Here is a 57,531-nt window from a genome sequence, read left to right as displayed (position 1 = left end):
ACGAACACTCATTCGTTGTTGCTGCGGCAACCCTGTACTGGAGCCTAAGTTATGGCCGCTACGCCGACTCCCCTTGAAGTGCGTAACATCAAAAAGCGCTTCGGCGATACAGAAGTCCTCAAAGGCCTCTCTCTTGAAGCCCAGAAAGGTGATGTGATCACCCTGATCGGTGCTTCAGGGTCTGGCAAAAGCACCTTTTTACGCTGCATGAATTTGCTGGAACAGCCCGATGACGGCGACCTGATCGTCCATGGCGAACAGATCCGCTTCAAGACCACCCGCCATGGCCGCGAACCCGCCGACTGGAAACAGGTCGTGCAGATGCGCGCCAAGCTCTCCATGGTTTTCCAGAGCTTCAACCTGTGGGCCCACATGACGCTGCTGGAAAACATCATCGAAGCGCCGATTCATGTGCTGGGTAAACCCAAGAAAGAAGCCATCGAACACGCCCACGCGCTGCTCGACCGAGTCGGCCTCAGCGCGCGTGCCAACGCCTACCCGGCGCAAATGTCCGGTGGTCAGCAGCAGCGTGGCGCCATCGCCCGGGCGCTGGCCATGAACCCGGAAGTCATGCTGTTCGACGAACCCACCTCGGCGCTGGACCCTGAGCTGGTGGGCGACGTGCTCAAGGTCATGCGCGATTTGGCCAACGAAGGGCGCACCATGGTAGTGGTGACCCATGAGATGAGCTTTGCCCGGGACGTATCCAGCAAGGTGATCTACCTGCACCAGGGCCTCGTGGAAGAAGCCGGCACGCCCGATGACGTGCTGGGCAACCCGCAATCGCCGCGCCTGAAGCAGTTTCTGGCGCCCAAATACTGATCCGCGAGGCATGCACGATGCTTGATTTGCAAGGCTACGGCCCCCGCCTGCTGGAAGGCGCAGGCGTGACCGTTCAGTTGGCCCTCCTCTCGCTGATCCTGGCGATTGTGCTGGGGCTCTTGACCGCCAGCGCCAAAATGTCCCGCAACTGGCTATTGCGCCGTAGCGCAACGATCTACACCACGGTGATTCGTGGTGTGCCCGACCTGGTGCTGATGATGCTGCTGTTCTTCGGCGGGCAGATCGGGGTCAATGCGATCAGCGATATGCTCTATGACCGCTACGACATCGATATCTACATCAACTTCAATGCCTTCGCGGCCGGTGTCCTCACCATCGGCTTCATCTTCGGCGCCTATATGGGCGAAACCTTTCGCGGGGCGTTCATGGCCGTCGACAATGGCCAGATCGAGGCAGGCAAGGCCTACGGCATGAGCAACGCACTGGTGTTTCGGCGTATTCGCTTTCCTCAGATGATGCGTCATGCGCTGCCCGGCCTCTCCAACAACTGGATGGTGCTGCTCAAGACCACCGCCCTGGTGTCGGTGATCGGCCTGACGGACATGGTGCGGGTGGCGGCAGAAGCCTCTCGGGCCACCCACGAGCCGTTTGTCTTCCTCATTCCGGTGGCGGCAGCCTATCTGCTGATTGCCAGCGTCTCCGAGTGGGTCTTCGCACGGTTGCAAAAACGTTACGACATCGGCTTCGGGGGGCAGTGACATGCTGGACATCTCTGCATGGTTCAACGATTTACTGGCGGGTAACCTGATCTTCACCCCCACCACCCTGGGCTACTACTGGGAAGGCCTGGTGACCACCACCCAGCTGGTGTTCCTCTCGCTGGTGGCCGGGCTGATCCTGGCCGTCCCGCTGGCCATCATGCGCAGCTCAAAACACAAATGGATCAGCCTGCCGGTCTATGTGTATACCTATGTGTTTCGTGGCACCCCGCTGCTCATTCAGCTCTACATCATCTACTACGGGGTGGTGTTCATTGATGGCATTCAGGAAACCTTCCTATGGCCGCTGCTGCGCGAAGCCTTCTACCCGGCACTGATCGCCTTCACCTTGAACACGGCAGCCTACACCACGGAGATTTTCCGGGGTGCCATCAAGGCCACCTCACGGGGTGAAATCGAAGCCGCCAAGGCCTATGGCATGTCCAACAGCCTGATGATGCGCCGTATCATCCTGCCCAGCGCCTTTCGCCGTGCCCTGCCCGCCTACGGTAACGAAGTCATCTTCATGCTGCATGCCAGCGCCATTGCCAGCGTCGTCACCCTGATGGACCTGACCGGGGCCGCACGCTTCGTCTATGCGCGCTTCTATGCCCCCTTCGATGCGTTCCTGTTCGTGGCGGCCATTTATCTGTGCCTCACCTTTGCCATCCTGTATTTTTTCCGTTATCTGGAAAAACGGCTGCTGGCACATTTGCGGCCACAAACCTGAGCATTACGAAAAATCCAACGTACGCCAACGTAAAACAAGCGTTGGTTTAATTCAGGTCACCCCCCTTTTCGCCAACCGCAAGCTGGGGTAGCTTAAAGGGGATCACCTCCGGTGAACCTGCTTCCTTTGGAGTCTACAATGAAAAAACTGCTGACCGTTTCTCTGCTGGGCCTGGCCGTGGCTGCTGCGTCTTCTGCCCAAGCCCGTGATTACGACCACGTGCGTATCGGCGTGGACGTACCTTACGAGCCCATGGAATACCGCACCCCCGAGGGCGAGCTGACCGGCTTCGATATCGACCTGGGCAACGCTCTGTGCGAGCGCATCGGCGTGACCTGCGAGTGGATCGAGCAGGAGTGGGACGGCATCATTCCGGGCCTGATGTCACGTAACTACGATGCCATCATGTCGTCGATGACCATCAACGACGAGCGTCGTCAGCAGGTGCTGTTCTCCGACCCCTACATCACCATGCCGTCGGCCTGGTTCGCCCCCGCCAGCCTGGAACTCAGTGACGCCAACGAAGAGACCCTGGCCGGCAAGACCATCGGCGTACAGCGCGGCACCCTGCAAGACAACTACGTGACCGACCAATACGGCCGTATCGCCAGCGTCAGCCGCTACTCCACCGCTGACGACATGGTGCTGGACATGCAGGCACAGCGCCTGGATATCGTCTTCCTCGACTATCCGATCGGCCAGTCCACCCTGCTGAACAACGAAGATACCGAGTACGTGGTCGTAGGCGAGCGCATCAGCGAGCCCAAGGAGTACTTCGGTGACGGCTTCGGCATCGCCTTCCGCCAGCGCGACCAGGCCCTGGCCGAGCGCTTCAACGAAGCACTGGCCGAACTGCAGGAAGACGGCACCTACGATGAAATCTACACTCGCTACTTTGGCGAAGAGTAAGCATTGACCGTCTCGCCATGCCTTCCTCAGGGAAGGCATGGCAGCACGCCAATACCATGACTCCAGACCGCCTACTCCCCTCTGCGCCCCATGCGCAACGCCCAGGTACCCGTGGCACCATTGCCCGCTTCTACCTGAGCGAGTGGTTCGACGAATAGCCCCCTCTTTGGCACGCCCGTGCCGAAACACGCCCCTGTGCGTGCATGTTGCCATGCGTGATCGACGCAGGGCACTCCCACGCCTGGCGCACCCCATGCTGTAGCCGCCCCTTTCGGCGCTTGGCATAAAGCAACACCTGCATACCTAACTAACATCGCTTCAGGAGACTGACCATGCGTTATGCAACGCTGTCCGTGGCTGCCGTGCTGGCGGCTGGTGCTTCACTTTCCATGGTATCCACTGCCGCACTGGCCCGGGACTACGACGAGATCCGTCTGGGTGTGGATATTCCCTACGAGCCCTTCATGTACCGGGAAGCCGACGGCACCCTCACCGGCTTTGAAATCGAGCTGGGCAATGCCGTATGCGACTACCTGGAAGTGAGCTGCACCTGGGTAGAACAAGACTGGGACGGCATCATTCCCGGCCTGCTGGCCCGCAACTACGACGCCATCATGTCGTCCATGGCGATTACCGACGAGCGCGCCCAGCGTGTGCTGTTCTCCGAGGCTTACTACACCACTCCCAGCGCCTGGATCACGACCCACGCCCACGATATCGACATCGAAGACCGGGCCAGCCTGGAAGGGCTCACGGTCGGCGTACAGCGAGCAACCCTGCAGGATAACTATGTCACCGAACTCTACGGCGACGTGCTGGAAATTCGCCGCTATACCGGTGTGGACGATGTGGTCACCGACCTGCTGGCAGGCCGCCTGGACCTGACGTTCATGGACTACCCGATTGCCGAAGCCGCCATCGACATCGACACGCCCGAAAGCGACTTCCAACGCATCAGCGACTTCATCAAAGAGCCCGAGGAAATCTTTGGCAAGGGTGTTGGCGTAGCGTTTCGCCCCCGTGACGAGGCCCTCGCCGAACGCTTCAACGACGCCCTGCGTGCGGTGAAAGAGAACGGCACTTATGATGAAATCATGAACCGTTACTTCAACTACGATGTACGCTTGTAAGATCGGCGGTCGCCGCGCTTGAACCGCGCCACCCCGCCTACACGCGCCGGCCTTTGGTCGGCGCGTAACGTTTGCTCATCACTTTTCCGGAAAGCCCATGCTGACACTTGTCAAAAACGCCCAGCTTTTTGCCCCAGAACCCCGCGGGCTGTGCCACCTGCTGATCGCCGACCAGCGCATCGCGGCCGTGCTGGATGCCAACGAAGCGTACCAACTGGGCACGCTGATCAAGACCATCGACCTGGAGGGACGTCGGGTGATTCCGGGGCTGGTCGACCCGCTGGTGCACTACATTGGCGGGGGCGGTGAAGGCGGGTTTGGCAACCGCACTGCAGAACTCAGCCTGGCAGACGCCTGCGCTTCAGGCGTGACCACCCTGATTGGCGCTCTGGGCACCGATGCCCTTACCCGCACCCCCGCCAACCTGATCGGCAAGGCGCGGGAACTCGCTGCCGGTGGGCTGAGCACCTACGCCTACACCGGCTCTTATCAGCTGCCTCCGGTCACGCTGACCGGCACGGTGGCCAGCGACATTCTCTACGTGCCGGAATTCATCGGGGTGGGCGAAGTGGCCATCAGCGACCACCGTGGCTCCCAGCCCACCACCCAGGAGCTGACGCGACTGGCTTCCGACGCCCGCACGGCCGGGCTGCTGGCAGGCAAATCCGGCATCGTGTTCATTCATACCGGCGACGCCGACTCCTACCTGGAACCACTGCGTCAGGTGGCCAGCACCAGCGCCATTCCCATCACGCAGTTCTACCCGACCCACATCAACCGTACCGGCGCCCTGTTCGCAGACGGCCTGCGCTTTGCCCGTGAAGGCGGGCGCATCGACTTCACCACCAGCACCACCCCCGAGCTGCTGGCCGGTGGCGAAGTGCCCGCCTCCGAGGCGGTAGCGCGGGCACTGAAAGCGCGGATCGACCCGAGCCAGCTCAGCCTCTCCTCGGACGCCAACGCCTCGCTGCCGGAGTTCGATGACCAGCGCCGTTTCGTGGGCCTGAAACCCGGCAGACTCAGCAGCCTGTTCGACGTGTTGGGCGAGTGTGTCAACGACCACCAGATCCGCATGGAGCACGCCCTGCAATGTGCTACCACCACCGCCGCCGATGCCTTGAAGCTTCCCCAAAAAGGCCGCCTGATACCCGGCTCGGATGCCGATTTCATCGTGTTGAGCGAAGGTCGCTGGGCCATTGACCACGTGTGGGCACTGGGCAAACCGATTTTCAGCGCCCCCTGAGCGCCCGAGGCCACCCAGCGAACTTGCTCAGCCAATGCGGGTCTTTAATGGCATAATGCGCTTTTACAAGGAGGTAACATGGCAGAACACTCAGCGGCACACGCAACGCCCTCCACGGGCCTACCCGAGACGATGCGCCCCTCGTCCCATTGGACCGCCTGGGGCCAGTGGCTTGCGCTGTTCACCATGACCGTGGACCACCTGACCCGCTACGTACTGCCCGATGCCTGGGACCTGGGCTGGGCGGGCTCTTCGATTGGGCGCATTGCCTTTCCGCTGTTTGCTGCCATGGTGGCCTGGCACGGCCTGTTCAACACCCGCAACCCGCTGCGCTACGCACGCCGTATCCTGATCATCGGTATCGCGGCACAAGTGCCCTACATGATGATGCCCAGGGCCTCGGATGCGTTTATCCTGAATGTCTGCTTTACGCTGGCCAGCGGCCTGGCACTCGGTGCCTTGGTACGCCAGGGGTGGCAGCACTACCAGGCACAAACGCTGGGCCTGGGCTGGCTGATGCTGGGGGCCACCGTGTGTGTCACCGTCTGGTATCTGCTGGGCTTCTGGGTGGAGTATGGCCACAACGGCCTGCTGCTGATTCCGCTGTTCATGTTTGCCATGCAGGCCCTCAGCGAGACCCGCGATGCCCTCAAATCAAGGCTATGGGCGGGTCTGGCGGCGTTTCCGGTGCTCTGGATCGCCGGTCAGATGAACGCATCGGACATGGCCAAATCCTTTACCGTCGGCACCTGCGTTCTGGTGCTGATGCTGGCCGCAGGCGCCGCCCAGCGCGTACCGCCCGTGGCGCTGGCCATGCCACGCCGTCTGTGGCTGGCCTGGTACCCAGGGCACTTCGCCCTGATTGCCCTGTGGCTATTGATCAGCGGCCAACTGGCTGGTTGAACGTCTTTTCTGCCACCTGCCGATTGACCTCGTCCTGCATCCAGGGCTGGTAGCGGCGCAGCCGATCACGACCTTCCAGCTTGGCCTGATACATGGCGGTATCGGCCTGCTTGAGCACTTCGGCATGGTCACAGGTAGACGCTTCAAAGCAGGTGTACCCCATACTCGGGGTCACCTCTACCCAGCGGCTCTCCAGCCGGTACTCCCCCGACAGCGCCTGCTTCACTCGCTGCATGTACTGCTCGGCCAGGGCGCTCAGCTTGTCCAGATCAGGCTCTGAAAACTGCGCCAGCAGCACGAATTCATCGCCACTCAACCGGGCGGCCATGTCACCGTCACGCAGGCACGACTCCAAGCGCCGCGCCACCTGCACCAACAGGTCATCGCCCGCGGCATGCCCCAGGGTGTCGTTGATCAGCTTGAAGCGGTCCATGTCCATGAACATCACCAGGCCACCCCGCTGCGGCGTCTCCTCCTCCTGGCACAGCGTTGCCATACGCTCGATGAACAGGCGCCGATTGGGCAGGTCCGTCAGCGCATCGTAGTACGCCTGGCGATAAATGATCTCCTCACTGCGCTTGCGCTCGGTGAAGTCTTCGATGATCGCCACGCCGCCGATCATCCGGTTGCCCATGCCATGTACGCCGTTGAAGAACGCTCGCAGCGGCGTCCCCTCACTGGCCTTGGGTAGCCGATAGGTCCCCTCGTAGTAGCCGGTGCCTTTTTCCAGCGCCGCGGAAACGGCCCGGGCAACGCTTCGGTCGGCTGAACGGTCCAGCATGCGATAGCCCAGCAGCCGAGAACGCTCGACGCCCAGGATCTCCAGCAGCTTGTTGTTGCAGTCGGTGATCTGCCCCTGGTCGTCAAAGTGCAAAACACCCAGGGGGGAGTGCTGAAAAATCGAGCGATAGCGGTTTTCGCTTTCCCGAAGCTGCGCCTCACGGGCCGCCATGGTAACGCGCAGGGCGATATTGTCATGGATGGTTCGGCTCAAGCGGCGGCTGGTGATCAGGATCAGCAGCAGAAACAGCACCAGCATCAGCCCGATCAACACGGAAAGCGAGGTTCCCATCAGCATGAACTGGAATTTCAAAGGCAACAGGATGGGCAATACGAAGCCAGTGGCCACCCACCACACCGACGACAGCGTCGTGACGCCCCCCGCCGCGATACCGGCCAGCACGATCGACAGCGCCGCAATTTGCCCCGGATATTCAGGGCTGAACAGCAGCACTCCCGTACTGCCCCACACCACCCCGGAAACGATGGCCCCCATGGCAAACCAGCGCAGCCACCGGTGCCGTTGCTGCTGCTGAATCGGCAAGCGCTTGAAACGGTGAGCCAACGCCAAACGCAATCCCGACACCACCACCAAGGCGGTGTACCAACCCAGCAGTACCCAGCCTTCCACCACGGGCCACATCGCCGCCACCAGCAAGCCGCCCGCCAAAACGCTGCTGAGCACCGGTTGCCAAAGGTTGTCATACAACATCCGCACTTTTTCTCCGCGCAGCTGTTGCAGGGTGAGATGGTGATCACGCTGGTAGCCGCTGCGTAACCCTGACGCAGTTGCCGTCGACGCCACTGGTTTGCTGGGCGACATAGAACCCCCGTTTTCGTCGGCTTATGGGCCAATCTTATTGATTAATACAAACGTTTTATCACGCCCTATCTTTTAGCATGTTTACGCAGTAAAAGTAGCCTTCGAACATGAAAAAGCCGCCTCTAAGGGCGGCTTTGAAAAGGCCATGACAGCCATCGAACGCACGTCTCAGAGCGAGTCGGCAAAGCTCCACTCGACCGCCGGAGCACCCGGCAGCAGTGCCTGGCAGGCGCGTACTTTTTCCAGCAGCTCGGCATGGCTGGCCGCCACGACGTTCACGTGGGCCAGCTTGCGCCCCGCCCGCTCGGCCTTGTCGTAGCGGTGCAGGTGGGTATGGGGAATCGCCAGCAGCGCGGGATTGTCTCCCTCTTGCCCAATCACGTTGACCATGCAGGTGGGGCCAATCGCCTGAGTCGAACCCAGCGGCAAGCCCTGTACGGCCCGCAGATGGTTTTCGAACTGGCTGGTCACCGCGCCGTCCATGGTCCAGTGGCCGGAGTTATGCACCCGCGGGGCCATCTCATTGGCCAGCAGGCTACCGTCGCGGGTCTGGAACAGCTCCAGCGCCAGCACGCCCACGTAATCCAGCTCATCCAGCAGCGCACGAATGTAGCCATCGGCGGTTTGCTGAACGCTGTCGTCCAGGTCGGGCAGCGGCGCCACCGAATAGCGCAGAATGCCGTCTACGTGCTGGTTCTCTGCCATGGGGTAAAACACCACTTCCCCATCGCGGCCACGCACGGCAATCAGCGACACTTCCCGCACGAAATCGACGAAGGCTTCCACGATCAACCGGGAATGGCCAATCGACTCCCAGGCGGCCTGGGCCTGCTCTGGCGCTCTCAGCACCGCCTGGCCCTTGCCGTCGTACCCTTCGGTGACGGATTTGGCCACCACGGGGCAACCCAGCTCAGTGGCAGCGGCCTGCAACTGCTCGGCGCTCTCCACCACCCGGTAGGCAGGCGTCGGGATGCCCAGCCGGTCGAACAGCGCCTTCTCTTCCACGCGGTTCTGGCACACGGCAATGGCACGGCTGCTGGGGTAGACCGGCTTGTGCTGTTCGATCTGCTGCACCAGCGCCACGGGCAGGTGCTCGAACTCGTAGGTCACCACATCGACCTTGTCGAGGAACGCCGCCAGATGCTGATTATCCGGGTCGACCACCACCTCACCGATACCGGCACTGGGGTTGCCGGTGGTGTCCAGAAAGGTAAACGTGTTGCCCAGCGGGTAGCCCGCCAACGCCAGCATACGGCCCAGTTGCCCGGCACCCAGTACGCCAATGTGTTTTACGCGATTGCTATGCACGCTCATGATGGGCTTCCTATTGTGCCGATTCGCTGGCCGCAGGCGCATCCGGGCGGGGGTCCGGGTTATCCAGCACCAGCTGCGTTTGCTCTGCTCGGAAGGCCTCGACGGCCTGACGCACGGCGCTGTCCTGCAAGCCGACGATTTGCGCCGCCAGCAGCCCCGCATTGGTGGCCCCGGCTTTACCGATGGCCAGCGTGCCCACGGCAATGCCACCCGGCATTTGTGCAATGGAGAGCAGCGAATCCAGCCCCTTCAAGGCCTTGGACTCTACCGGCACACCCAGCACCGGCAGCGCCGTTTGCGAGGCCACCATGCCCGGCAGGTGCGCCGCGCCGCCAGCGCCCGCCACGATGACCTGAAGGCCACGTTCCGCTGCGCTTTTCGCATAGTCGAACAGCAGGTCCGGGGTACGGTGTGCCGAGACCACGCGGGTTTCGTAGGCAACACCCAGCCGTTCCAACATCGCCACCGCGTGCTCCATGACCGGCCAATCCGACTTCGACCCCATGATCACGCCCACCTTGGGTGCGCTGTTCGACATGCAATAACTCCTCGGCCCATGGCCTGTTCTAGCGAAAAACAGTGGAACGAGCCGCGTACAGGCTGCGGCTCATTGAAAAAATGGGAAGGGGCATAGTTTACCAGAGCCAGCGCGTTTGCGGGCTGTCTCATGGTCGTGAAATTTTCATCTAAATAGGCATTGAAAAGCGCGTGAGTTGGCGGCATTGTGTGTTTGTCATTTCAGACCCATGGAGTCACATGAGTACGGCATACTCGACTGCTCACGCAGAAGTGCAGGATCCTCCGCGAAGCAGCCCTGACCTCGATGTCAGGGAACTGGAAAAACGCACGCGCCTCATGCGCATCATCACACGTCTGATCGCCGTATCAGACCTGGGAAGCCGAGAAATTGCCCGCCGGGCAGGCTTGCCAGTACAGAAGATCAGCGACCTGCTCGCCGGAAGGCTGGAGCATCTGAATATTGACGAACTCAATGTCCTGCGTCGCACCTTAGAGCTGGAGGCGCCATAGCCGCAGCCTCGACGTCACTTCCCCATCACACCTCGGCACCACACCTGTACTGCACCATAGGTGTGCGCTGTACATGGGTAATGCCTGATCGCCCCACGCTCGTGGGGCGAATCGTTCATGTCAGGCGCTGCGCTTCACGCCGCAATCACCATCCCGCCCAAGGCCACCACGATCACCACCAGCCAGGCTGGCAGCTTCCACACGGTCAGTAGCAAAAAGCCCGTGAGCGCCAGGGCAAACTCGTACGGTCCCACCACCGCGCTGGTCCAGACGGGGTCGTAGAGCGCAGCCCCCAGAATCCCCACCACGGCCGCGTTGGCACCGCGCATGAGCGCCTGGGCACTGCCCCATTGGCGAAAACGGTTCCAGAACGGCAGCACGCCCACCAGCAGCAGGAAGCCGGGAATGAAAATCGCCAGCAGCGCCAGCACCGCACCCATCACGCTGGGCAGCCCAGGCAGCAGTGCGCCCAGGTAAGCCGCAAAGGTGAACAGTGGCCCCGGCACGGCCTGTGCAGCGCCATAGCCCGTCAAGAACTCATCCGCCGTGATCCAGCCTGACTGCACCACTTCGGCTTCCAGCAGCGGCAGCACCACGTGGCCGCCCCCAAACACCAGCGCCCCCGAGCGGTAGAAGGCATCCACCACCGCCAGCCACATGGCGCCGCCCGCCAGCAGCGGCAACAGCACCAGCAGCGCCACGAACAGCCCCAGAGAGATCAAGCCCACCTTGCGCGACACCGCAAAGTGCAGCGAATCCGCCAGCTCGCCCTGAGCGCTTTCGCGGCAGAGCAACAGCCCTACCATACCCCCCAGCACAATCGCACTCACCTGCCCTAGCGGGCCGCTGACCATGGCCACGGCAAACACCGCCGCCAAGGCAATGCCTGCCCGGGTTTTATCCGGGCAAAGGTTGTGCGCCATGCCCCATACGGCGTGTGCCACGATGGCCACCGCGACGATTTTCAAGCCGTGGATGATGCCGCTGGCCATCGGCCCATCCAGCACCGCCGCCCCCATGGCGAACAGCGCCAGCACCAGCGCGGAAGGCAGCGTGAAGGCCAGCCAGGCCATGGCCGCCCCCCAGGGGCCAGCCCGCAGCAGGCCCAGGGCAAACCCCACCTGGCTGCTGGCCGGGCCGGGCAAGAACTGGCACAACGCCACCAAATCCGCATAGGCTTTCTCGCTGAGCCACTGGCGGCGGGCCACGAACTCCGTACGAAAATAGCCCAAGTGCGCCACCGGCCCGCCAAACGAGGTAAGCCCCAGCGCCAAAAAGGCCCAGAACACCTCTCGAATGCGAGCAGGCGATACGGCAGTATCAGAGGAAGGACGGGGTTCCGACATAAGCTCGGCTCCTTGCAACGTTGAACAACAGGCAGCCGATAACCATACACGATTTTATTGACATGCCCATGACGGTTGAGCAACGTTGAGAATCTTTCCAACGCCACCTACCAGGAGCCCCCATGGCCCATCATTCAGAAGAGTTTCTACGCCTTGCAGAAGCCGCCAAACAGAGCACCACCCAGGTATCGCCCAGCGATGCCAAGCAGCGCATCGCCCAGGGCCACGTGGTGCTGGACGTGCGAGACAAGGAAGAGTACGAGCAGGGGCATATCGAAAACGCCCTCAACATCAGCCGGGGCACGCTGGAAATGCGCATCCAGGAAGCGATTCCCGATAAAGACACGCCCATTGTGTGCCACTGCGCAGGCGGCAATCGCGGCGCCCTGGCCGCCGACACCCTCCAGCAACTGGGCTATACCCAAGTGGTGAATATCGAAGGCGGATTGAAGGCGTTCAAGGAAGAAGAAGCGCCGTAAGCCGCTCCTTTTGGTAATGATGCTCGCCCTCCCATCGGCGGCACTAGAAGACTCCGGTGACTTTCGATTTGAACCGATGACGCACGAAAGGCCGCCGTCATGGGAGCGATTGGTTGTTTAGTGGGAGGATTGTTTTTGTGGTTCCACATGTACCGTCAGCTCGAAGCCGCAGGCATCTGCATAGCGCTGCAACGTTTTCCAACCGGGGTTACTACTTCCTCGCTCCAGGCGGCTAATGTTACTTTTCTGCGTCTCCAGACGTTTGGCAAGTTCTTCCTGAGTCAGCCCGGCACGCTGGCGCATTGAAATAAGCGTGGAGGCCAATGCAAACTCCGGTGCCAGACGTTCATATTCCGCCTTCACCTCAGGGTTCTGAAGCGCCTGCTCTTTTAATGCCTTTAAGTTCATCATGACTGCACCTCGCGCTGTCTTGTCCGCGCTAATGTTAACGCCTGACGCGGCGTTTTCTGGCTTTTCTTGACGAATGCGTGCAGGACGACGATGTGTTTCCCATGCACGTAACAGAACAAGGAACGGCCAATCCCCTCTTGTGCCTTTGCTCGAATTTCAAACAGGCCGTCACCCATGGACTCCGTGTGAGGAGGCCCTAAGTGAGCACCATGCTGCTCTACCATCTCCAGCAACCGGAGCATTCTGGCCTGTATTTTAGGCGGCATGCCTAGAATTTCTTTTTCCACACCTGGGTAAAACTCAACCTGCCAGTCCATAGCCCGCCCCATCAAAGTTATCTTTTATGATAACCCAAGGCATATAAAAGTTCCTACTCCAGATGCACGCGAGCACTCCCAACTTATGGCACCATAGCGTGACCGCATCCCCGTGACGCCGATTGCCGTGAAGGAACGCCGCCGTATGCCTGCCAATGCCCTGCTCTCCCCCACTTCGCTCACCCCCGGGTTCATGGTGGTGCACGCCAATCGGCTGGAGGACTTGCGGGGGCTGGCGGTGGAGTGGATGCGCCTGCACCCGCTGGGGCCGCTGGAGAACGAAACCATTCTGGTCCAGAGCAACGGCATTGGGCAGTGGCTGAAGCTTGCGCTGGCGGAAGACCCCGGCAACGGCGGCGCGGGTATTGCAGCGGCGCTGGACGTGATGCTGCCCGCGCGGTTTTTATGGCAGGCCTACCGCCGGGTGCTCACCCACGTTTCCCACGATGCCGACGCCGTGCCGGAAACCTCGCCGTTCGATAAATCGCGCCTGGTGTGGCGGCTGCTGCGTCTGCTGCCTACCCTAGCCGGGAAGCCGGTGTTCGAACCACTGGCGCAGTTTCTGGAAACCGACCGCGACCAGCGCAAGCACTACCAGCTGGCCGAGCGGCTGGCGGATCTCTTCGACCAGTACCAGGTGTACCGCGCCGACTGGCTGGACGCCTGGGCCAACGGCCACGATGTGCTGATTACCGCCCGAGGCGAACACCGCCCGCTGGAAGAGCACCAGTGCTGGCAGCCTGCGCTGTGGCGCATCCTGCGTGACGATGTGGCCGCCACCCAAGGCGATGCCGGGCTGAACAGCAGCCGCGCCCAGGTACACCAGCGCTTTTTGAAAGCCACCGAACAGCTGGAAGGGCAGGCCTGCCCGCCAGGACTGCCCCGTCGGCTGATCATTTTCGGTATTTCGTCGCTGCCTCAACAAACCCTGGAAGCGCTGGCGGCGCTCTCCCGCTGCTGCCAGATCGTGCTGTGCGTGCACAACCCCTGCCAGTTCTACTGGGCGGACATCATCGAACACAAAGACCTGCTGCGCGCCCAGCGCTATCGCCAGCGGCGCAAGACCGGCATGCCCGACACGCTGGACGTACTGGGCACTGGCGATGCCGATGACGCCCTGCACCTGCACGCCCAGCCGCTGCTGGCCGCCTGGGGCAAGCAGGGCCGCGACTATCTGCGCTTACTCGATGAGCACGACGACGCGGGCAACTACCAAACGCTTTTCGAGCAGCAGGCGCTGCGCATCGATATGTTCGAGCCGTTCAGCGGCGAGGAGCGCCACTGCCTGCTCAGCCAGCTGCAAGACGATATCCGCGAGCTGCGCCCGGTGGCAGAAACCCAAGGCCAGTGGCCAGCGCTGCCCGCCACCGATGACTCCATCGTGTTTCATATTGCCCACGGCCCCCAGCGGGAAGTGGAGATTCTCCACGACCAGCTGCTGGCCGCCTTCAGCGCCGACCCCGCCCTGCGCCCGCGCGATATCATCGTCATGGTGCCGGATATCGACCGCTACGCCCCGCACATCGAAGCGGTATTTGGCCAACTGCCCACGGACGACCCCCGGCATATTCCCTACACGCTCTCCGACCAGGCCAGCCGCCACCGCCTGCCGCTGATGATCGCGCTGGAAAAACTGCTGCGCCTGCCAGAGCTGCGCCTGACAGTCAGCGATGTGCTCGACCTGCTGGAAGTGCCCGCCCTGCGCCAGCGCTTTGGCCTGGAAGAGCGCGACCTGCCGGTGCTCGAGCGCTGGATGGAAGGCGCGGGCATCCGCTGGGGGCTGAACGCCCAGCAGCGCCAGCGGCTGGAGCTGCCCGGCGGGCTGAGCCAGAACACCTGGGCCTTCGGCCTGCGCCGCCTGCTGCTGGGCTACACCGTGGGCGACGGCCACGCCTGGCAAGGCATCGAGCCCTTCGATGATATTGGCGGCTTGGAAGCGGGCCTGGCAGGGCCGCTGGCCACGCTGCTGGAAAAACTCGACGCCACTTGGGAAACCTTCTGCCAACCCACCGATGCTGCCACTTGGGTGGCGCGGCTGCGGGCACTGCTGGAAACCTTCTTCCTCACCGACGATGCCCAGGAAAGCATCATGCTCACCAAGCTGGAAAACGGCTTGCAGCAGATGCTGGAAAGCAGCCAGGAAGCAGAACTCGACGACCCGCTGCCGCTCTCCATGGTGCGGGAGCACTGGCTAGCGCAGATCGATGAGCACAGCCTTTCCCAGCGCTTCCTGGCCGGGGCGGTCAACTTTGCCACGCTGATGCCCATGCGCGCCATTCCCTTCAAGCGCGTGTGCCTGCTGGGCATGAACGACGGCGACTATCCCCGCTCCCAGCCACCGCTGGATTTCGACCTGATGGGCAGCGACTACCGTCCCGGCGACCGTTCCCGCCGGGAAGACGACCGCTACCTGTTTCTCGAAGCGCTGCTCTCCGCCCGGGACCAGCTCTACATCAGTTGGATGGGCCGCAGCCAGATCGACAACTCCCCGCTGCCCCCCTCGGTACTGGTGGGCCAACTGCGCGATCATTTGGAGGCTGGCTGGCAAACGCACACCGGCGCGCCGCTGCTGGAAAGACTCACCACCGAACACCCGCTGCAGCCGTTCAGCCGCGCTTACTTCAACCACCCGGCGGGCCGCCTGTTCACCTACGCCCACGAATGGCGGGAAGTGCACGCCCCCCGCAGGCCGCCTGCGGTGGAGCGCATGCTACCCGCGCCGGAAAACGCCCCCACCAGCCTCTCGCTGGCCCAGTTGGGCGGCTTTCTGCGCGAGCCGGTGCGCAGCTTCTTCAATACCCGGCTGGGGGTCTATTTCGAGCAGGAGACAATCGCCGAGCTGGACGCCGAGCCCTTCGCGCTGGATGGCCTGCAAAACTGGCAGCTCCAGGACCAGCTGATTGCCGCCCAGCGCCACGCGGTGGATCACGGCCAACCGCGTATCGAGGCGCTGCACGACGCGTTGGAGCGCTTTCAAGGCCAAGGGGTACTGGCCATGGGTGCCTTCGGCGAGCGCATGCGCGATGCCCTCGCCGACCCCATGGAAGAGTTGTTCAACGCCTACGAAGAAGCGCTCACGGCGTGGCCGCACGCGCTGCCAGACGCACAGGTGCAGTTCGAGGCCCACGGCCTCACGTTGGAAGAACCCCTGGGCGAGCTGCGCCAGGATGAGGCAGGCCAGCGCTGCCGCCTGCTTCTGCTCAGCAGCAGCCTGATCAGCCAGGGCAGCGGGCGCGGCCAGTACCGCTGGAGCCACCTGCTGCGCCCTTGGGTTGCCCACCTGGCAGGCAACCTCAGCGGCCCGATGACCTCCCTGCTACTTTCCAAAGCCGGTCATGTCACGCTGGAACCCGTAGCCGCCGACACCGCCCGCCAGCACTTGGAAACTCAGCTCGCCGCCTGGCAAGCGGGCCTGCAAACCTCGCTGCCGCTGGCCCCACAGGCCGGTTTTGCCTGGCTGGCCAAGCAAGGCACGCCGGAGATAGCGCAGGAGAAAGGCCGAGACAGCGACGCCTTTGCTGCCGCCGAAGCCGCCTATGAAGGGGGTTACAAGGTCACCGGCGAAGCCGCGCAAAGCGCGTATTTAAGCCACCAGTGGCCCCGCTTCGAGCGACTGTTTTTCGAGCAGGCCAACGGACACACTTTTGCCACACTGGTGGATGCGCTCTACGCGCCGCTTCATCAGGCCGTCAAAGGGTAAACCAGCAAGGGGGTTACACCGCGTCGAGCGTTTCCACATCGAACGCCACAATCTGGCGTTTGGCGCTGGAGAACTCGACGCCGATCAGGTGTATGGGCTTGCCAGAGGCGCGGTACTTGTCGGCGTACCCCTTCTGCTTGATTTGCGCCAGCGCCTGACCTTCCGGCAGTTGCTCCACCACTTTGAACTCGAACAGGTAGATATGCCCGCCAAAGTTCACGCTCATATCCACCTTGCCGTGGTGGCTGGCATCTTCCACCGTTACATCCAGCCCCAGGGCCGCGAAGTGGCTGTAGAAGATGCTGGCATAATGCCCTTCGTAGCGAGCAATTGGGTTGTTGCGGTACCAGTCATGGGGCAGCCCGGCATAGAGTGCCTTTAGGTGCGCTTCTAAGCCGATAAGGTCATGCTGGCTTAAATGGCGGAACAGCGTCCTGCGTTCACGCGGGGCGTTTTCGACCCCCAGCGATGGCAGCAAGGCGTGGTTGAGGCTGGTTTCCACCTCACGGTTAGGGAAGCCCAGAGTGTACTGGCGGTATCCCAGCAGCGGCTCCTCTACCTGCTGGATGGTCAGGTAGCCGGTTTGAAACAGCAGGCCTTCGGTGCTGATCTGATCCACATCGAACTGGCTGAGCAGTTCATACTCGGTTTCCCAGTGATCCAGTGAGGGCGTAAATACCCCCCGCTGTTTAAGAATATCGACCAGGAACGTCGGCGTGGCAGACTCGAACCAGTACGGTGCAAACTCGCGCTTTTGAAACAGCAGCAGCACATCAAACGGGTTGTAGACAGACACCACCTCATGCCCACCCCAGCGGTAGCCGTTGTACCACTGACGAATGGCTTCACGATCCAAGCCGGGTAGTTCCGGTGCGAACACCGTATCGATGTCTTCGTCGGTATAGCCGCAAAGCGTGCTGAAAGGGTCGTCAAGGGTGATATCGTTGAGGTTGTTCAACCCCGAAAACAAGCTCACCTTACTGAACTTGGAAACCCCGGTGAGCAGCACGAAGTGCAAATGAGGGTCGGCATCTTTCAGCACGCTATACAGGTTCTTCAACCCCTCACGCAGTTCACGGGCACGCTCAGGTTCCAGAATGTTATCCAGAATCGGCTTGTCGTATTCGTCGATCAGTACCACCACCCGCTGGCCATATTGCTGGTGGGCGCTGCGAATCAGAGTTGAAAATTCACCGGGTATATCCGTCTTGTGGTGTTGGGTAATACCCAGCCGCTCACGCTGCACCCGGAGCTGATCACGAATACGCTCATCCAGCGCTTCACGGCTCTGCATCACACCATCGGCAAAGCTGATACGAATGACCGGGTAACGCTGTTGCCAATCCCACCTGTCGTGAATATGGAGCCCTTCGAACAGCGCCTGGCGGCCCTCGAACAGGCAGCGTAGCGTATCCAGCAACAGGCTTTTGCCGAAGCGGCGCGGCCGCGAGAGAAAGTAGTATTTGTTCTGGTTGACCAGGCGCTCGATATGCGGCGTTTTATCCACGTAGTAATAGTCGCCCTCGCGGATATCCGAGAACGTCTGAATCCCGATGGGGAGCTTACGGCGATGGGCATCCTGCACGGCGGCCTCCAGAACACAAAGTGCGATACAAAGAGCAGTTTAGCATGCGGCTGCCCCAGGCAGCCTCAGATCAGCGGGCTTTCATCTCCCTTGCCGCCCAGCGATAAAATGCGCTTCGCCAACGCAATCATCTCAGGGTCGCCGGTGTTCTTGGTGGGCACATCGGAAAGTTTCACCACCGGCAGCCAGCCCTGCCCTTCGGGGCGGGCCTCGACCATCTTGATCACCATGTTCATGGGCGCCACGCCGATATCGTTGGTGAAGTTGGTGCCGATCCCGAAGGCCATGCCAATGCGCCCCTGGCAGAAAGCGCGAATGCGCTCCACTTTTTCAGGGGTAAGCGCATCGGAGAAGATGATGGTCTTGCTCAGCGGGTCGATGCCCAGGCGCCGGTAATGGGCAATGGTGGCATCGGCGAACTCGATCGGGTCGCCGCTATCGTGGCGCACACCGTCAAACAGCTTGGCGAACTTCTTGTCGAAGCTCTCGAAAAATGCCCGCGTGGTAAACGTATCGGTGAGCGCGATGCCCAAATCCCCCCGGTACACATCCACCCAGTGCTCCAGCGCCAGGCTGTTGGCCATTTTGAAACCGAAACGCGCCCCGTGGAACATGAACCACTCGTGGGCGTGGGTGCCGATGGGCTTCACCCCGTGGCGCATGGCCAGCAGCACATTGCTGGTGCCGCTAAAGGCCTCGCCACCGTAGTGGCGCAGCGCTTCCACCACCCGGTCGTGCACCGCAAACGAGAAGCGCCGACGAGTGCCGAACTCGGCAATCTTCAGCCCGTGCTGGCGGTAGAGTTCGATCTTCTCCCGGGTGCGCTGCTCGATGAGCGCTTCATCCTCTTCCGACACCGCCACGCCGCGCAGCCGATACCAAAGCTCGCTGATCAGCGCCATCAGCGGCACTTCCCATAAAATGGTGCGGTACCAAGGCCCTTCGATCACCACCGACAGCTCGCTGCCCTGCTGCTCGATGGTCACCTCGCGGGGGTCGTAACGAAAGCCCGCCAGAAAATCGAGATAGGTGGGGTCCAGGTAAGGGCAAGTGGTTTCCAGATAGCGCTTCTCCTCCTCGGTCAAGCACAGCGCCACCATGCGGTCTACCTCCCCGCGCAGCGCCTCACCAAAGCCCTCGGGAAAGGCATGCTCCCCGCGATTGATGAAGGCGTAACGGGCATGGGCATAGGGAAAGCGTTTGATCACGGCATTCTGCATCGTGATCTTGTAGAAATCGTTATCCAGAAGCGAGGTCAGCATGAGATCCCTTCACCAGCGTCAACAGATCGCCAAGAGCGGCTAGCCCACTAGATTAGCAGTTGGCAGCGATACCTCACACCCTGCCCTCTTTTGCCCTAACTTGCGGGCAGTTGAGCGACTATCCGCCATCGGCAATAGAGTGCTAACCTTTAAAACATTAGCGTTCAGCGAGGAGCAGACCCCATGCGTCTTTCTCAATCACAGCGTGAGCTTATTCTGGCAGCCGTCCGTGAGTTTGCTGGGCCTTCGGTGGCCGTGCATGTATTCGGCTCGCGACTAGACGATGGTAAGCGAGGCGGCGATGTCGATTTACTGCTTATCTCGCCCACCGCTATTTCGCTACTTGCCTGCGCTGAACTCAAAATGGCGCTTGAACAGCGCCTCCAGCTACCGTTCGATCTCGTAACCTACGTAAAAAAGGCGGAACCCACCCCGTTTCAAGCCATGGCGCTCGCACAGTCACGCTCAATAACGCTTGAGGAAGCGGCATGAGCCAAGATGTCCTTAGCGAACAGCAGCGTTATCTGGCGCAGCTGCTTGAAGCCATCCAGCGTTGCGCCTGGTTTCTTCACCAGTCACGCAAAAAAGTCACATGGCCTTTGGACGGTGACTGGTTAGCCGACCATAAAAAAGACGTCGACCTTTTTGAAACACTGGCCGCTATCAATGAGCGCTTTGCCAAACTCCAGGACTCCATTGCGTCTGCCATGAGGCACAGCGCTCTGTTGGCAGGTGAATCGACCGACAGCTTTCTCAAAGTCCTTTCGCTGTTTGAAAAACAAGGCGTCGTGGACGCCACCAGCGACTGGCAGCGTTGTCGTGCCATTCGCAATATTGCCGCTCATGATTACTCGACGCACTACGCGCAAATAGCAGAGCACTTTAACCTGTTGAACGAACTTTCTGACGTTCTTCTCATCATGTCAAAAAGACTCGTGACATGGAGCGCTGAACAATTAGGGATTTTTCCAGCCACCCAAGACTTCTCCAGCGAGTTCGATAGCGTCTTTCAAACCAGCCTCTAACGCTGCTTTGCTCTTTTGCCCAGCACCCGGCGACGCGATATAGTGCCGGTGCCTTGGGTCACCCACCCAAGGCGCTTTGCTTTCCGCCTGCCGTGATGTTCGGAGAAGAAGAATGAGCCAGCCCGCCCCGCTGAACCCGCTGACGCTGCCGCTTCACGGCAGCCGTTTGATCGAAGCCAGCGCGGGCACGGGGAAAACCTTCACCATCGCGCTGCTTTACGTGCGCCTGGTGCTGGGCGGGCAGCACGGCGAGGACGACACCGCCTTCGTGCGCCCGCTCACCCCGCCGGAAATTCTGGTGGTCACGTTCACCAATGCCGCCACCCAGGAGCTGCGCGAACGCATTCGCCATCGGCTGGTGGAGGCGGCTGCCGTATTTCGTGATCAGGGGGAAGACTCTCTTCTTCTGGCGCTGCGCAGCCAGTACCCCGAGGCCACCTGGCCCGCCTGTGCTCGCCGCCTGGAGCTGGCCGCCGAGTGGATGGACGAAGCCGCGGTTTCCACCATCCACAGCTGGTGCTACCGCATGCTGCGGGAACACGCCTTCGATAGCGGCAGCCTGTTCTCGCTCAACCTGGAAAACGACCAGCACGAACTGGAGCAAGAAGTGGTGCGCGATTACTGGCGCACCTTCTACTACCCGCTGGACGCCGAGGCGCTGGGCAGCATCACCGGCTACTGGAAATCCCCCGACCACCTGCATCAGGACGTGCGCAAACTGCTCCACGAAAGCGATGCGCTGGGTGCCCCACGCCCCGAGCCCACGCACACCTTAAGCACCGCCGCCGCCGAGCGCAGCGCCCTGCTCAGCACCCTGAAAGCCCCCTGGCCCGAATGGCTGGACGACCTGGTGCCCGCACTGGAAGACGCCGCCACGCGCAAAGCCTTCAAAGGCCAAAGCTTCAACGCCAAAAGCCGCGCCAACTGGCTAGGCGCACTGCGGGAGTGGAGCGACAGCGACCTAGAGCGCCCCGCGCTCACCCCCGCCGCCTGGAAACGCCTGACCCCGGACGGCATGGCGGAAATATGGAAAGAGGGCGCGCCACCCTGCCCGAAGGCCTGGCAAGCGCTGGCCGAGCTGCCCGCCGCCCTCAACACGCTGCCCGAGCCACGCAACGACCTGCTGATTCATGCCGTGCAGTGGTGCAAGGTGCGCCTGGAGCGGGAGCAGGAGCGCCGCGCCGAAATGGGCCCCAACGACCTGCTCACCCACCTGGACCGCGCCCTGCAAGGCCCCAACAAGGAGGCGCTGGCCGCGCAGATACTGCGCCAGTTCCCCGTGGCGCTGATCGACGAATTCCAGGACACCGACCCCATCCAGTACCGCATCTTCAACGCGGTGTACGAGGTCGCCAAACCCCGCCGCGACGCTGCCATGCTGCTGATCGGCGACCCCAAGCAGGCCATTTACGCCTTTCGCGGCGCGGATATCTTCACCTACCTGAAAGCCCGCGAAGACACCGCAGGCCGCCACGTAACGCTGGGCACCAACTTCCGCTCCAGCCGCGCCATGGTAGCGGCAGTGAACCACTGCTTCCGCTATGCCGATGAACATCCGGCAGGGGCCTTCCTGTTCCGCGAAGAAGGCGGCGACAACCCACTGCCGTTTCTGCCGGTAGACGCCAAAGGCCGAAGTGAACAGCTCGTTCACCAGGGCCAACCACTGCCCGCCATGACGCTTTGGCCACTCGCCGCCGACGAGCCGCTCTCCAAAACCGCCTACCAGACCGAAATGGCCGAACGCTGCGCCTCGTACATGGCGGAACTGCTCAACGCTGGCCAACACGGCAAGAGCGGCTTTCAAACCGACGACGCGCTCACCCCGCTCAAGCCTTCCGATATGGCGGTGCTGGTGAACGGCCTGCAGGAAGCCCGCGCCATTCGTCAGGCGCTGGCCAGCCGAGGGGTTAAGAGCGTGTACCTGTCGGACCACGACAAGGTGTTCAGCTCGCCCATGGCCGCCCAGGTAGAGCGCTGGCTGCGCGCCTGCGCCGAGCCGCTGGCCAGCTCCCGCCAGGCCGAAGCGCACCTGCGCGCCGCGCTGGCCACCCCAGTGCTGGGGCTCAGCCTTGCCGAGCTGGACCACCTGCAGCAGAACGAGCTGGCCTGGGAAGCGCGGGTCGAGCAGTTCAGCCACTACCACCGCCTGTGGCAGCGCCAGGGCGTGCTGCCGCTGGTGCGCCGCATCATGGTGGATTTCGAGATTCCCGCCCGCCTGCTGGCAGAGTTCGAAGAGGGTGAGCGCTTGCTCACCGACCTGCTGCACCTGGGCGAACTGCTGCAACAGGCCAGCGCCGAGCTGGACGGCGAACACGCGCTGATTCGCTTTCTGTTTGATGCCATTGCCGACCCGGAAAGCCACGGCGACAGCCACAAGCTGCGCCTGGAGAGCGACGCGGATCTGGTCAAGGTGATCACCATCCACAAATCCAAAGGGTTGGAGTACCCGCTGGTGTTCCTGCCCTTCATCGCCAACCACCGGCCGGTGAAAGCCGAAGACGTACCACTGCGCTGGCACGACAGCGAGGGCAACCTGCAGCTCAGCCTGGACGCCGATGACACGATACTCGCCACCGCCGACCGCGAACGGCTGGGGGAAGACCTGCGCAAACTCTACGTCGCGCTCACCCGTGCCCGCCACGCCACCTGGCTGGGGCTGGCCCCGCTAAAAGGCTTGGAAAACAGCGCGCTGGGCTACCTGTTGACCGGTGGCAGCACCCTTTCCCCCGATGCGCTCCCCAAGGCGCTCGATGCCCTGGTGGAAGGCAGCGACATCCACCTCGGCATGCCGCCCGAGCCCACCGCTGATCGCGTGACGCCCGTGGCGGAAAGCACCACCCTGGGCCACGCCCGCACGCCCACGCGCCCGGCCAAGGAGCACTGGTGGATTGCCAGCTACTCCGCGCTGCGGCTTTCCGGCACGCTCACCGCCCCGGTGCTGCCACCGCTGGAGCCCACCACCGCCCAGGAAGCCACCGCCTTCGAAGTACTGGATGAACCTCGGGATCTTTCCCAACCGGAAGCGTATCACCTGCACAAATTCCCCCGTGGCCCCGGCCCCGGCACCTTCCTGCACGGGCTGCTGGAGTGGGCGGGCAAGCAAGGTTTCGATGCTGCCGCAAATGATAGAGAAGCCCTCAACGACATGCTGTGGCGGCGGGTGCAGCTACGCGGCTGGCAGGCGTGGCAAGAGCCGCTGGCGGGCTGGCTAAGCGCCCTGCTCACCACGCCGCTACCGCTGGCCGCGCCCACCCCGCAAAGCGTGGCGCTGAATGAGCTGGAAAGCTACCAGGTAGAGCTGGAGTTCTGGTTTGCCGCCAAGCGGGTGAACACCCAGGCCATCGACGCGCTGGTGAGCAAGCACTTACTGCCAGGCATCGAGCGCCCCGCGCTGGATGCCGACACCCTCAACGGCATGCTGAAAGGCTTCATCGACCTGGCCTTCGAGCATCAGGGGCGCTTCTACGTGCTGGACTGGAAATCGAACTACCTGGGCCCCAACGACAGCGCCTACGAGCCAGAAGCCCTGCGCCACGCGCTGCTCGCCAAACGCTACGACCTTCAGGCTGCGCTCTACCTGCTCGCCATGCACCGGCTGTTAAAAGCGCGCCTGCCGGATTACGACCCGCACCAGCACTTGGGCGGTTCGATGACAGTATTCCTGCGCGGCAGCCGCAGCCCTGGGCGTGGCGTGGTGGGCGAGCCCGCCCCGGTTGAACTCATCGAAGCCCTGGACAGCCTGTTTGCAGGCGAGCCCCACGCCACCCAGCAGGAGGCCACGGCATGAGCCGCCAGCACGACACCCACACCTTCGACATGTTCGGCGATGCGCCCACCGCCAGCGCTCACCCTGCACTCAGTAGCACCCCGGAACTGCTGGCCCTATGCGAACGCTGGGTAGCACGCGGCTGGCTGCGGGACCTGGACCGCGCCTTGGTGCGTTTTCTCGCCAGCGAAGCACCGGATGCCCCCACGCTGCTGCTACTGGCGGCAGCGCTGGCCAGCCACCAGCTAGGCCGGGGCCACGTGTGCCTGGATATCAACGCCACGCTCAACGCGCCGGATTTCGCCCTTTCGCTACCGCCCGAAGGCGACGACCTCACCGACCCGCCGCCGCTACCCAGCGACGTGCTGGCCACGCTCACGCTCAGCGAATGGCAAGCCGCCCTGCACCACCCGCTGCTCACCAGCGAAGGCCCCGGCAACACGCCGCTGGTAGTAGTAACCACTCACTCAGCCAGCGGCACGCCCAGCACGCGGCTCTATCTGCGCCGCTACTGGCAGTACGAGCAAAGCCTCCACCAACACATCGCCGCCCGCCTGGCAGGCACAGGCACAGAAAGCCAAGGTGGGAGGCCAATTCATCTGACAGCCGAGCCAACCACTAGCCACACAGCAAGCACAGGCTCAGAAAACCAAGGTGGGAGGCCAGTTCCTCTGACAGCCAAGCCAACCACTAGCCACACAGCAAGCACAGGCTCAGAAAGCCAAAGTGGGAGGCCAATTCATTGGGCGATGGGTGACGCCAGTCACCCTGGGTTACTCCCCCAAGCCCTGAACATTCTGTTCAAGCCAAGCAACGCCCTGGACTGGCAAAAAACCGCCTGCGCCCTGGCCGCCCGCAGCCGCTTCGGTATCATTACCGGCGGCCCCGGCACCGGCAAAACCACCACCGTGGTGCGCCTGCTCGCCCTGCTGCAAACCCTGCAACTCGCCCAGCACCCCCGCCAGCCGCTGCGCATCCGCCTGGCCGCCCCCACCGGCAAAGCCGCCGCCCGCTTGAACGAATCCATCGCCGGGCAAGTGAATGCGTTACCGCTCGCTGAGTTGGCAACGCTGTTAAGTGAACACTCACCTTCTGTGGCAGCTAGCGAGATCGAGATTCCCACGGAAGTGACGACACTGCACCGCCTACTCGGCGCACGCCCCGACACCCGCCACTTCCGCCACAGCGCCGCCAACCCGCTGACGCTGGACGTACTGGTGATCGACGAAGCCTCGATGGTGGATATCGAAATGATGGCCGCCACCCTCAGCGCCCTGCCCGCCCATGCCCAGTGCATACTGCTGGGGGACAAAGACCAGCTCGCCTCAGTAGAGGCCGGTTCGGTACTCGGCGACCTATGCCGCCGCGCGGAAGCCGCCTACTACACCCCGGCCACCGCTGAATGGCTGGCCCAAGCCAACGGCCAGCCGTTGCCAGCCGAGTTCATCGACCCCGCAGGCCAACCGCTGGACCAGGCCATTACCATGCTACGGGTGAGCCACCGCTTCAATGAACACAGCGGCATCGGCCAACTGGCCAAAGCCATCAACCAGCCGAGCCATGCGCAAAGTGATCGGGAAAAACAGCAGGCGGTCACGGCCGTGCTGCGCCACGGCTACCCGGATATTCACCATTTGGTGATGAGCGACGACGCGGCGCTGGATAAGCTGGTGATTCACGGCAGCCCCAACGGCTTTGCAGGCAACGGCGAAGGCCGCACCGACCACCAAGGCCAGCCCATCGCCCCGCCCACCGGCTACCGCTACTATCTAAACGTGCTGCAAGCCCAGCGACCACGGGGGGAGTCGTTCGAGGAGAACCAAACCGCTTTTGACTCCTGGGCCAGCGAGGTACTCAGCGCCTACAGCCACTTCCAACTGCTGTGTGCGTTGCGCAAAGGCCCTTGGGGGGTAGAAGGCTTGAACCAGCGCATCGCCAGCACGCTGCGCGGCGAAAAGCTGCTGTTCGGCAGCGACTACACACTGGAGAAAGGCTGGTTTGAGGGCCGCCCGGTACTGGTCACCCAAAACGACTACGGCCTGAAACTGATGAACGGCGATATCGGCATCACCCTGGCCGTGCCCGACCCGCGCAACCCGCAGCAGAAGTTATTGAGAGTGGCCTTTCCTTCATCAAGTGCCGCCAGCGACCCCGACAAGCCCATCCGCTGGGTGCTGCCTTCCCGCCTCCATGCGGTGGAAACCGTGTTTGCGATGACGGTGCACAAATCCCAGGGCTCAGAGTTCTTGCACACCGCCCTGCTGTTGCCTCCCACCCTGAACCCCATTCTGACCCGCGAGCTGGTGTACACCGGCATCACCCGCGCCCGCGAATGGCTCACGGTGGTGGAAGCCAAGCGCGGGGTGTTGAATGAGGCGGTGGTGAGGGAGGTGGTTAGGGTTAGTGATTCACAAAAATTATGCTAGCATTCTATTTTAAACATAAATTTCACAACAGTAAAAATGCTAATGAAAATTCCTTCTTTATTTAAAGCCAAGAAAAAAGAAACATCAGACCTAAATAATTTGGATTGGGAAAAATTACTTTCTTCAAACAGGAGAAAAAACCCTGAAAAAAAATTAGAGCAAACTGATGTAGCTAAAACAGACAGAACAGAAATTGAAAGAGATTACGACAGAATTGTTTTTTCTGCTCCTGTAAGACGTCTATCAAATAAAACCCAAGTTTTTCCTTTGGACGATAACGATAGCATTAGAACTCGCTTAACACACTCTCATGAAGTGTCGAATTTAGCTAGAGGTGCTGGCGTATCGTTATGCTGCAATGGTTTCTTTAAGCACTCCGGCGTCAATGATAAAAGATTACTGCGCGATATTCCTTCACTTTTAGCAACATCCGGTCTTGTCCATGACCTAGGCAACCCTCCTTTCGGCCATCAGGGCGAAGAGGCAATACGGGTTTGGTTCAAAAAACACTTGGCCAATAAATACAAAAAGGAAACATGCACACCTTCTATTTACAGCGACTTTATTAACTTTGATGGAAACGCTCAAACTTTAAGGCTGGTTACACGCTTACACGCTGCCGATGGTGATTATGGAATGGATCTTACTTATTCCACACTAGCTACAATAATCAAGTATCCCTCATTTAATCACAACTTAGGGCCTTATAAAAAAGCAGGGATTTTTTATTCTGAAAAAGAAATAGCTGAAGATGTTTGGATACATACTGGCTTAAACAATCACCAACGCCACCCTTTAACTTTCGTCATGGAGGTTTGTGACGATATAGCCTATGCTACTATAGATGTAGAAGATACCATAAAGAAGGGTTACGCTTCGTTTAATGATTTAAAAAACTGGATTGGTAGCGACAAAAATATAGACCAGGCCTTTTTTGAAAGGATATACGCCACTATTGAAGAAAAAATAAAAGACTTTGAAAGTAGAAGTGAAGAAAAGCTAACCAGCGACACAACAAGAGAAGTGTCCATGGAAATATTTCGCTCCATAGTTATAAATAAATTCCTCTCAGAAGCCACCATAAAATTCAATGAAGACTTTACAAACAACTCTGTAAAGTGGAAGCAACTTAACGAACCAAAGTACTATGAGATATCTGAAGCATTTAAATACAAAAAAGAGCTTAAATGCTTAAAGAAATTCACAGCACACTATGGTTTTAATAACAGAGAAGTACTGAAGCTAGAACTTACTGGCGGAAATTACATCAAAAAACTAATGGACGCACTATGGTTAGGATTTGAAAATATCGATGAGAACTTAAAAGGTCAAAATCACTATCAAAAATACATTATATCCTTAATCTCGAAGAACTATCTGAGGGAGTTCAAAAGAGCCTTCAGAAAATGTAAAGAAGAAGGCAGAGATAGAGAGCTAGACTATTATCGCTATCAACTCATGACTGACTACATTTCTGGTATGACAGAAAATTTTTTAATCAGAACTCACAACGAAATTATACCCTTGTATGAAAATCACATTAGCTCAAGATGATCAAAATATTGTTGATAGCATAGAGACATTACAAAAGAGAATGGTATATTTTTGTGACTATCACACTCCAACCCAAAAACCTTTAATGCGGTTTATCAACCTCTTATTCCCTCATGGAAAGCCATATATTTTTGGTGGCGTTATAAGGGATATAGCAATACATGGTTTAAAAAACTTCAAATCGGATATTGATATTGTATATACTGGGATTATTCAAGAGAGAGAGCTGCAAGATATAGCAATAAAAAATAAATTTGGAGGACATCGTGTAACATTTAATCGCTGGATTATCGATATATGGCCATTAAAAGAAACCTGGGCTTTCAAAAACGGAGCTATCGCTTTTGAAAACAAAGAATCTCTTCTTAAAACAACCCAGACCAATTATGAAGCAATAATGTACGATATTAAAAATAAAAAAATAATTTGTGCTAAAAACTATATTGACGACATTAGAAACGGATATCTAACAGTGATTAACCCTACATCACCATCCAGCCTAAAGCTTCTCAAAAAAATACTAACCTCCATATATAAAAACAACGTAAAATATTGCGATCAAACACTTTCAGCTCTAGTTAACCAAGTTATGAATAATTACAGCCAACCAGAAATACTTAATGAACTACAAAAAGGAGGTGCACCGTATAGTTTTTCAAAAATAATTATAGAAAGAGCCATTGAGTTTGAAAACGACTTATTTCCGTTTCCTATTTATGATCACAAGCCGGCTCAATATGATCTTCCACTTGCTTAATAATGAACCTTGAAGTAACCCCATCAGTGATGTGGCCATTCTTCATTGTAGTACTGGCTCCAGCGCCCAATGACCGCTCTCGTAAAGTACTGAAGTGACCTCCTGCGCAGCTGCCTTATGCAGCTGCGCAGGAGGTACTTTACGATTCTTATTAAAAGTATTAAGCAATAAAAACAGCTTTTCAAAAACAGCACAAATTCTTAGCTCTTATTAATCTCTGGAAAAATGTTTAAACCAGCAGAACTACTTGGATATTTCTCTTTTAAATTATTAATATATAAAAACAACTTCTTATAACTCTTGTAGTCAACATCATAAACGAATGACAAAAATCCATTAACATGATTATAATCATCACTTTTTCCTACAAATAACCTGTGCAGCTTTACTCTTATTTCTCTATATCTCTTTCTCCCAATACCAGCATGATTTTCGTTTACAACCAACCCAGTAATACGTTTTTGGCGCTGAGTTCCACAAATCTTTGTTTTCTTCTCATTAACTTTAAAACCTTCACTTGAAATAATGACATTTATGAAATCTCTAGCTTTATAAATCTTGCGCGCGGCTTGCCCTGACAATGTTATGTCATCAGCATAGCGTGTATAAACAATGCCCAAAGGGCCAGAGTACCCAGATAACCTAGAGTCTAATTTAGCACATATTAGATTTGCAAGTTTTGGAGAGGTCGGTGCCCCTTGAAGGAGTCTACCATCATAAGTACATATGCTTGTCAGAACAGAGCTAATTAACTTATTATAGCCTACAGAATAAAAAATAGAATAAACTTTATTAGCTTTTATACTAGGAAAAAAGTCCTGCAAGTCAACCGTCAATACGTAATTAGCACCTACATGAGGCATCGCATTATCAAGAATTGAGCTCTCTTTTTCAAAACCTTTAGAATGCTCAGAAGCAGACAATTTATCTAAAATATTTCTTAATATCCACCCTTGGACAGCCTTCAACTCTCGACTAGGTTGCGCAATAAGTCTACTACCGCCACTTTTTTTCGGTATAGAATATACTTTGTATAGATGTTGAGCACGATATGCTAAATACCTGATTTTATTATCTGAAAGCCTAATTTCATTCGCCAGGTCAGATATGGTCTCTATAGCAGGAAGGCCTAAATTTTTAAGGCCGTATTTTTTCTGTTTTTCATTCATAAGGTGCCACACCTTTACGTCTTAAGAAACGGATATAAAGACGCGGTGCAATCATCGAGAGATGATTGTGCCGCAGCTTTAGATACGCTAAAGCTCCAGATTTCGTGCAGGGAAGCGAAGCGCAACCCAGTGAGCGCTAAGCCCACTCGCTAAAGGAGGGCACCTGGCTTAATTCTAGCATACCTGACCCTAGCATTCCTACGATTTTGTGCATTCAAAATTTCTACCCTTGCGCTATCCAAGCTAACTCCACCAAATCTATTTTGAACGTATGAGGCACCCAAAGGTGTAACTTTATATCCACCTGACATTCTAGTTATCACTCTATCACGAATTAATTTACCTAAAGCTGATTTAGTTGCAATTTCGCTAAGTATCTTATTATCATGACCTGCATGCTGCACGAGTTTATAAAGCTTGACATTGTCCACGCCATCTATCAAGTATATGCATGGCAGTATGAAATATTCAACCTCCAACAAGTTAGTAACATCTTTTTTTACTGGGTTGTTTAATTTAATCTCTCTAATGTATTTTGTGACTCTCTTAAACAAAGCATCACTTTCAAGACCACCATCCAGCTCGATCTCACTAAAAGTAATAACTTTACCGCTTTTATTTTTCCGAATAAGTCTAACAGGTCCGTAATTAACAAAGCTCTTATCAGACTTATACTTACTGTTAATTAGAACGATCATTTTTCTTGCCAAAGCTTCATTGTTTGAAAAAGCTCCTAACTCTGTAAAAGACCCCGGACTCTCAGGGAATAAGACTATCGCATCTACACTTCTAGCCAATATATTCTCCAGCTCCAACAAGCTGTAAGTCCCTTGTCCAGCCAACAAATCTTCAAACAAATCCTCAGGGTACAAGAGCTCAAATTTCCGGCTCTTACCAAACAAGGCTGCCATTTTGTATCGGTAAGTCTTCTTGTTTTTTATATCCGCACCACACAAGAAAATAGTAGTCTTTCTTTTATTAGTCGGCACAAAAATTTTATCTTTTATTATCTGTGAAATAACTCTCAAGTCGCTATCATATAAATCATTTTCTCTAGACACACATCCCCCACTTTCAAAAGATCAAAAATAGCAATAATAAAAACCTAAAACCTGACACAAAATAGGCGCATACTTAAAATAAAAAACTAATTGTATCATAGTCAAAAATAAAAAAGACAAAAAATTTATTGTTAATCAGTACATTGTTTCTATTAAAAAATCACTATATGGAACTCATATCATTAAAAACCTATGCCAACTTTATCCCTTAAGGCCTAGCGTTAAATAGCTAAACGCTTTCATTATAATACTTTTAGGTTAGCAGAAAAAAACACCTCCACCTAACCACGTTAGTTTTTAGACGAAAATGGATGCTTTGGGAGGAAGGTGAGTCATCACTTCCACGCTACCGCTGCACGCTGGAATGGTCGCGGGCTGAAGCCACCTCCCACGGGGCGGGTTCACCTCTGGGGGAGTTGGTCGTGGGCTGAAGCCGCCTCCCACGGGGGGCTAGGTGAAGACGGTTTGCTGGAAGCTTGTTCGCGCTGTTACAGACGCATGCCACGCGGCAAGCTGGGGGTGCGCTTCTTTCCAGCGTATCTCTGGCAGCCGGAAGGCGAGGTATTCCAGCGCGACGGCGATGGCGATGTCGCCCAGGTGAATCGGTTCGGCCGTGGGGTTGCCGCTCAGCTCGCTATTCAGTTGCTCCAACAGCCGCTGCATGGCCCTTGCCCGGCGTTGGCCCAGCTCGCTCTGGTCGATCTCGGGGCCATAGTGCTTGCGGGCAATCACGGTGGTGAATGCGGCATCCATGAGGTTTTGGCCAAGGCCTGCCAGGTGCAGTACGTCACTCAAAGAGTTGGTGGGCAGTACGGGCGGGGTGGGCTTTACGTTGTCCAGGCTGTCCAGGTACATGGCTATCAGCATGGATTCGCTGAGCGTGGTGCCCTCCTCCGTTACCAGTGCGGGGATGCGCCCGGCGGGGTTGGCCTTCAGAAGGTCGGCGTCGTCGGCCCATGGGTCGCACCACTTGAGCGTCACGGCGTCCATCAGGCCTTTTTCCAGCAACACGATGCGCACCAGCCGCGCATAGGGGGATGTTGCGTTCAGGTAGAGTTCCATGGTTGCCTCCCTTTATCTGAATAGTGCTTGTTAGGCTTTGTACGAAAACTGCCTATGCTCGGCCATACGGCGTTAAAAATCGGCTCAAAGTACTCATTTACACCTTGTAAACTCCGTCTTTTCGCCGATTTTTGCCTTGTCTGGCCATCGCTCGCCGACTTTTCGTACCAAGCCTAGGTTATTGGACAGAAGGATGTGTGCGGCGCTGCTGTACGCCTCGGCTAAGCAGTACCAGCAACAAGCCAAGGGCAAGCGCCATGCCGCTGATGATGAAGAGCGGCGTGTAGCTGCCCCACATGCCAAACAGCGCCGACATGGCATAGCCTGCCCCTGCCTGGGCAGCGGCGAAAGCGGCCGTGGCTCGCCCCCAGAGCTGCTTGTGGGCGGTGGGCCCGACCAGCTCGGCCAGGCGGCCAGAGGTAAGGGCCACGATGCCGGGAATCATTGCCCCCACCATGAACGAGGAAACCGACTGGCTAAGCAGGGCAAGCGAGAACACCGGGAGCATGACGGCAGCGGCCTTGGCCGTAAAGGCGATCATCAAGCCCCCTTGCCACCCCACGCGCTGGGCCAGCGCCCCCACCATGAACGGCCCGCACAGGGCACCCAGCCCGAAGATTCCCCATTGCAGGGAAGCGGCTTGATGGCCCAGGGCATGCTCTCTGGCGAGGTAGTCCACCCAGAACACGGTGTGGGGCACGAATCCCACCGCATCCAGCGCGTAAGCGCCGATGACCAGCACCACCACCCACTTTACCCTCGCATACCCAACAGGGCTATTACCCACCGGGCTTGCCACTGGGCTTGCCACAGGGCGTGGGGGCAAGCGCGTGACGCCGCGGTCGCACGACAGGCCAGCCGCCAAACAGAGCAGCCCCAGCGCACCCCAGGTGAGCGAGAGGCTTACCCCGAGCAGTGACGGCACAACGAGGGCAGAAAGCAGCGCCCCAAGCCCGATACCGGTAAACACCAGGGCACCGACACGGGTTCGCCTTTCCGGGGGCGTGGCCGCCAGCGCCAGCGAGGGGCCCACGACCATCAAGATCCCTCCCCCTACCCCCGAGACCAGCCGCCAGAAGAAGAACCAGTGAAAACCACCCGCCCCGGCGCAAAGCAGGAAGCTGAGCCCGATACCCGCAAAGCTTGCCGCCAACACCCAGCGCGGCGCAAAACGCTCGCTCAGCGAGTGGGCGGCAAGCGCGCCGATAAAATACCCCAACAGGTTGGCCGCCCCCAGGTAAGCACCCTGGCTTGCGGTAAACCACCCTTGCTGAATGATCGCGGGCAATAGCGGCGTATAGGCGAAGCGAGCAATACCTATCGCCGCCAGGGTCGCCATGATGCCGGTCATTAACGCGGGCAGATCGTCGGTAGTGAGTGTTCGCTTCATCACGCCAGTTCCTGGTGGTGTCGCCTGGATGGGCCGAGGCACGCGGGTACCCATCAGACTACGCATAGGCGATCATTTCTATAAACGATTAGTTTTAAATGCGACTATATTAAAACAAAGGAGCAGGCACATTTCCCGCTAATGCATCCTCCAGCTCTTCATGAAATCTTGGCTCATCAAGGACTTCCTTCGCTAATACAGAAATCTCGGCCGCTTCTTGTTCACGGCCATTGACGACAAGAATCGCAACCAACGTAGCCACTTCATTGCGGAACCAATCATGATAGGAATCGACTCTAGATGCATTTAACTCTGAGTCACCTACCGTTGACATTCTGCTTTCAAAGCCATCCTTGAGACTTATAAAGTCATTCTGCGGATTGACGTATTTCACATATAACCCATACTCCTTATCCTTGATCAACGCAGTCTTCGCGAAAAAAAAGGCCCTTCTGGCAATTTCATGCCCTCTCGAATCGATAAGTTTAAATATCTCGGTTGTTTTCGACTCTTCACCGAGCACTGCATTGATGGAAACCAGATCATGAAAAGCGCTTCCGTCGTACTCATCATGCATCAACCGAGCAACCAGGCTGGCCCGGATATCAAGAAGCCTATCCATAGCTGGCGGATATTCTTGCCCTAACTCCACCCAGTCATACAGCGCATAAGACAACCTGGCTCCAGATACACTTTCACCTACTTGCTCCGCATAATGATGGAACCAAATAAGCTTCTCTAGCGCAGCCTCGTATCGCTCGGCCTCTACATCCAACCGTACCTCGTTTAAAACCTCTAGCAAATCAGGATTTTCAGGTGGCGTCCAATCCGTTGCCACCGCTTGAGCTGACATGACCAAAAACAGCATGATGGTGCCGCATACACGAGATAACAGCATCTTGCATTCCTTGTGAAAAACGTTAATCCCCAGGCAGGGTAATGGCAGGATGACAATCCTATCTCCAGCACCATGAAATTATGTAGAAAAAAATGAAGGTCTAGCCTGCCCATGAGATGTTTTAGCCCAGAATGCAAGTTCAAGTGCTGTGGATTAAGCGTTGTGGATAATAGCAAGCATTGCTTCCGTGCTTGTTCGGCCGAAAACCAAGCCACGCTCTACGATGCTTGCCCTTTTCCCCAAGCGGTCCTCAAGCCTTCTTCACAAACTGCGCGGTCACCATCATGTCGCCTGCGCCGTCTACCTTGCAGTCCAGCTGGTGGTCTTTGCCCTCTTTTAGCCGCTTGATGACGGCCTTGGTGCCGATCTTGAGCACCAGAGAGCTACCTTTCACCTTGAGATCCTTGATCAGCGTGACCTTGTCGCCTTCCGCCAGCGGCGTGCCGTGGGCATCGGCCACGTTCACGGCCTCTTCGGCGGCGGCTTCTTCAGGGTTCCATTCGTGGGCGCATTCGGGGCAGATGAACAGGCGTTGGTCCTGGTAGACGAATTCGGATTGGCAGCGGGGGCACGGTGGGCAAGACATGAGCAGTGGCTTCTAAAGTGAATGAGCGGGTGATGATACTGAGCCGGGGAAGACTTGGCGACTGACGAGGCTCACGCGCGGGCATCGTCTGCTTGTTCGGTGGGGTGAAACGCCTCCTTTTGCTCGGCCCACGTCAGCAGGGCATCCAGCGCGGGGCAGAGCGCCTGGCCCCACTCGGTCAGGCGGTACTCAACCTTGGGCGGCACTTGCGGGTACACCGTGCGCGCGACGATGCCGTCGGCTTCCAGTTGGCGTAGCTGCTGGGCGAGCATCTTTTGCGAAATGCCGGGAATCAGTTTTTCAAGATCGGAATAGCGCTGCACCTTGCCATCGAAGAGGTGGACGAGAATGATCAGCTTCCAGCGGCCTTCCAGCATTTTTAATACATCTTCCACTCCGCTGGCCGCGCTAGTGGGCGTGTAAATCCTTCTCATGGCTGACACTCCCCGCCCGTTGGGCGAGGGTTCTTGAGTCACCCCAAAAACCTTCCTGCTTCCCCACGCCTTCACTAGACAGCGGCTACGCCGCTGCCCCCGCTCCAGTCGCTCCACAGGCGAAACCCGCCAGTCCGGCGGTTCGGATATTGTTGGCCGCGTTGATGTCGCGGTCGATGGCCACGCCACAGCCCTCACAGTGCCAATGGCGCTGCGATAGCGGCAGCTTCTCGACCTTGTGGCCGCAGCCGTGACACAGTTTGCTGCTGGGGTACCACTGGCTCACTTTGACGAGTTGCCGGCCCGCCCAGGCGGCTTTGTACTCAAGCTGGCGCACGAACTCGCCCCAGCCGGCATCGCTGATGGCCTTGGCCAATGAACGGTTCTTGACCATCCCGGTGATGTTCAGCGACTCGATGCAGATGACTTGGTTTTCGTTGATCAACGTGCGAGAGGCTTTATGGATGGCGTCGCGGCGACAGTCAGCGATCTTGGCATGCAGTCGCGCCACTTTTTGGCGCAGTTTTTGACGGTTGCGAGAGCCTTTCTGCTTCTTCGCCAGTCGGCGCTGCAGGCGAGCCAGCTTGGCTTCGTAGTGTTTCAGATGACGCGGATTGCCGGACTTTGCGCCGTCGCTGGTGATGAACAAGTCGCTCAGGCCAAGGTCTATGCCTACCGTTTTTGGCGTGACCGGGAAGGCTTCTGGCACGAAGTCGCACAGACAGCTTATGAAATAGCGTCCGGCACGATCGCGTGAAATCGTGATGCTGGAGGGTTCGCTGGGCAGCGGACGGCTCCAGCGGATCGGCAATGGCGTCTTTGCTTTGGCAATAGTGATCTCGCCATCCCGATAGCGAAACGCTGCCCTGGTTAGACGGATAGACTGGCGGCCATCCTTCTTTTTGAAACGCGGATACCGTGCTTTGAGCTTTGGGTTGAAGAAGTTGTCGAAGGCGGTTTTCTGATCGCGCAACGTCTGCTGCAGGATCACGCTAGACACGTCTTTCAACCACGGGTAGTCGGCTTTGAGTGACACCAGGCGCTTTTCCGCTGCCGAATGCGAGACTGACTCGCCGCGCTGCTGATACGCTTCAGTGCGATAGTGCAAAGTGTTGTTCCAGACAAAGCGCGCACACCCGAACGACTGCGCCAACAGCGCTGCCTGCTCGGTGGTGGGATAGAACCGTTCTTTGTAGGCACGCTTTGTCATACTGGATAAATTATCAGCTTATTGAGGCGGTATCAATACAGCACCGCTGCGCGGTGCGCGCTTGTATCACTGCCCGATTGGGCGATGCTTTACGCGCAGTTTTGGTAAGCCTAAGCAGAAGATCCTCGCACAGCAACTACGATGAGGAAGGCCCACCATGAGCGTGTCACTCCCACCCCACATTGCCACCTATATCGCCATTAGCAACGGCGCGGATGATGCCCCGCTGGCGGAGTGCTTTACCACGGATGCCCGCGTGCTGGATGAAGGGCAAACTCACCAGGGCATTGCCGCCATTCGTGCCTGGTTACGCGATACCCGCCGCCAGTTTGAGTACCACGTGGAGCCCACTGACGTCTCTCGTGATGGCGACAAGATGGTGATTACCACCACCGTGACCGGCGATTTTCCCGGCAGCCCGGTGCAGCTGTTTCACCATATCGAACTGGCCGATGAGCGCATTCACAGCCTGGAGATTACCCCATGAACCTGCAGCTTCGCGGCCGCCGCGTGCTGGTCACGGGGGGCGGCAAAGGCGCGGGCGCGGCGGTGGTGGCGCTGTTTCGTGAAGAGGGCGCGCAGGTGCTGACCACCGCCCGCCACCGCCCCACTGCCCTGCCCGAGGAGCTGTTCATTGCCGCCGATCTCAGGCTGCGCCACGGTGGCCGACGCGGTAAAGGCCCGCCTGGGAGGCGTGGATATCGTCGTGCATGTGGTGGGCGGCTCGTCCGCCCCGGCAGGCGGCTTTGCGGCCCTGGGTGAAGAGGAGTGGCAGCAGGAGTTGAACCTGAACCTGTTCCCCGCCGTGCGGCTGGATCGCGCCCTGCTGCCGGGCATGCTGGCCCAGGGTGAAGGGGTAATCGTTCACGTGACCTCGATTCAGCGGGAGCTGCCTTTGCCAGAATCCACAACGGCTTACGCGGCAGCCAAAGCGGCGCTTTCGACCTACAGCAAAAGCCTTTCTAAGGAGGTTTCCCCACAGGGGGTGCGGGTAGTGCGCGTCTCGCCGGGTTGGATCGAGACGGAAGCCGCCGTTGCCTTGGCCACGCGGCTGGCCGAGCAGGCAGGCACCGATTACGAGGGCGGCAAGCAGATCATCATGGGCGCTTTGGGCGGCATCCCGTTGGGCAGGCCTTCTACCCCAGCAGAAGTGGCGAACCTGATTGCGTTCGTGGCCTCGCCGCTGGCAGGCTCGATCACGGGCACGGAGTTCGTGATCGATGGCGGCACGGTACCGGTGGTGTGAGCAGGCAAGGTGATTGATGGCCCTGATAATGCATTGACGAAAAAGCGCCCCGGCCTGGGGCGCTTCCTGTTCATGCACCTAGAAAGAGGCCCATGCATCCTTGCCCTGCTGGCTGTTCAGCAGGTGAGATGCCGGTCGCTCCGTTCGAGGTGGGCTGACGTGGCGTCGCCCTGCGGCAGGTAATGCGGCCTGCGGCTGATTGATGCTTGCCCCTCTGAAGAACGATACCTCTTTCAATAATGCCTCGGCTTGAATCTGGAGAGAGCGGCCTGCGGCACTGGACTCTTCCACCAAGCTCGCGTTCAGCTGGGTCACACTGTCCATCTGAGCGATGGCCGTGTTGACCTGATCGATCCCTTGAGACTGCTCGTGGCTGGCTGTCGCGATTTCACCCATCAACAAGGAGACACGCTGAACACCGCCGACAATGTCTTCCAGCGCTTTGCCCGCCTGATTGACGAGAGTAGACCCGTTGCCGACTAGATCGATGCTTTCTTCCACCAGCTGCTTGATCTCCTTCGCCGCGTTGGCACTGCGCCCCGCCAGGTTGCGTACCTCGCCCGCTACCACCGCAAAGCCACGGCCCTGCTCGCCTGCACGAGCGGCTTCCACCGAGGCATTGAGCGCCAATAAGTTGGTCTGGAAAGCGATTTCATCGATCAAGCCAACGATACCGGCAATCTTGCGGCTCGATGCATTGATGCCTTCCATTGCATTCACCGCGTTACTGGCGATTTCCCCCCCCGCATTGGCTTGTTGCGTCACTTCGTAAACGAGCTTTTCGGCTTCAGAGGCGTTGTCCGCGTTCTGCCGAACGGTAGAAGTGATTTCATCCATCGAGGCGGCGGTCTCTTCGATGCTGGCGGCCTGTTGCTGCGTTCGGCTGCTCAGATCTTCGGTGCCATGGGCAATCTCTTCAGCCGCCCCATTGACCGACTCGGCATTGTGCCGAACGGACATCACCACCTGGGAGACCTTCATCTCCATGGCCTTCAATGCCTTGAGCATGTCGCCAAATTCATCTTTACAGGTGATATTGATGTCGTTGTCCAGCTTGCCCTCCGCCATGGCGTTGGCCAGGGCTTGCGCCTTGCCCAGCGGTGTCATGATGCCCTTGATCAACCATATTGCCAGCAGAACGCTCACGAACACTGCCCCGGCAATCACGCCAATAACGATGTTGCGTGTCCATACGTATTCATGGGACGTTTGCTGGTGAGAGGCCGATGCTTGGGCACTATTGATATCGATTAGCGAGTGAAGCGCATCGAGCACTTGCGGGTAGGCTGCCCGTAACGTCGTGGTGGCGATGCGGCGTGCCGCGTCGAAATCATTGCCGACCATCGCTGCGTTGATTTCGTCGATCCCTGCACGCAGCACCGCCAGAGACGTGATGAATTCTTCAGCGATACCACGCTCTACGTCATCAGACACCCGCTGGGGGAAATAATCGTTCCAAGCGGCATCGATAATGGCATCGTTTTCGGCCACTTCTTGCTGTGTCGTCACGGCGGAGGCCGGGTTGCGGTCGCGTTGTTCTGCGGTGATTTTCACTCTCGTACTGAGCAGCGCTTCGTTCACCTTTCCCAAATCGACCAGCGTCAGCACGTTGCCTTCGAACGTGCGCGTAATGGCATCGTTCATCTTACTTAAATGATATAGCCCGAACACCCCCACGGCGATCAGCATTAGAACACAGGCCCCCAAACTCACAGCCAGCCGTCTTTTGACACTTTTTTTTAGGTATAGCATGGCGATTATTCTCATCAGCTCCGCAGCGGCGCGCTTTGGCAAGTGAAAAGCAATGGCATCTATAAAGGTGCAAAAAAGCACGTTAGCAAGACGCCATTTCAGTTATCCATTGGTGGGGTCATCGGACGCTTACCGGAGTAGGCAATGTCTTACCAAGCTACGGGGCGATGTCTTACGCAACAGATAGCAAATATCTTACAAAACCCATGGCAAATCTCTTACAAAAATCATCGCTAAAAACGTAAAAAATCATCAACCCCATAAACGACAGACACTTGCAAAATATTTTAGATGAGAACCAATATCTTTACGTATCTTTACCCCCTTACTTTAAAACACCAAGTAATAAGCGCGCCTCACTGCTAGAACGCTTTTTTAATTAGCTCGCTAGTGAGAAATGGAGTTGGCCATAAACGCTTGCGAGCCGAGCCCACTAAAAACGACGCTTCGACACTTCAGGGAACACTAACAGCATTTCTAATGAGCCATTTTACACTCACAGTGACACGTGCCTGGTTTGTCACCTGCCATACCAACCGCTTGGTGCGGTTTAACCAAGCCCCAGCGCCTCGATCACCGCCTTCACCTGCTGGCGTGGCTGCCCTTGCAGCGTATTCAGTGGCTGGGGCAAGCAGGGTGCGCTCACGCGGCCAGTGAGTTCGGCCATGGTGGCGGCCACCCGCAGGCTGCCACCATGTTCATGGTAAAGCGCCCATAGCGCTGCCAGCGCGTTGGAGTGGGCCAGGGTCTGCTCGGTGTCTCCCTCCTGGGCGGCTCGGGTCAGCGCCAGCGCGTGTTCCGGGTAGAGCCCACCGAATACCGAATACCATGCCTCGCAGCCTGCCAGCAGGCCCGCGGCGGCGGCGGGGTCGCCGCTGATGCCAATGGTTACATCATTAGGGATCAGCGCCCGCAGCCGCGCCACCCGGGCACTGGCGTCGTGCAGATCGTTGGGCACCGGTGGAATCTTGATGGAGCGCACCTGGGGCAGCGCGGCAATGCGCCCGTGCAGCTCATCGCTGAAGGTGAAGTGGGTGGTGCCGGGGTTGTCGTACACGCACAGCGGCACACTGATGGCGCGGCTGACGGTACTGAACAGGTTGAACACGTCGTCATCAGTGAGCTTCTGGTAAGACACCGGCGCCAGCAGCAGGCCGCTCGCCCCGGCCTGCTGGGCATGTTCGGCGTTGGCCAGTACATCCCGAGTGCGCAGCGCGCCAATGCCCACCACCACCGGCACCTCAGCGGCGTTTTCCACGCTCAGCCTGGCCACTCGGGCCCGCTCCTCCACGCTCAAGTAGGCGTAGCTGCCGGTAGAGCCCAGAACGCCGATGGAATCCACCTTCGCGTGGGCCAGCCGGGCCACTAGCTGGATGAACTCCTGCTCGTTGATGCCCTGCTCGTTCATGGGGGTCAGCGGAAACGCACTCAGGCCGGTAAACATGGGGTGTCCTTTTTTTGAGCGCTGCCTGGGCAGCCAAGGGGGGGCTGGTCAGGGCGTTACAGGCCACCCGCCAGATCCAGTAAAGTGCCGGTGGCAAAGGATGACTTGTCACTGGCCAGCCAGACAATGGCTTCTGCCACTTCGGAAGGCTGGCCACCCCGTTGCAGGGGGATGCGAGACTTCAAGCGGTCTACGCGGGCAGGCTCGCCGCCGAGTGCGTGCATCTCGGTGTAGATGAGGCCGGGGCGCACTGCATTCACGCGGATGCCTTCGGCCGCGACTTCCAGCGCCAACCCCCGAGTCAAGGTATCCACGGCCCCTTTCGAGGCGGCGTAATCCACGTACTCGTTGGGCGAGCCGCTTTTGGCGGCCATGGAGGAAACATTGACGATACTGCCGCCCGCGCCGCCCTGGCGGGTAGACATGCGCTGCACGGCCTCCTTGCAGCAGAGAAAGCAGCTCATGACGTTCTTTTGCAGCACGTTGCCAAAACGCTCCGGCGAGATATCCACCAGCCGCGCCTGGGCGTTGAGAATGGCGGCGTTGTTGACCAGCACCGTCAGTGTGCCGAGTTCCTGATCGACCTGGCGAAACAGGTTTGCCACCTCATCGGCTTTCGACACATCCGCCTTCACGGCCAGGCAGCGCACGCCCAGAGCGAGGATATCACTGCGCACACGCTCGGCGGCTGCGTCGTTTTCGACATAGTTGAGGCAGACATCGTAGCCATGCCGGGCGAACAGCCGGGCCGTCTCGGCACCAATGCCTCGACTCCCGCCGGTAATCACCACCACGTTGGGGTTTGCCATGCGCCCTCCTCGTTTGCCAGTGTTTTGCGAATGCCGCCCACTGTGTACCGTCTGGTGAATATACACTGACACCGCCGTTGAGCAATTATGTACAAGCCACGCTGGCGCCCGCGTCATATCCTGAAACGGGTCAGGGTAAGCCCGCCATGGGCCGAATGCGATCAAGGAGGTTGGCATGGGCAGCAGCCAGTTCGAGTTTTTCAAAAATCATCATGTGCCGTCACTGACCGTCTTGAAAGCGGCCATCGAGGATTTTAGCTATGACCGTCATGCCCACGAGGAGTACGCCTTTGGGGTGACGCTGGCGGGGCGACAGGATTTCTTCAGCGGCGGGCAGTTTCATCGTAGCCCACCGGGCAACGTGATTCTGTTCAACCCTGAAGAGGTTCACGACGGCCACGCTGGCGGTGAGCAGGCTTTGGGCTACGTGATGGTATACGTACATCCCAACCAAGCGTTGCCGCTGTTCGAGGAGCTGCTTGGCCGCCCACAAACGTCACCGTTTCGCTCCCGGAGTACGCTGATTCACGACCCGCTGCTGCGCCAGGCGATACAGGAAGTCGCACGCCTGACCACGCATCAAGCGGGCAGCTGCATCGACCAGGAAAACGCACTGTATCGCGTGATCGAGCGCATGGTTCAGCTTGGCGGGCACATGGTGACTGGCCAACGCACCAGCCGCCCAGACACGCTGTTGGGCCACGCCAAAACGTATATTCATGAGCATCTTGAGGCAGATATCTCGCTGGACGACATCAGCCAGGCCGCGCATTTGTCGAAGTACCACTTTTTGAGGCTATTTCGCCAACAGTTCGGCATGACCCCTCATCAATACGTGATCAATTGCCGCGTGAACGCCGCCCGCTCCGCGCTCGACCAGGGCGCGCCACTCACCGAGATAGCGCTGCGTTTCGGCTTTGCGGATTTGAGCCACTTCAACCGCCGTTTCAAACGCATCTACGGCATGACCCCTTTCCAGTACCAACGCGACATCACGCGTTAAGCATCACGTCCACCTAGAGGTTTTCTCATGTTAGCAATCGTCGCCTATGCCCTGGGCGTCATGTACACGCCTGGGCCTGTGAATCTGTTGGGGTTGAATGTCGGTATCAACGGGCAGGGTAAAACCTCGCTGGGGTTTTGCCTGGGCGTGGGGCTGGCCATGCTGCTGTACTTGCTGGTGTTGGGATGGGCGGGAGCCGCCTGGATATCTCAAGACTCCCTGGTGCTGCTCAGCGCGCTCGGCTGCGCTTATATCCTGTATCTGGCCTACAAGGTGGCCCGCGCCAATGCCACCCTGGATACCCACGCCCCGGCACCACGCATGCTCAGTTTTCGTGATGGCCTGATGATGCAGTTACTCAACCCCAAAGCCATGGTCGCGACACTGCCCATCGCGACGCTGCAGTTTCCTGCCGAGGGTATTCAGGGCATGAGCCTGTTTATCTGGGCACTGGGGCTGGCCGCACTGGCGGCAGGCGCCCCCGGCAGCTATGTGGTGATAGGCAGCCTGCTTGGCCAGCGTGTCAGGCAGCCCATGCTGATCAAAGGGTTCAACTGGGTCATGGCGGGGCTACTGGTAGCCGTAGCGGTATCGATTGGCCATGAACACGTTTGGCTCGTGGTTACTGCCCGAAGCTGATCCCCAAACGCAGGGCTTGCAGGCCGTCCAGCTGTACCGTGACCTCATCGGACCACAGCGGATGGCCTTGCACGCGCACGTTGACCGCCGCCTGGGAACCACGATACCCCACGGTGACGGCGATATTGGCGCTGTTGCTGACCGGCGCCAGCAGGCCGTACTCGACGTTATCCACGCTGACCGAGGTCAGGCCACGGGATGCCAGCTGCTGCTCGACCTCCCCTTCGATCACCACGCCGTAATAGAAATAGATACCCGCATAGCCGAGTCCCAGCAGTACCAGCAACGAAAAGAGCTTGCCCATGGTTTTCCTCTGTTTGAATACACGTGACGTTATCCCGCCACCCTCAAACGTGGATGATGCCTGTTTTCTGGAAACAGCGGCAAGTTGGGCGTGGTGGTTTCAGAATAAAAACAGAGCGGGCCATGGCCCGCTCTGTGGTGTGATGGTGCTTCCCATCAGGCTGGCAAACCCGCGCGCTCCTGTTGGGCTTCTCGGCACCCTCTCACACTGGCCGCCAGCGCTTTCACCAGCCCGTGTACCTGGGCGATGGCTTCTTCGCCGCTGCTGGCGTGTTCGATGCAATCTACCAGGGCAGAGCCTACTACCACGGCGTCGCTGAAGCGGCCAATGGTGGCGGCCTGTTCGGCGGTGCGAATGCCGAAGCCCACGGCAATGGGTAGCGGCGTGTGTTCGCGCAGCTGGTTTACGGCGCTTTCCAGCCGCTCGGGTGTGGGGGCACTGCCGCCGGTCACGCCCGCCACGGAAACGTAGTAGATGAACCCGGAAGCGTTGGCCAGCACCTTGGGGAGCCGCTTGGCATCGGTGGTGGGCGTGGCCAGACGAATGAAATCGATGCCGTGCTGGGCGGCGGGCTGGCATAGCTCTTCGTCGTGCTCGGGGGGCAGGTCCACCACGATCAGCCCGTCTACCCCTGCCTGGGCGGCGTCACTGAGAAAACGCTCGACGCCGTAGCAGTAAATCGGGTTGTAGTAGCCCATCAGCACGATGGGCGTGGTGCTGTTCTGCTCACGGAACTGGCGCACCATTGCCAGCGTTTTGGCCTGGGTCTGGCCTTTTTCCAGGGCGCGCAGGGCAGCCTTTTGAATGGCGGGGCCATCGGCCATGGGGTCACTGAACGGCATGCCGAGTTCGATGATATCCACACCGGCCTCCGGCAGCCCGTGCAGCAAGCGGCGGGAGGTCTCGGGGTCCGGGTCGCCGGCAGTGAGGTAGCTGACCAGCGCGGGGCGGTTTTGCTGTTTGAGCGCGGCAAAGCAGCTGTCGAGCCGAGAAGTACGTTGCAAGGTAGGTTGCATGGGAGTCTCCTGTATCGCGCTCATGAGTGTTTCATGCCAAAGCGATCGCCCAGATGCTGGGCCACGCTGTTCATGTCCTTGTCACCACGTCCGCTGAGGTTGACCACCATCAGGTGCTCGCGGGGCAGTGTCGGCGCACGTTTGGCGACTTCTGCCAGGGCGTGGGCGGTTTCCAGGGCGGGGATGATGCCCTCCTGGCGGCAGCAGATCTGGAAGGCTTCCAGCGCTTCGTCATCGGTGGCAGAGACGTACTCGACCCGCCCCTGCTCGTGCAGCCAGGCGTGTTCGGGGCCAATGCCGGGGTAATCGAGCCCTGCGGAAATGGAGTGGGCGTCGGTAATCTGGCCATCTTCGTTTTGCAGCAGGTAGGTACGGTTGCCGTGCAATACGCCGGGGGTGCCGCCGTTGAGGCTGGCGGCGTGCAGGCCACTCTTGACGCCTTTACCGCCCGCTTCCACACCGACCATGTGCACGCTGTCATCGTTGATGAACGGATAGAACAGGCCCATGGCGTTGGAGCCGCCGCCGACACAGGCAATCAGTGAATCCGGCAGACGGCCCTGCTTTTCGAGCATCTGGGCGCGGGTTTCATGGCCAATCACCGCCTGAAAATCGCGCACCATGGCCGGGTACGGGTGCGGGCCTGCCACGGTGCCGATGATGTAGAAAGTGTCGTCTACGTTGGTGACCCAGTCGCGCAGTGCTTCGTTCATGGCATCTTTGAGCGTGCCGGTACCGGAAGTGACCGGCACGATCTCCGCGCCCAGCAGCTTCATCCGGAACACGTTGGGCTGCTGGCGCTCGATGTCGGTGGCGCCCATGTAGATCACGCAGGGCAACCCAAAGCGGGCCGCTACGGTGGCGGTGGCCACGCCGTGCATGCCTGCGCCGGTTTCCGCGATGATGCGCTTCTTGCCCATCTGCTTGGCCAGCAGTACCTGGCCAATGCAGTTGTTGATCTTGTGCGCGCCGGTGTGATTCAGCTCTTCACGCTTGAGGTAAATGCTGGCACCGCCGAAGTGCTCGGTGAGGCGCTCGGCAAAGTAGAGTGGATTGGGGCGCCCCACGTAGTCGCCTTGGAAATAGGCGAGCTGGCGCTGGAATTCGGGATCGTTTTTGGCCGTGGTGTACTCATCCTGAAGCTCGAGAATCAGCGGCATCAGGGTTTCGGCCACAAAGCGGCCACCAAAGCTGCCAAACATGCCGTTGGCATCGGGTAGGCTTAACGGTTGGTTCATCTCGACCTCTGCGATTTGGGGCGTTTTTGCAATGTGTCGACGTTAGCGCAGGCAGGTCGGAAGAAAAATCGATAAGATGGCAAGCACCTGTGAGTTTTTCGCAACTGTTCCAGGAGACCCCATGCAACACAGCCTGCCCCCGCTGAGCGCTTTGCGCGCCTTTGAAGCCACTGCTCGGCTGGGCAGTGTCACTGCGGCCGCTGACGAGCTGAGCGTGACCCACGGCGCGGTAAGCCGCCAGCTAAAGAGTCTGGATGAACATTTTGGCGTGGCGCTGTTCACGAAAGCCGGGCGCGGGCTGGTGCTGACCCACCACGGTGAGCAGTTGCAAAGCGGGGTTGGAGAGGCCTTCGCCAAACTCAGGGATAGTTGCACACTGCTCAAGCATGAGGTGGAAGAGGCGCCCTTTACCCTGGCCTGCCCCGGCAGCCTGCTGGCCCGCTGGCTGATCCCCCGCCTGGACCGCTTGAACCAGGCGCTGCCCGAACTGAAGCTGCAAGTGGTGGTGAGCGATGCAGAACAGCCGGGCCAACCCGAGACCAGCGCCACGCTGGCCTTCTTCGAACCACCCTGGCCCGAGGAAGGAGAGCGCATTCCTCTGATAGCCGAGGAAATTTGCGCCGTGGCCAGCCCCCGGCTGGCCGAGGCATGCCACGCGGAAGCCCCCTCATCGCTGTTTGGCAGCAAGCTGCTCTATACCGCATCACGCCCTCAGGCGTGGCCGCAGTGGGCTGCCGCCCAAGGTCTGGAACCCGCCGCATTGAAAGCAGCCCTGCAGCAGGGCCAGGGGTTTGCACACCTCTACTACCTGATGGAAGCCGCCGTGGCAGGGCTCGGGGTCGCCATTGCCCCCAGGCTACTGGTGGAAGACGACCTGAGAAGCGGTCGGCTGGTCGCCCCCTGGGGCTATATCGAAACCTCGGCCAGACTCTGCCTGTGGCTACCCAAACACACCAACGCCCGCCGCAGCGAAGCCCTGGCGAGCTGGTTGCGCAGAGAGTTGGGGGCTAACGCGCTCGCATGAGGCCATCTTGCACGCGTTGAAGGCTCTATTTAAGCTAACGCGCCGATTCATTAGCAGGCTTTCATCATGAACATCAATGTGGTCGGCACCAGCAGTAGCGGCAAAAGCACTTTGGCCCGCAAGCTCGCTGAAGCGCTCGACGTTCCTCACATTCAAATGGATCAGCTTTTCTGGCAACCCCACTGGCAGGGAACGCCGGATGACGAGTTCGTGGCAAAGCTCGAAGTCGCGTTGAACAGCGCCACACGCGGCTGGGTACTGGATGGTAATTTCAACCGTACCCGCGATATCAAATGGCGGGACGTGGATATGGTGGTTTGGCTGGATTACGGTTTCTGGCGAGTGTTTGGCCAGAGCCTCAGACGCGCCATCAAACGTATTGCAAGCCGCCAGGAGATCTGGCCAGGTACCGGTAATCGCGAAAGTTTTCGTCAGACCTTCATGAGCCGCAATTCCATCCTGCTCTGGATGCTGAAAAACTGGCGCTCGAATCGACAGCGCTATTTCGCCGACGCGCTGGACCCACGCTATCGGCATATCCAGATGGTGCGCTTGACCCGCCCCGCCGAGGCAGAGTGGCTAATCGAGTATATCTCTCGACGCAGCGGCTGATCAGAGCCCTACTCGGTGTGGATACACCACGAACGCGAGCTTGTTGCCGTCGGGGTCGCGGACGTAAGCCGCGTAGAAGCCGTCTCCGTACTGAGGGCGAAAACCGGGTTCGCCTTCGTCGCTGCCACCGCTTTGCAGGGCCAGCTGATGCAGCGTATCCACTTCCTTGATGTCGCTGAACTGGAAGGCGGTCATGGTGCCATTGCCTACCGTCGCAGGATGACCATCAAACGGCAGGCCCACGAAAAACTGGGGCACTTCGACATCATCCGGGTCGCCGAAGGAAACACAGCTGTCATCCTGCCAGCAGATCTCCAGCCCCATGGCATTGAACAGCGGCGTGTAGAACTGAAGAGCACGCTCCAGATCCTGAGTTCCCACCATGGTGTAAGCCAGCATGCGCTATCTCCTCATTGCGCGGCGCAGCGCCGCTGAGTTGCCTTTCTCGTGCTTATTGTCTTGTACTTATCGTCTCGTACTTATTGTGGCTCGATTGGCGTCACTCTGACCAGTTTGCCCTGAGGGCTGTCGGTCAGCAAATAGACTGCACCCTCGGGGCCTACTCGCACGTCACGAATGCGCGCGTCCAGCTCACCAAACAGCCCCTCTATGTCTTCTGCGCTGCCGTCTTCCTGCCAGCGTACCCGACGCACCTCACGATTGACCAATGCCCCCACCAGCAGGTCGCCCTCCCACTCGGGAAACAGCTCGCCCCGATAGACGGCCATGCCCGAAGGGGCGATAGAAGGCGTCCACTCCAGCGCCGGGAGCTGCATGCCGGGGTATTCGGTAAACGGCGAGACCCTGGCCCAGGTGTAATCCAGCCCGCCGGTGGCAATTGGCCAGCCGTAGTTGTTGCCGGGTTGGATGAGGTTGAGCTCATCTCCACCTCGCGGGCCATGCTCGTGGGCAAACAGCTGCTGGCGCTGGGCGTCGTAGACCAGCCCCTGCACGTTGCGATGGCCAATGCTGTAGAGCTCGGGCAGTGCATCGGCCTGGGCCAGGAAGGGGTTGTCGTCGGGCACGCTGCCATCGGCATTCAGGCGCACGATGCTGCCGATATGGCTGCTCACCCGCTGGGCATCTTCACGGTTATCGAAACCATCACCCAGAGTGAGGATCAACGTGTCATCCGGCAGCCATGCCAGGCGGCCCCCATAGTGGGCATCGCCACGCTTGGCGGGGTGAACCCGAAAAATCTCTTCTACCTGCTCCAAACGCCCATCACCCAGGGTGGCCCGAGCCAGGCAGGCATGATTGGCACTGGCCGTACCGCAGGCGTAGCTGAGGTAGAGCTGTTGATAGGTCTCGAACTGGGGAGAAAGCAGCACATCGAACAGCCCCGACTGCCCAGAGGCAAACACCTCCGGCACGCCATCGAGGTCGGCCAGCGTCTGGCCGCTGTCATCCAGCAGCAATAGGCGTCCTGGGCGCTCGGTCACCAAAAAGCGGCCATCGGGCAAGAATGCCAGCGACCAAGGGTGCTCCAGCGCATCGGCCAGGGTGTCGATCTGATAGGCCGTTTGGGCTTCGGCAGCGGGCTGAGTCACGGGCAGCACGAAGGCGACCAGCGCCATGGCCAGAGACGTGTGGCCATGGCGCTTGTGCGATGCGGGACACGTCAGCATGGCCAGCAGCCAGCCTGCTATGGCGGCCGTTGCCAGCATGGCGGCCAGCCCACCGGCAGTGCGGGTGGCTGCCACCAGCGTGGGCATGGGCGCAAACATATTGGTCAGCAGGAAAGTCAGCCATAGCCCGGCCACGGCCGCCAGCGCAAAGGCCAGGCGTCGGAGGCTGGCAGGCCACCGCCGAGTGAGCCAGCCCGCCACGGCCTGGGAGATCAGAAACCCCGCCAGAAACAGCCCTGCGTAAACGGGCGCAAAGTGAAGAAGATCCTGTGCCGTGGTCGAAAGCCGTGTACCCAGAGGAATGGCCACCCCCAACGCCTGCAACTCACTCAGGTTCAATTGGGTTTGCACGACGCTGCCCAACACGACCCCGATGACCACCGCAAACAGCACACGAAGTGCCAGCGCCCCCCTACCCTTCTTCTGACTCATGATGTTCTCCACATTGAGCGTATTTTCCTACCAGCATACCTTTAATTGCCATCTTGTTCGTGGAGAGTGCTGGGAAAGTGCTGAATGAACACGCTGCCACGGGGAGTGCGTCCGATTCTTCAGGGAGTGCGTGCGTTTTCAATAGATAGACGTTATGGTCTTGATAAATATTACCTATTCCACGGAGCCACCATGCCGCGCTATACGAGTACTGCTGCCGCACTGACGGCACTCATGACCGTTGCTACTGCCGGGGTCGCCAGCGAGCCGCCGCTGGCCCAGCAGTTGAACGCCTTGGAAAACTTTCAGGTCATCGCGCATCGTGGCGCCAGCGGTCACGCTCCCGAAAGCACGATGCCCGCCTACGAGCTGGCTCACGAGTGGGGTGTGGACTATCTGGAGCTGGACGCTCAGCTCACCGCCGATGGCGAAGTGGTCATTTTTCATGACAACACGCTGGAACGTACCAGTAACGGTGAAGGGCATATCCATGAGCACACGCTGGCCGAGCTGAAGGCGCTGGATACCGGCAGCTGGTTCAACGAAGCAAACCCCGAGCAAGCGTCGGATGACTTTGTCGGTTTACCCATGCTGACGCTGGAGGAACTGTTCGATCACTTCGGGCATACCACCCGCTATTATATCGAAACCAAGTCACCCCACTTGAACCCAGGCCTGGAAGCCGCGCTGGTAGAGCGCCTGGAGGCCTACGACCTTGTACAGGAAGGCCGTGTACTGGTGCAGTCGTTTGCTCAGGAAAGCCTGCTGAAAATACAGGCGCTCAATCCTGAGATCCCGCTGGTGCAACTGTTGTGGTACTCCCCTGGCGAGGGCGAAGGCTCCCCCTTGGTCGAGTGGAACGACACCACGCCCGGGCCCGCCCAGATGCGTGCCAGCGACTTTCAGCGCATCGCCGAATACGCCGTCGGGATCGGCACCAACGCCCAGCGTGATGGGCAGGACGTGATCGATGCCGACTTTATTCGTCTGGCCCAGCAGAACGGCCTGCCAGTGCACGTTTACACCATCAACGAGCGCCCAGAGATGGAGCGCCTGATGCGCATGGGAGTCAACGGACTGTTTACGGATTACCCAGACCGCCTACAGTCACTGATCGTTGAATAAGCATGCTTTTTCAAGTGCTGACGATCGTTACCCTGTCGCGCTTTTAGCGTACTATCTTTCTAATATAAAAATGACAAGAACGGCAGGGTCGAGACGGAAGCGTTGTTAGGTCATCGTTTGTACGTTGCAGGGGGATTTCCCATTCTTACACCCATGACACACGGCACTTGTTCCTGGTGCCCTTGCTGAACGTGATGCCACGGAGACCCTGGCGCGCCTATGGGCTGCTGGCCTTGATCTGGCTATGGCTGGTACCCGCCAGTGCCCTGGCCGAAGCCGAGCCGACCGAGTCGTTCACGGCGATCGTTCTCGTGGCTCACCCGGACATCGAACTTTCAGCGCTGCCACGGGATGCCCTTCGCGCCATGTTTGCCATGCGCCAACGCACCTGGCCTGGCGGCCAGGCCATGCAGGTTTTTGTGTTACCCAATCGCGACCCTGTACATGCCCGCTTTGCCAAGGAGATGCTGGCCGTCTACCCGCATCAGCTGCAGCTCGCCTGGGACAGGATGGTGTTTTCTGGCATGGGGCAAGCGCCCCACCGTGTACGCGACCAAGTGGATATGCGCGAGCGAGTTGCCCGCACTCCCGGCGCGCTAGGCTACCTTGAACGGGAGTACCTGGATGAAAGCGTCCGTGTCATTTCCATGGAGTAAGGGCTTGGGGCAGCGCTGCGCCCTGGCGGGTTTGCTGGCCTGGCTGCCCATGGCAGGCATGGCTCAAGAGCACCCCGCCGACACCCTTCAGGTGCACGGGTTTCTCAGCCAGGCACTGGTCATCACCGACCATAACGACTTCTTTGGCCCCAGTAGCGACAAGGGCAGCCTGGAGTATACCGAACTGGGGTTGAATGCCTCGTTTCGCCCACACCGCCGGGTGCTGGTGGCAGGCCAACTGCTCAGCCGCCGTGCGGGAGGCGCTACCAGCGATGCGGCCCCCACCCTCGACTATGGCGTGGTGGATTACCAGATGCTGTCCAGCCCGGCGCGCACGCTGGGGGTTCAGGTAGGCCGCTTCAAGAACCCGTTTGGACTCTACAACCAGACCCGGGACGTGGCCTTTACACGCCCGAGCATTTTGCTGCCTCAATCCATCTACTTTGACCGCACCCGCGCACTGGGGCTGGCGGCGGATGGTATCAGCCTGTATGCCGAGGAGCATACCGCGGCGGGTACGTGGCGCTTGAGAGGCGGCCTGGGTCGCCCGCAGACGGGCTCAGAGCTATCCGACCAGCTGTTTGGCGGCATGGCCCAACGAGTGTCTGCCTCCGAGCCCTCGGCCATCGCGCAGCTGCTCTTCGAAGACCACAGCGGCCAGTGGGTAGCGGCATTGAGCACGGCCTCGGTGCACCTCGATGCCACGCTCGTGGGTCAGGCGGCCGACTTCGAGTTTCAACCGTGGATCGCTTCCTTGCAGTACAACCAGGAGTACTGGAGCGTGACCGCCGAATACGCGCTGCGCCAGCAGGCCCTGAGCGGCGAGAACCTGCCACGCACGTTCGATATCACGGGTGAAAGCTGGTATGTCCAGTACCAGCGGCGCTTCTCTCCCGACTGGAGCGGCCTGATTCGCTTCGACCGGCTGGTCAACGATACCGATGACCGTTCGGGCCGCGCCTACGAACGGGCCGGGTTCGGTCCTGCGTATTCCCAATTCGCCGATGACATCACTCTGGGCGTGCAGTGGACACCCACGCCCCAGCTCATGCTGTCGGGGGAGTATCACTACGTGGATGGCACCGGTTGGCTGCCTCGGCAAGACAACCCCGATGCCGGCCTGACCCGCAAGCATTGGAACATGCTGCTGTTTCAACTCTCTCTGCGCTTTTAAACCCTGCCACCGGGATCTGTCTCGATGAATCAGTCCAGCCCACCCGTCAAGCGTCGCTCGAGTCTTGCCTGGCGTGTCATTGCGCCTAGCAGCTTGCTGCTGCTGGTGCTGGTGGCCCTGTTCATCTGGCTTGGCCATCATCACCTGACCCAGCAGCTCGAACAGAGCCGTCAGGGGCATCATGAGCGTCAGCAGCGAGAAATCCGCCTGGCCATGCAGCGCTCTGCCGATAACCTGCGCCAGTTGGCAGGCTTGACGGCAAACGCCCCCGACCTGGGCAATGCCTTGGCTCAGAACGATGATGAAGGCCTACGCACGGTGCTGGCAGCCCAGTGGCCTTCGCTGCAGTTGGAAGCCGGGGTAGATGGCGTGTTCGTCTTCGATCGTCAGGGGCAGCAGCGTGGGCAGTCCGGGATGGGCTCCCCGGATATGGAGCTGCCCATTCGCGGTTGGGTAGACGACTTGCTGGCGCGAGAGATTCCCATCAAGACGCTGCGCTGTACCACCAGCTGCCAGCAATATGCGGCGGTACCGATTCTGGTGGATGGCGACAGCATCGGCATGGTCATGCTGTCTCGTTCGCTTGCCGACGTCACCCGCGAAGCCAAGGAGGTCTCGGGTAGCGAAGTAGCGCTGATGGTCACGGGCCACGTCGAGGGTGACTCCAACGACCCATCGCGATACCTGCCAGGCTGGAACGGTCATCTGGTGGCCATCACCAACCGAGAACCTACCCTGCCACTGCTGGAGCAAGCCTCGTTGGCAACGCCGATCTACCAGTTGGCAGACACGCCTTTCAGCATGGAGTACGCCGGACGCTACCTGGAGCTGAGCGCGGTTTACATGGAAGACGATGCCGATTGGCGCAGCACCAGCTATTTTCTGTTGATTTCAGACATCACGACGCAAACGACGGCCATTCAGCGGGCCACCAACACGCTGCTGGCGCTGGGCGTGGCGGGCTGGCTGGCGGCGGAATTGCTGCTGCTGGCGATCCTGCTCGGGCCCATGGCGCGGCTGCGCCGTGTAGCGGCCCTGTTACCGACGCTGTCGGATGGGCAGTTTCAGCGCGTGCGCACCCGCCTGCCCATGACAACCCCCAGGCGCTCCAATGAGATCGACATACTGGAAAATGCCACGCGCACCCTGGCCGACCAGTTGGAGCGTCTGGAGTCGTCGGTACATGATCACAGCGGCCAACTGGCCGAGCGTATCGAGGAGTTGGCCAGCGAGCGCGATTTCGTCAATAGCCTGCTGGATACGGCCCAGGTGTTCATCGTCGTGCAAACGGCCACTGGGCGCATTCAACGAGTCAATGAATATACCCGCAGCCGCCTGGGGTTGGCGGACCAGGATCTGGTAGGCCGCCATTTTTACGACATCTTCGACAGCTCTGCCCACCCTCTGCCTGGGGGAGCGGAGCACCGCAACGCGCAGCCCGCAGGCCAGTTCGCCAGCCATCAGCAGGAAGAGAAAACCCTGCATACCCAGGACAAGCGCTACGCCACCGTGGCCTGGTACCATGCGCCACTCACCAGCAGCCATCGGGAGCGGGGAGCACGCATTTCGGTAGGTCTGGACATCACCGAACGCAAAGCTGCCGAAGAGCGCTTGACCTGGCTGGCCGAACACGACCCACTCACCGAGCTGTACAACCGTCGCTATTTCCAGGATGCGGTTCAGCACGCCCTGCTGTGTCAGAGCGAAGGCGCCATCGTGCTGCTCGACCTCAACGAGTTCAAGGAGGTCAATGAGCTGAGCGGGCACCATGTGGGCGACCACCTGCTGCGTGAAGTTGCCGAAACGCTGTTCATCAATCTCGGGCAGCGTGGCACGATTGCCAGGCTGGGGGGCGATGAGTTTGCCCTGTTGCTGGAAGGGGTGAACAGCGAGCAAGCCATCAGCGTCGCCGACTATATCAACCAGTTGCTGAGCAGCATTGGCTTCCAGGCCGCAGGCCGGAAACATCATATCTCTGCCAGCATGGGGATCGCGCTGTTCCCGGCCCATGGGCAGACTTCTGCCGACCTGCTGGCCAGCGCCGACATGGCCATGTACAAGGCCAAAGAGAGCAGCAATCAGGATTGGTACCTGCTGTCCCAGGCCGAAAATGCCAAGGATGAGCTGCAGGAGCGGGTGTATTGGGTAGAACAGCTGCACAACGCGCTGGAACACGAGCAGTTCGAGCTGATGGTGCAGCCCATCGTGCGCCTCAAGGATCACGATATCAAACATTACGAAGTGCTGGTCCGCATGCGACACCCGGATGGCAGTCTGGTGGCGCCTCAGCACTTCATTCCGGTCGCCGAGCAGAGCGGCCTGGTAGTCGCTCTGGACCGCTGGGTCATCAGGCACAGCCTGCAAGCCTTGGGCAAGCTGCAGGAGCGCGGTGTTTCACTGGCCGTGAACCTGTCGGGGCAGTCGCTTCACGACCTGGGCTTGAAACAGTACCTCACCGACGAGCTGCGCAGCAGCGGTGCCGACCCTCACCATCTGATTCTCGAAGTCACGGAAACGGCAGCCATCACCGACTTTTCCACCGCCCGCAACGTATTGCAAACGTTCAGAGACCTGGGCTGCCGTACCGCGCTGGACGACTTTGGCATCGGCTTCAGCAGTTTCCATTATCTTGGCCAACTGCCGGTGGATTACATCAAGATCGATGGCTCGTTCATTCGTAGCCTGCTGATCAATCCCGACAGCCATACCATCGTCAAGGCAATTGCCGACATTGCCAAGGGGTTCGGTAAACAGACCATCGCTGAATTCGTTGATCAGGCACCGTTGACGCCTATTCTGCAAGAGTACGGCATTACCTATGGACAAGGGTTCTATTTGGGCAAACCCATCCCATTAACGCAGCTCATACAAGGATAACGATGGTGATCACGACAATAACTCCCCCCGTCACCACGCCTGAAACGCTTGTCGAAAACACCTTTTCACCGGCCTTCTTCGACACGCATTTTTCCCTGTTGATTGCTCATACACCCATTGAAAAACTGCGCGCCTTTACCCTGCGCCACGCGGTGTTCATCGAGGAGTTGAACTACGACCTCGGCAATGACAGTGCGCTCAATATCGAACACGATGACCATGACCAGCAGTCGCTGCTGTGCCTGCTTCACCACAAGGCCACAGGATTGGATGTAGGATGCCTGAGGGTCGTACTGTTCGACGAGCACAATGGCCACGAGCAGCACAGCCTGCCGCTGGAAGCCTATTATGGGGAGCATCTGTTTTTACCGAACACGCACCCCCGCTGCTTTGCTCATCAGCAGGTATGCGAAGTCTCGCGGTTGGCCGTTCATCCTACGGTGCGTCGCAAGCATAGCGACGTACAAAGCCCCTACGAAAGCATCAAGGAGAGCCCTGCCCTGCTCAGCCTGAGCCTGTTTTTGGCCGCCACCGCCTTGGTGGGCCTCAGCCAGCGCCCTCATGCGTTCGCCATGCTCGAGCCACGCTTCAGCCGCTTGCTGAAGGCTTCCGGCCTCCAGTTTCATCAAGTGGGCGGCGTGATCGACTACTGCGGTAGCCGTGCCGCCTACTATATCGACCAGCGAGTGGCCGAGGAACATTTGCCGAAGCGCATTACGCCTCTCTACCAGTTCATCAAGGGCCAACTGGCGAGCCAGTTGGCCAACAGTCCGCTGCTGCAAGCGTGATGGTGATCACGCCAGCTGCGAGCCTGGCGCCTCCTGGCGAGTGAACTCCTGTGGCGCGACACTCGCGAACTTTTCGGCAAAGAACAGCAGCGTTTCAGGATGGCGAAAGCGCTGCTCGAACGTCTCCTGACCTTTGGGGGTGCGGCGGGTAACGCTGGCCTGATAGGCATTGCCTACTTTGGAGACGCGGACACTGTTCTCGTGACCCGGCTCCCGGTGATACGCCGTGACGTTGGACTGCTGCTCCAGCAGTTGGGCCAGCTTCGACGCGGCCACTCGCTCTTCTTCACTGGCCCACAGCGGCTGGTCTCGATTGCCGTAGTGATAGAGCATGACGGCCAGTATGAGGGCAAAGATGCTGCTGATGAGCATCCAGGTCAATTCTACGCCCGCCACTGGCGTACTCAGCAGAATGCCCATCTGCACCAGGCTTCCCACGGCAAACACCAGCGCCAGCGGCCGCCACATGCGCTGATTCATGACGCCTCGGTTGAGCATGTATCCCCACAGCCCCACGACCCCCAACACCCCAAAGAACAGGTGCACCAGCGCCAGCGGTGTCCCGCCCCCGAAGAGAATGGCAATGACGCCCATCACTGGCAGCAGGCTGTAAAGCCCAGCGAAGAGAAGGTAGGCACGCTGTAGGGACATGAAGGGCTCCTTATTTCATGGTAAAGCCACGCTTCACTAGAAAGTCACGCATGTGGGGGCGCAGCTTGTTGTCGAACAGAGGGGTGAGGTTGTGCGACCAGTCACTGTTTTTATTGCCGCTACTGCGTGATTGGTAGTAAGCCCGCATGGTGTCATCGAAGGCCACGACCTGATCACTGTCTTCAGTGTAGTAGTCCTCTTTCAGAATCGCCTCCACGGGCAGCCTGGGTTTGACCTCCGGCTGATGGTCCGGGTAGCCCAGGCACATGCCGA

At 59.0% G+C, this 57,531-nt stretch carries 54 protein-coding genes (1 of these 54 only partly in view); 28 read left to right on the top strand and 26 right to left on the bottom strand.

What is annotated here, in order from left to right; all coding sequences use genetic code 11:
• Positions 1-51: 51 nt before the first annotated feature.
• The 7 genes from FEU76_RS02620 (at position 52) to FEU76_RS02590 (ending at position 6,456) form a co-directional block, all read left to right on the top strand.
• On the top strand, positions 52-822 hold the full coding sequence (locus FEU76_RS02620; RefSeq protein WP_016916532.1) for an ABC transporter ATP-binding protein: 771 nt from the start codon (positions 52-54) through the stop codon (positions 820-822).
• A 17-nt stretch (positions 823-839) separates the two neighbouring features.
• Positions 840-1,541, top strand: coding sequence for an ABC transporter permease (locus FEU76_RS02615; protein ID WP_144980113.1), 702 nt, complete (start codon positions 840-842; stop codon positions 1,539-1,541).
• Between the two features lies 1 nt (position 1,542).
• A complete protein-coding gene (locus FEU76_RS02610; RefSeq protein ID WP_016916530.1) occupies positions 1,543-2,271 on the top strand; it encodes an ABC transporter permease in 729 nt (242 codons plus the stop codon).
• Between the two features lie 138 nt (positions 2,272-2,409).
• The gene (locus FEU76_RS02605) at positions 2,410-3,180 is read left to right on the top strand and encodes a transporter substrate-binding domain-containing protein (RefSeq protein WP_100731298.1); all 771 of its coding nucleotides are present in this window, start codon (positions 2,410-2,412) and stop codon (positions 3,178-3,180) included.
• A 332-nt stretch (positions 3,181-3,512) separates the two neighbouring features.
• Positions 3,513-4,310, top strand: coding sequence for a transporter substrate-binding domain-containing protein (locus FEU76_RS02600; RefSeq protein ID WP_016916528.1), 798 nt, complete (start codon positions 3,513-3,515; stop codon positions 4,308-4,310).
• Positions 4,311-4,407: 97 nt separating this feature from the next.
• Positions 4,408-5,553, top strand: coding sequence for a beta-aspartyl-peptidase (iadA, locus tag FEU76_RS02595; RefSeq protein ID WP_144980110.1), 1,146 nt, complete (start codon positions 4,408-4,410; stop codon positions 5,551-5,553).
• Between the two features lie 78 nt (positions 5,554-5,631).
• A complete protein-coding gene (locus FEU76_RS02590; protein WP_144980108.1) occupies positions 5,632-6,456 on the top strand; it encodes a TraX family protein in 825 nt (274 codons plus the stop codon).
• On the opposite strand, the gene FEU76_RS02585 is transcribed toward FEU76_RS02590, so the two are convergent.
• The 3 genes from FEU76_RS02585 to purE form a co-directional block, all read right to left on the bottom strand.
• A complete protein-coding gene (locus FEU76_RS02585) occupies positions 6,434-8,059 on the bottom strand; it encodes a diguanylate cyclase domain-containing protein (protein ID WP_144980105.1) in 1,626 nt (541 codons plus the stop codon). The two genes, FEU76_RS02590 and FEU76_RS02585, sit on opposite strands and share 23 nt — an antisense overlap.
• Before the next feature lie 168 nt (positions 8,060-8,227).
• Positions 8,228-9,373: a 5-(carboxyamino)imidazole ribonucleotide synthase gene (locus tag FEU76_RS02580; protein ID WP_039181929.1), complete on the bottom strand. Its 1,146-nt coding sequence runs from the start codon at positions 9,371-9,373 to the stop codon at positions 8,228-8,230.
• A 10-nt stretch (positions 9,374-9,383) separates the two neighbouring features.
• Entirely contained in the window at positions 9,384-9,911 is a 528-nt protein-coding gene (purE, locus tag FEU76_RS02575; RefSeq protein WP_016916523.1) for a 5-(carboxyamino)imidazole ribonucleotide mutase, read from the bottom strand.
• 218 nt (positions 9,912-10,129) lie between these two features.
• On the opposite strand from purE, the gene FEU76_RS02570 reads away from it, so the two are divergent.
• Positions 10,130-10,402, top strand: coding sequence for an XRE family transcriptional regulator (locus FEU76_RS02570; RefSeq protein ID WP_039181926.1), 273 nt, complete (start codon positions 10,130-10,132; stop codon positions 10,400-10,402).
• A 134-nt stretch (positions 10,403-10,536) separates the two neighbouring features.
• On the opposite strand, the gene chrA is transcribed toward FEU76_RS02570, so the two are convergent.
• On the bottom strand, positions 10,537-11,748 hold the full coding sequence (gene chrA / locus FEU76_RS02565) for a chromate efflux transporter (protein ID WP_144980103.1): 1,212 nt from the start codon (positions 11,746-11,748) through the stop codon (positions 10,537-10,539).
• 122 nt (positions 11,749-11,870) lie between these two features.
• On the opposite strand from chrA, the gene FEU76_RS02560 reads away from it, so the two are divergent.
• The gene (locus FEU76_RS02560) at positions 11,871-12,227 is read left to right on the top strand and encodes a rhodanese-like domain-containing protein (protein ID WP_144980100.1); all 357 of its coding nucleotides are present in this window, start codon (positions 11,871-11,873) and stop codon (positions 12,225-12,227) included.
• Positions 12,228-12,344: 117 nt separating this feature from the next.
• On the opposite strand, the gene FEU76_RS02555 is transcribed toward FEU76_RS02560, so the two are convergent.
• Entirely contained in the window at positions 12,345-12,638 is a 294-nt protein-coding gene (locus FEU76_RS02555) for a helix-turn-helix domain-containing protein (protein ID WP_235263858.1), read from the bottom strand.
• Entirely contained in the window at positions 12,635-12,955 is a 321-nt protein-coding gene (locus FEU76_RS02550) for a type II toxin-antitoxin system RelE/ParE family toxin (protein ID WP_039176121.1), read from the bottom strand. The genes FEU76_RS02555 and FEU76_RS02550 overlap by 4 nt, the downstream gene beginning before the upstream one ends.
• A 145-nt stretch (positions 12,956-13,100) precedes the next feature.
• Between FEU76_RS02550 and recC the strand changes: the two genes are divergently transcribed.
• Positions 13,101-16,655, top strand: coding sequence for an exodeoxyribonuclease V subunit gamma (gene recC, locus FEU76_RS02545; protein ID WP_144980098.1), 3,555 nt, complete (start codon positions 13,101-13,103; stop codon positions 16,653-16,655).
• A gap of 13 nt (positions 16,656-16,668) precedes the next feature.
• Here the strand turns inward: recC and FEU76_RS02540 are convergent, their stop codons facing one another.
• The gene (locus FEU76_RS02540; RefSeq protein WP_144980095.1) at positions 16,669-18,240 is read right to left on the bottom strand and encodes an ATP-binding protein; all 1,572 of its coding nucleotides are present in this window, start codon (positions 18,238-18,240) and stop codon (positions 16,669-16,671) included.
• Positions 18,241-18,305: 65 nt separating this feature from the next.
• The gene (pncB, locus tag FEU76_RS02535) at positions 18,306-19,502 is read right to left on the bottom strand and encodes a nicotinate phosphoribosyltransferase (RefSeq protein ID WP_081192284.1); all 1,197 of its coding nucleotides are present in this window, start codon (positions 19,500-19,502) and stop codon (positions 18,306-18,308) included.
• A 183-nt stretch (positions 19,503-19,685) separates the two neighbouring features.
• Between pncB and FEU76_RS02530 the strand changes: the two genes are divergently transcribed.
• From FEU76_RS02530 to FEU76_RS02505, 6 genes are all read left to right on the top strand, one after another.
• On the top strand, positions 19,686-19,994 hold the full coding sequence (locus FEU76_RS02530) for a nucleotidyltransferase domain-containing protein (RefSeq protein ID WP_039175961.1): 309 nt from the start codon (positions 19,686-19,688) through the stop codon (positions 19,992-19,994).
• Entirely contained in the window at positions 19,991-20,527 is a 537-nt protein-coding gene (locus FEU76_RS02525; protein ID WP_039175960.1) for a hypothetical protein, read from the top strand. The genes FEU76_RS02530 and FEU76_RS02525 overlap by 4 nt, the downstream gene beginning before the upstream one ends.
• Before the next feature lie 112 nt (positions 20,528-20,639).
• Entirely contained in the window at positions 20,640-24,314 is a 3,675-nt protein-coding gene (recB, locus tag FEU76_RS02520) for an exodeoxyribonuclease V subunit beta (RefSeq protein WP_144980092.1), read from the top strand.
• The gene (gene recD / locus FEU76_RS02515; protein WP_144980089.1) at positions 24,311-26,719 is read left to right on the top strand and encodes an exodeoxyribonuclease V subunit alpha; all 2,409 of its coding nucleotides are present in this window, start codon (positions 24,311-24,313) and stop codon (positions 26,717-26,719) included. The genes recB and recD overlap by 4 nt, the downstream gene beginning before the upstream one ends.
• A 42-nt stretch (positions 26,720-26,761) precedes the next feature.
• On the top strand, positions 26,762-28,273 hold the full coding sequence (dgt, locus tag FEU76_RS02510) for a dGTP triphosphohydrolase (RefSeq protein WP_186299074.1): 1,512 nt from the start codon (positions 26,762-26,764) through the stop codon (positions 28,271-28,273).
• Positions 28,248-29,030 (top strand): hypothetical protein, encoded by a 783-nt coding sequence (locus FEU76_RS02505; RefSeq protein WP_144980083.1) that lies wholly within the window; start codon positions 28,248-28,250, stop codon positions 29,028-29,030. Before dgt ends, FEU76_RS02505 begins: the two co-directional genes overlap by 26 nt.
• Before the next feature lie 200 nt (positions 29,031-29,230).
• On the opposite strand, the gene FEU76_RS02500 is transcribed toward FEU76_RS02505, so the two are convergent.
• The 8 genes from FEU76_RS02500 to FEU76_RS02465 form a co-directional block, all read right to left on the bottom strand.
• Positions 29,231-30,199 (bottom strand): retron St85 family RNA-directed DNA polymerase, encoded by a 969-nt coding sequence (locus tag FEU76_RS02500; RefSeq protein WP_144980081.1) that lies wholly within the window; start codon positions 30,197-30,199, stop codon positions 29,231-29,233.
• Positions 30,200-30,348: 149 nt separating this feature from the next.
• On the bottom strand, positions 30,349-31,260 hold the full coding sequence (locus tag FEU76_RS02495; protein ID WP_144980078.1) for a retron St85 family effector protein: 912 nt from the start codon (positions 31,258-31,260) through the stop codon (positions 30,349-30,351).
• A 450-nt stretch (positions 31,261-31,710) separates the two neighbouring features.
• A complete protein-coding gene (locus tag FEU76_RS02490) occupies positions 31,711-32,322 on the bottom strand; it encodes a glutathione S-transferase family protein (RefSeq protein WP_144980075.1) in 612 nt (203 codons plus the stop codon).
• A gap of 178 nt (positions 32,323-32,500) precedes the next feature.
• The gene (locus FEU76_RS02485; protein WP_144980072.1) at positions 32,501-33,712 is read right to left on the bottom strand and encodes a YbfB/YjiJ family MFS transporter; all 1,212 of its coding nucleotides are present in this window, start codon (positions 33,710-33,712) and stop codon (positions 32,501-32,503) included.
• Positions 33,713-33,821: 109 nt separating this feature from the next.
• Entirely contained in the window at positions 33,822-34,610 is a 789-nt protein-coding gene (locus tag FEU76_RS02480) for a hypothetical protein (protein WP_144980069.1), read from the bottom strand.
• Between the two features lie 250 nt (positions 34,611-34,860).
• Complete coding sequence (locus FEU76_RS02475; RefSeq protein WP_039175928.1) at positions 34,861-35,196, bottom strand: zinc ribbon domain-containing protein YjdM; 336 nt, start codon at positions 35,194-35,196, stop codon at positions 34,861-34,863.
• A gap of 71 nt (positions 35,197-35,267) precedes the next feature.
• Positions 35,268-35,630 carry a winged helix-turn-helix transcriptional regulator gene (locus FEU76_RS02470; protein ID WP_144980066.1) on the bottom strand — a complete coding sequence of 121 codons (363 nt, stop codon included), beginning with the start codon at positions 35,628-35,630 and terminating at the stop codon, positions 35,268-35,270.
• 85 nt (positions 35,631-35,715) lie between these two features.
• Positions 35,716-36,840: an RNA-guided endonuclease InsQ/TnpB family protein gene (locus tag FEU76_RS02465; RefSeq protein ID WP_039175924.1), complete on the bottom strand. Its 1,125-nt coding sequence runs from the start codon at positions 36,838-36,840 to the stop codon at positions 35,716-35,718.
• 157 nt (positions 36,841-36,997) lie between these two features.
• On the opposite strand from FEU76_RS02465, the gene FEU76_RS02460 reads away from it, so the two are divergent.
• Genes FEU76_RS02460 through FEU76_RS02455 form a run of 3 tightly spaced genes read left to right on the top strand, consistent with a single transcriptional unit; the run spans position 36,998 to position 38,086 of the window.
• Positions 36,998-37,327, top strand: coding sequence for a nuclear transport factor 2 family protein (locus FEU76_RS02460; protein ID WP_144980063.1), 330 nt, complete (start codon positions 36,998-37,000; stop codon positions 37,325-37,327).
• Entirely contained in the window at positions 37,324-37,602 is a 279-nt protein-coding gene (locus FEU76_RS18670) for a hypothetical protein (protein ID WP_260851337.1), read from the top strand. Before FEU76_RS02460 ends, FEU76_RS18670 begins: the two co-directional genes overlap by 4 nt.
• Positions 37,502-38,086, top strand: a complete 585-nt coding sequence (locus tag FEU76_RS02455; protein ID WP_260851336.1) for an SDR family oxidoreductase — start codon at positions 37,502-37,504, stop codon at positions 38,084-38,086. Before FEU76_RS18670 ends, FEU76_RS02455 begins: the two co-directional genes overlap by 101 nt.
• A gap of 78 nt (positions 38,087-38,164) precedes the next feature.
• On the opposite strand, the gene FEU76_RS02450 is transcribed toward FEU76_RS02455, so the two are convergent.
• The 3 genes from FEU76_RS02450 to FEU76_RS02440 form a co-directional block, all read right to left on the bottom strand.
• The gene (locus FEU76_RS02450) at positions 38,165-39,838 is read right to left on the bottom strand and encodes a methyl-accepting chemotaxis protein (protein ID WP_144980060.1); all 1,674 of its coding nucleotides are present in this window, start codon (positions 39,836-39,838) and stop codon (positions 38,165-38,167) included.
• A 550-nt stretch (positions 39,839-40,388) separates the two neighbouring features.
• Complete coding sequence (locus FEU76_RS02445) at positions 40,389-41,282, bottom strand: dihydrodipicolinate synthase family protein (RefSeq protein ID WP_096921263.1); 894 nt, start codon at positions 41,280-41,282, stop codon at positions 40,389-40,391.
• A gap of 56 nt (positions 41,283-41,338) precedes the next feature.
• Complete coding sequence (locus FEU76_RS02440; RefSeq protein ID WP_144980057.1) at positions 41,339-42,091, bottom strand: SDR family oxidoreductase; 753 nt, start codon at positions 42,089-42,091, stop codon at positions 41,339-41,341.
• A gap of 175 nt (positions 42,092-42,266) precedes the next feature.
• On the opposite strand from FEU76_RS02440, the gene FEU76_RS02435 reads away from it, so the two are divergent.
• Positions 42,267-43,094, top strand: a complete 828-nt coding sequence (locus tag FEU76_RS02435; RefSeq protein WP_039175907.1) for an AraC family transcriptional regulator — start codon at positions 42,267-42,269, stop codon at positions 43,092-43,094.
• Positions 43,095-43,121: 27 nt separating this feature from the next.
• The gene (locus tag FEU76_RS02430; protein WP_039175903.1) at positions 43,122-43,733 is read left to right on the top strand and encodes a LysE family translocator; all 612 of its coding nucleotides are present in this window, start codon (positions 43,122-43,124) and stop codon (positions 43,731-43,733) included.
• Here the strand turns inward: FEU76_RS02430 and FEU76_RS02425 are convergent.
• The 3 genes from FEU76_RS02425 to trpB form a co-directional block, all read right to left on the bottom strand.
• On the bottom strand, positions 43,717-44,037 hold the full coding sequence (locus FEU76_RS02425; protein ID WP_039175902.1) for a hypothetical protein: 321 nt from the start codon (positions 44,035-44,037) through the stop codon (positions 43,717-43,719). The genes FEU76_RS02430 and FEU76_RS02425 overlap by 17 nt on opposite strands.
• Before the next feature lie 155 nt (positions 44,038-44,192).
• Positions 44,193-45,041, bottom strand: coding sequence for a tryptophan synthase subunit alpha (gene trpA, locus FEU76_RS02420; RefSeq protein ID WP_144980308.1), 849 nt, complete (start codon positions 45,039-45,041; stop codon positions 44,193-44,195).
• 32 nt (positions 45,042-45,073) lie between these two features.
• On the bottom strand, positions 45,074-46,291 hold the full coding sequence (trpB, locus tag FEU76_RS02415; protein ID WP_144980054.1) for a tryptophan synthase subunit beta: 1,218 nt from the start codon (positions 46,289-46,291) through the stop codon (positions 45,074-45,076).
• A gap of 121 nt (positions 46,292-46,412) precedes the next feature.
• Here trpB and FEU76_RS02410 point away from each other — a divergent pair, with 121 nt between their 5' ends.
• Positions 46,413-47,315, top strand: coding sequence for a LysR family transcriptional regulator (locus FEU76_RS02410; RefSeq protein WP_144980051.1), 903 nt, complete (start codon positions 46,413-46,415; stop codon positions 47,313-47,315).
• Between the two features lie 66 nt (positions 47,316-47,381).
• On the top strand, positions 47,382-47,927 hold the full coding sequence (locus FEU76_RS02405; RefSeq protein WP_144980048.1) for an adenylate kinase: 546 nt from the start codon (positions 47,382-47,384) through the stop codon (positions 47,925-47,927).
• On the opposite strand, the gene FEU76_RS02400 is transcribed toward FEU76_RS02405, so the two are convergent.
• Positions 47,928-48,326: a VOC family protein gene (locus FEU76_RS02400; RefSeq protein ID WP_081192304.1), complete on the bottom strand. Its 399-nt coding sequence runs from the start codon at positions 48,324-48,326 to the stop codon at positions 47,928-47,930.
• A gap of 80 nt (positions 48,327-48,406) precedes the next feature.
• A complete protein-coding gene (locus FEU76_RS02395) occupies positions 48,407-49,987 on the bottom strand; it encodes a PQQ-dependent sugar dehydrogenase (RefSeq protein ID WP_144980045.1) in 1,581 nt (526 codons plus the stop codon).
• Positions 49,988-50,179: 192 nt separating this feature from the next.
• Between FEU76_RS02395 and FEU76_RS02390 the strand changes: the two genes are divergently transcribed.
• From FEU76_RS02390 to FEU76_RS02370, 5 genes are all read left to right on the top strand, one after another.
• Complete coding sequence (locus FEU76_RS02390) at positions 50,180-51,112, top strand: glycerophosphodiester phosphodiesterase (protein ID WP_096921270.1); 933 nt, start codon at positions 50,180-50,182, stop codon at positions 51,110-51,112.
• Between the two features lie 194 nt (positions 51,113-51,306).
• Positions 51,307-51,768: a hypothetical protein gene (locus tag FEU76_RS02385; protein WP_227407753.1), complete on the top strand. Its 462-nt coding sequence runs from the start codon at positions 51,307-51,309 to the stop codon at positions 51,766-51,768.
• Positions 51,749-52,942, top strand: coding sequence for a hypothetical protein (locus FEU76_RS02380; RefSeq protein WP_313955425.1), 1,194 nt, complete (start codon positions 51,749-51,751; stop codon positions 52,940-52,942). The genes FEU76_RS02385 and FEU76_RS02380 overlap by 20 nt, the downstream gene beginning before the upstream one ends.
• 24 nt (positions 52,943-52,966) lie before the next feature.
• Positions 52,967-55,819, top strand: coding sequence for a bifunctional diguanylate cyclase/phosphodiesterase (locus FEU76_RS02375; RefSeq protein ID WP_144980042.1), 2,853 nt, complete (start codon positions 52,967-52,969; stop codon positions 55,817-55,819).
• Positions 55,820-55,824: 5 nt separating this feature from the next.
• Complete coding sequence (locus tag FEU76_RS02370) at positions 55,825-56,607, top strand: PEP-CTERM/exosortase system-associated acyltransferase (protein ID WP_039176113.1); 783 nt, start codon at positions 55,825-55,827, stop codon at positions 56,605-56,607.
• A gap of 6 nt (positions 56,608-56,613) precedes the next feature.
• On the opposite strand, the gene FEU76_RS02365 is transcribed toward FEU76_RS02370, so the two are convergent.
• Together FEU76_RS02365 and nfsA are read right to left on the bottom strand one after the other, a co-directional pair.
• A complete protein-coding gene (locus FEU76_RS02365; RefSeq protein ID WP_144980039.1) occupies positions 56,614-57,258 on the bottom strand; it encodes a hypothetical protein in 645 nt (214 codons plus the stop codon).
• A 10-nt stretch (positions 57,259-57,268) separates the two neighbouring features.
• Positions 57,269-57,531, bottom strand: partial view of an oxygen-insensitive NADPH nitroreductase gene (nfsA, locus tag FEU76_RS02360; RefSeq protein ID WP_016916478.1) — the end only. Its footprint extends 469 nt past the window's final position; 263 of the gene's 732 nt are visible here — the last part of the coding sequence; its start codon lies beyond the right edge, outside the window — the gene reads right to left on this strand; its stop codon occupies positions 57,269-57,271.

Origin of the sequence: Halomonas sp. C22 (assembly GCF_007655045.1) — a bacterium.
Taxonomy (GTDB): domain Bacteria; phylum Pseudomonadota; class Gammaproteobacteria; order Pseudomonadales; family Halomonadaceae; genus Vreelandella; species Vreelandella hamiltonii.
The sequence above is the reverse complement of the archived record's forward strand: the minus strand, read 5'-3'. Positions and strand labels throughout refer to the sequence as shown.

Bases quoted from the DNA above. Each gene is read 5' to 3' on its own strand.
- FEU76_RS02620 (WP_016916532.1), top strand. From the start codon at position 52: ATGGCCGCTACGCCGACTCCCCTTGAAGTGCGTAACATCAAAAAGCGC.
- FEU76_RS02615 (WP_144980113.1), top strand. From the start codon at position 840: ATGCTTGATTTGCAAGGCTACGGCCCCCGCCTGCTGGAAGGCGCAGGC.
- FEU76_RS02610 (WP_016916530.1), top strand. From the start codon at position 1,543: ATGCTGGACATCTCTGCATGGTTCAACGATTTACTGGCGGGTAACCTG.
- FEU76_RS02605 (WP_100731298.1), top strand. From the start codon at position 2,410: ATGAAAAAACTGCTGACCGTTTCTCTGCTGGGCCTGGCCGTGGCTGCT.
- FEU76_RS02600 (WP_016916528.1), top strand. From the start codon at position 3,513: ATGCGTTATGCAACGCTGTCCGTGGCTGCCGTGCTGGCGGCTGGTGCT.
- iadA (WP_144980110.1), top strand. From the start codon at position 4,408: ATGCTGACACTTGTCAAAAACGCCCAGCTTTTTGCCCCAGAACCCCGC.
- FEU76_RS02590 (WP_144980108.1), top strand. From the start codon at position 5,632: ATGGCAGAACACTCAGCGGCACACGCAACGCCCTCCACGGGCCTACCC.
- FEU76_RS02585 (WP_144980105.1), bottom strand. From the start codon at position 8,059: ATGTCGCCCAGCAAACCAGTGGCGTCGACGGCAACTGCGTCAGGGTTA.
- FEU76_RS02580 (WP_039181929.1), bottom strand. From the start codon at position 9,373: ATGAGCGTGCATAGCAATCGCGTAAAACACATTGGCGTACTGGGTGCC.
- purE (WP_016916523.1), bottom strand. From the start codon at position 9,911: ATGTCGAACAGCGCACCCAAGGTGGGCGTGATCATGGGGTCGAAGTCG.
- FEU76_RS02570 (WP_039181926.1), top strand. From the start codon at position 10,130: ATGAGTACGGCATACTCGACTGCTCACGCAGAAGTGCAGGATCCTCCG.
- chrA (WP_144980103.1), bottom strand. From the start codon at position 11,748: ATGTCGGAACCCCGTCCTTCCTCTGATACTGCCGTATCGCCTGCTCGC.
- FEU76_RS02560 (WP_144980100.1), top strand. From the start codon at position 11,871: ATGGCCCATCATTCAGAAGAGTTTCTACGCCTTGCAGAAGCCGCCAAA.
- FEU76_RS02555 (WP_235263858.1), bottom strand. From the start codon at position 12,638: ATGATGAACTTAAAGGCATTAAAAGAGCAGGCGCTTCAGAACCCTGAG.
- FEU76_RS02550 (WP_039176121.1), bottom strand. From the start codon at position 12,955: ATGGACTGGCAGGTTGAGTTTTACCCAGGTGTGGAAAAAGAAATTCTA.
- recC (WP_144980098.1), top strand. From the start codon at position 13,101: ATGCCTGCCAATGCCCTGCTCTCCCCCACTTCGCTCACCCCCGGGTTC.
- pncB (WP_081192284.1), bottom strand. From the start codon at position 19,502: ATGCTGACCTCGCTTCTGGATAACGATTTCTACAAGATCACGATGCAG.
- FEU76_RS02530 (WP_039175961.1), top strand. From the start codon at position 19,686: ATGCGTCTTTCTCAATCACAGCGTGAGCTTATTCTGGCAGCCGTCCGT.
- FEU76_RS02525 (WP_039175960.1), top strand. From the start codon at position 19,991: ATGAGCCAAGATGTCCTTAGCGAACAGCAGCGTTATCTGGCGCAGCTG.
- recB (WP_144980092.1), top strand. From the start codon at position 20,640: ATGAGCCAGCCCGCCCCGCTGAACCCGCTGACGCTGCCGCTTCACGGC.
- recD (WP_144980089.1), top strand. From the start codon at position 24,311: ATGAGCCGCCAGCACGACACCCACACCTTCGACATGTTCGGCGATGCG.
- dgt (WP_186299074.1), top strand. From the start codon at position 26,762: ATGAAAATTCCTTCTTTATTTAAAGCCAAGAAAAAAGAAACATCAGAC.
- FEU76_RS02505 (WP_144980083.1), top strand. From the start codon at position 28,248: ATGAAAATCACATTAGCTCAAGATGATCAAAATATTGTTGATAGCATA.
- FEU76_RS02500 (WP_144980081.1), bottom strand. From the start codon at position 30,199: ATGAATGAAAAACAGAAAAAATACGGCCTTAAAAATTTAGGCCTTCCT.
- FEU76_RS02490 (WP_144980075.1), bottom strand. From the start codon at position 32,322: ATGGAACTCTACCTGAACGCAACATCCCCCTATGCGCGGCTGGTGCGC.
- FEU76_RS02485 (WP_144980072.1), bottom strand. From the start codon at position 33,712: ATGAAGCGAACACTCACTACCGACGATCTGCCCGCGTTAATGACCGGC.
- FEU76_RS02480 (WP_144980069.1), bottom strand. From the start codon at position 34,610: ATGCTGTTATCTCGTGTATGCGGCACCATCATGCTGTTTTTGGTCATG.
- FEU76_RS02475 (WP_039175928.1), bottom strand. From the start codon at position 35,196: ATGTCTTGCCCACCGTGCCCCCGCTGCCAATCCGAATTCGTCTACCAG.
- FEU76_RS02470 (WP_144980066.1), bottom strand. From the start codon at position 35,630: ATGAGAAGGATTTACACGCCCACTAGCGCGGCCAGCGGAGTGGAAGAT.
- FEU76_RS02465 (WP_039175924.1), bottom strand. From the start codon at position 36,840: ATGACAAAGCGTGCCTACAAAGAACGGTTCTATCCCACCACCGAGCAG.
- FEU76_RS02460 (WP_144980063.1), top strand. From the start codon at position 36,998: ATGAGCGTGTCACTCCCACCCCACATTGCCACCTATATCGCCATTAGC.
- FEU76_RS18670 (WP_260851337.1), top strand. From the start codon at position 37,324: ATGAACCTGCAGCTTCGCGGCCGCCGCGTGCTGGTCACGGGGGGCGGC.
- FEU76_RS02450 (WP_144980060.1), bottom strand. From the start codon at position 39,838: ATGCTATACCTAAAAAAAAGTGTCAAAAGACGGCTGGCTGTGAGTTTG.
- FEU76_RS02445 (WP_096921263.1), bottom strand. From the start codon at position 41,282: ATGTTTACCGGCCTGAGTGCGTTTCCGCTGACCCCCATGAACGAGCAG.
- FEU76_RS02440 (WP_144980057.1), bottom strand. From the start codon at position 42,091: ATGGCAAACCCCAACGTGGTGGTGATTACCGGCGGGAGTCGAGGCATT.
- FEU76_RS02435 (WP_039175907.1), top strand. From the start codon at position 42,267: ATGGGCAGCAGCCAGTTCGAGTTTTTCAAAAATCATCATGTGCCGTCA.
- FEU76_RS02430 (WP_039175903.1), top strand. From the start codon at position 43,122: ATGTTAGCAATCGTCGCCTATGCCCTGGGCGTCATGTACACGCCTGGG.
- FEU76_RS02425 (WP_039175902.1), bottom strand. From the start codon at position 44,037: ATGGGCAAGCTCTTTTCGTTGCTGGTACTGCTGGGACTCGGCTATGCG.
- trpB (WP_144980054.1), bottom strand. From the start codon at position 46,291: ATGAACCAACCGTTAAGCCTACCCGATGCCAACGGCATGTTTGGCAGC.
- FEU76_RS02410 (WP_144980051.1), top strand. From the start codon at position 46,413: ATGCAACACAGCCTGCCCCCGCTGAGCGCTTTGCGCGCCTTTGAAGCC.
- FEU76_RS02405 (WP_144980048.1), top strand. From the start codon at position 47,382: ATGAACATCAATGTGGTCGGCACCAGCAGTAGCGGCAAAAGCACTTTG.
- FEU76_RS02400 (WP_081192304.1), bottom strand. From the start codon at position 48,326: ATGCTGGCTTACACCATGGTGGGAACTCAGGATCTGGAGCGTGCTCTT.
- FEU76_RS02395 (WP_144980045.1), bottom strand. From the start codon at position 49,987: ATGAGTCAGAAGAAGGGTAGGGGGGCGCTGGCACTTCGTGTGCTGTTT.
- FEU76_RS02390 (WP_096921270.1), top strand. From the start codon at position 50,180: ATGCCGCGCTATACGAGTACTGCTGCCGCACTGACGGCACTCATGACC.
- FEU76_RS02385 (WP_227407753.1), top strand. From the start codon at position 51,307: ATGCCACGGAGACCCTGGCGCGCCTATGGGCTGCTGGCCTTGATCTGG.
- FEU76_RS02375 (WP_144980042.1), top strand. From the start codon at position 52,967: ATGAATCAGTCCAGCCCACCCGTCAAGCGTCGCTCGAGTCTTGCCTGG.
- FEU76_RS02365 (WP_144980039.1), bottom strand. From the start codon at position 57,258: ATGTCCCTACAGCGTGCCTACCTTCTCTTCGCTGGGCTTTACAGCCTG.